Origin of the sequence: Granulicella sibirica (assembly GCF_004115155.1) — a bacterium.
GTDB lineage: Bacteria > Acidobacteriota > Terriglobia > Terriglobales > Acidobacteriaceae > Edaphobacter > Edaphobacter sibiricus.
Genome location: NZ_RDSM01000007.1, coordinates 1 through 57671, shown reverse-complemented (window position 1 = coordinate 57671; position 57671 = coordinate 1). Strand labels below are relative to the sequence as shown.

48 protein-coding genes (1 of these 48 running past the window's edge) are annotated in these 57671 nt (G+C 56.4%); 3 read left to right on the top strand and 45 right to left on the bottom strand.

The features are described 5' to 3' along the window. Both GRAN_RS24460 and GRAN_RS24455 read right to left on the bottom strand, forming a co-directional pair. Positions 1–1211 carry the 5' portion of a type II toxin-antitoxin system HipA family toxin gene (locus GRAN_RS24460; RefSeq protein WP_128915700.1) on the bottom strand. Its footprint begins 49 nt before the window's first position, so the window shows 1211 of its 1260 coding nt (coding positions 1–1211); its start codon is at positions 1209–1211; its stop codon lies off the left edge, out of view. Further along, on the bottom strand, positions 1201–1539 hold the full coding sequence (locus tag GRAN_RS24455; protein ID WP_128915699.1) for a helix-turn-helix domain-containing protein: 339 nt from the start codon (positions 1537–1539) through the stop codon (positions 1201–1203). The genes GRAN_RS24460 and GRAN_RS24455 overlap by 11 nt, the downstream gene beginning before the upstream one ends. A gap of 819 nt (positions 1540–2358) precedes the next feature. Between GRAN_RS24455 and GRAN_RS24450 the strand changes: the two genes are divergently transcribed. Then, entirely contained in the window at positions 2359–2706 is a 348-nt protein-coding gene (locus GRAN_RS24450) for a hypothetical protein (protein ID WP_128915698.1), read from the top strand. A 198-nt stretch (positions 2707–2904) separates the two neighbouring features. On the opposite strand, the gene GRAN_RS24445 is transcribed toward GRAN_RS24450, so the two are convergent. The 41 genes from GRAN_RS24445 to GRAN_RS24250 all read right to left on the bottom strand — a co-directional run bounded on the left by GRAN_RS24445 (position 2905) and on the right by GRAN_RS24250 (position 52659). Beyond that, entirely contained in the window at positions 2905–3057 is a 153-nt protein-coding gene (locus GRAN_RS24445) for an AbrB/MazE/SpoVT family DNA-binding domain-containing protein (RefSeq protein ID WP_128915697.1), read from the bottom strand. A 94-nt stretch (positions 3058–3151) separates the two neighbouring features. Then, positions 3152–5446 (bottom strand): helicase-related protein, encoded by a 2295-nt coding sequence (locus tag GRAN_RS24440; protein ID WP_128915696.1) that lies wholly within the window; start codon positions 5444–5446, stop codon positions 3152–3154. A gap of 124 nt (positions 5447–5570) precedes the next feature. Continuing rightward, the gene (locus GRAN_RS24435) at positions 5571–6221 is read right to left on the bottom strand and encodes a hypothetical protein (protein WP_128915695.1); all 651 of its coding nucleotides are present in this window, start codon (positions 6219–6221) and stop codon (positions 5571–5573) included. Then, entirely contained in the window at positions 6187–7248 is a 1062-nt protein-coding gene (locus tag GRAN_RS24430; protein WP_128915694.1) for a DUF6094 domain-containing protein, read from the bottom strand. The genes GRAN_RS24435 and GRAN_RS24430 overlap by 35 nt, the downstream gene beginning before the upstream one ends. Before the next feature lie 774 nt (positions 7249–8022). Beyond that, on the bottom strand, positions 8023–10038 hold the full coding sequence (locus tag GRAN_RS24425) for a Druantia anti-phage system protein DruA (protein ID WP_128915693.1): 2016 nt from the start codon (positions 10036–10038) through the stop codon (positions 8023–8025). A gap of 12 nt (positions 10039–10050) precedes the next feature. After that, complete coding sequence (locus GRAN_RS24420) at positions 10051–11550, bottom strand: ATP-binding protein (RefSeq protein WP_128915692.1); 1500 nt, start codon at positions 11548–11550, stop codon at positions 10051–10053. Then, a complete protein-coding gene (locus GRAN_RS24415) occupies positions 11537–17002 on the bottom strand; it encodes a DEAD/DEAH box helicase (RefSeq protein ID WP_128915691.1) in 5466 nt (1821 codons plus the stop codon). The genes GRAN_RS24420 and GRAN_RS24415 overlap by 14 nt, the downstream gene beginning before the upstream one ends. Beyond that, positions 16999–18015 (bottom strand): hypothetical protein, encoded by a 1017-nt coding sequence (locus tag GRAN_RS24410; protein ID WP_128915690.1) that lies wholly within the window; start codon positions 18013–18015, stop codon positions 16999–17001. The genes GRAN_RS24415 and GRAN_RS24410 overlap by 4 nt, the downstream gene beginning before the upstream one ends. Further along, positions 18012–20096: a hypothetical protein gene (locus GRAN_RS24405; protein WP_128915689.1), complete on the bottom strand. Its 2085-nt coding sequence runs from the start codon at positions 20094–20096 to the stop codon at positions 18012–18014. Before GRAN_RS24405 ends, GRAN_RS24410 begins: the two co-directional genes overlap by 4 nt. A gap of 23 nt (positions 20097–20119) precedes the next feature. Then, positions 20120–20767, bottom strand: a complete 648-nt coding sequence (locus GRAN_RS24400; protein WP_128915688.1) for a hypothetical protein — start codon at positions 20765–20767, stop codon at positions 20120–20122. Between the two features lie 1307 nt (positions 20768–22074). Next, positions 22075–24282, bottom strand: a complete 2208-nt coding sequence (locus GRAN_RS24395; protein WP_161571158.1) for an AAA family ATPase — start codon at positions 24280–24282, stop codon at positions 22075–22077. 338 nt (positions 24283–24620) lie between these two features. Further along, positions 24621–25499 (bottom strand): Rad52/Rad22 family DNA repair protein, encoded by an 879-nt coding sequence (locus GRAN_RS24390; RefSeq protein ID WP_161571157.1) that lies wholly within the window; start codon positions 25497–25499, stop codon positions 24621–24623. 17 nt (positions 25500–25516) lie between these two features. Next, positions 25517–25678 (bottom strand): single-stranded DNA-binding protein, encoded by a 162-nt coding sequence (locus GRAN_RS24385; protein WP_128915685.1) that lies wholly within the window; start codon positions 25676–25678, stop codon positions 25517–25519. A gap of 250 nt (positions 25679–25928) precedes the next feature. Next, positions 25929–26225 (bottom strand): hypothetical protein, encoded by a 297-nt coding sequence (locus tag GRAN_RS24380; protein WP_128915684.1) that lies wholly within the window; start codon positions 26223–26225, stop codon positions 25929–25931. 23 nt (positions 26226–26248) lie between these two features. Further along, entirely contained in the window at positions 26249–26914 is a 666-nt protein-coding gene (locus GRAN_RS24375) for a hypothetical protein (RefSeq protein ID WP_128915683.1), read from the bottom strand. A 15-nt stretch (positions 26915–26929) separates the two neighbouring features. After that, on the bottom strand, positions 26930–27895 hold the full coding sequence (locus tag GRAN_RS24370; protein WP_128915682.1) for a TOTE conflict system archaeo-eukaryotic primase domain-containing protein: 966 nt from the start codon (positions 27893–27895) through the stop codon (positions 26930–26932). Positions 27896–28027: 132 nt separating this feature from the next. Continuing rightward, positions 28028–28195: a hypothetical protein gene (locus GRAN_RS25670; protein ID WP_161557603.1), complete on the bottom strand. Its 168-nt coding sequence runs from the start codon at positions 28193–28195 to the stop codon at positions 28028–28030. A 78-nt stretch (positions 28196–28273) separates the two neighbouring features. Next, positions 28274–28633, bottom strand: a complete 360-nt coding sequence (locus tag GRAN_RS24365; protein WP_128915681.1) for a hypothetical protein — start codon at positions 28631–28633, stop codon at positions 28274–28276. Positions 28634–28647: 14 nt separating this feature from the next. Further along, on the bottom strand, positions 28648–28938 hold the full coding sequence (locus tag GRAN_RS24360; protein ID WP_128915680.1) for a cation diffusion facilitator family transporter: 291 nt from the start codon (positions 28936–28938) through the stop codon (positions 28648–28650). 729 nt (positions 28939–29667) lie between these two features. After that, the gene (locus GRAN_RS24355; protein WP_128915679.1) at positions 29668–30753 is read right to left on the bottom strand and encodes a nuclear transport factor 2 family protein; all 1086 of its coding nucleotides are present in this window, start codon (positions 30751–30753) and stop codon (positions 29668–29670) included. A gap of 262 nt (positions 30754–31015) precedes the next feature. Continuing rightward, positions 31016–31597: a phosphoadenosine phosphosulfate reductase domain-containing protein gene (locus GRAN_RS27205; RefSeq protein ID WP_421800889.1), complete on the bottom strand. Its 582-nt coding sequence runs from the start codon at positions 31595–31597 to the stop codon at positions 31016–31018. Between the two features lie 424 nt (positions 31598–32021). Next, positions 32022–32840 carry a replication-relaxation family protein gene (locus tag GRAN_RS24345; protein ID WP_128915678.1) on the bottom strand — a complete coding sequence of 273 codons (819 nt, stop codon included), beginning with the start codon at positions 32838–32840 and terminating at the stop codon, positions 32022–32024. Beyond that, the gene (locus GRAN_RS24340; RefSeq protein ID WP_128915677.1) at positions 32837–33376 is read right to left on the bottom strand and encodes a hypothetical protein; all 540 of its coding nucleotides are present in this window, start codon (positions 33374–33376) and stop codon (positions 32837–32839) included. Before GRAN_RS24340 ends, GRAN_RS24345 begins: the two co-directional genes overlap by 4 nt. Then, positions 33361–34029, bottom strand: a complete 669-nt coding sequence (locus tag GRAN_RS24335; RefSeq protein WP_128915676.1) for a hypothetical protein — start codon at positions 34027–34029, stop codon at positions 33361–33363. The genes GRAN_RS24340 and GRAN_RS24335 overlap by 16 nt, the downstream gene beginning before the upstream one ends. Before the next feature lie 9 nt (positions 34030–34038). After that, complete coding sequence (locus GRAN_RS24330; RefSeq protein ID WP_128915675.1) at positions 34039–34782, bottom strand: hypothetical protein; 744 nt, start codon at positions 34780–34782, stop codon at positions 34039–34041. Beyond that, on the bottom strand, positions 34779–36575 hold the full coding sequence (locus tag GRAN_RS24325; RefSeq protein ID WP_128915674.1) for a type IV secretory system conjugative DNA transfer family protein: 1797 nt from the start codon (positions 36573–36575) through the stop codon (positions 34779–34781). Before GRAN_RS24325 ends, GRAN_RS24330 begins: the two co-directional genes overlap by 4 nt. Further along, the gene (locus GRAN_RS24320) at positions 36572–36808 is read right to left on the bottom strand and encodes a hypothetical protein (RefSeq protein WP_128915673.1); all 237 of its coding nucleotides are present in this window, start codon (positions 36806–36808) and stop codon (positions 36572–36574) included. The genes GRAN_RS24325 and GRAN_RS24320 overlap by 4 nt, the downstream gene beginning before the upstream one ends. 1 nt (position 36809) lies before the next feature. Then, the gene (locus GRAN_RS24315) at positions 36810–37646 is read right to left on the bottom strand and encodes a hypothetical protein (RefSeq protein ID WP_128915672.1); all 837 of its coding nucleotides are present in this window, start codon (positions 37644–37646) and stop codon (positions 36810–36812) included. 83 nt (positions 37647–37729) lie between these two features. Beyond that, the gene (locus tag GRAN_RS24310) at positions 37730–40294 is read right to left on the bottom strand and encodes a hypothetical protein (RefSeq protein ID WP_128915671.1); all 2565 of its coding nucleotides are present in this window, start codon (positions 40292–40294) and stop codon (positions 37730–37732) included. Positions 40295–40552: 258 nt separating this feature from the next. After that, positions 40553–40855 (bottom strand): hypothetical protein, encoded by a 303-nt coding sequence (locus GRAN_RS24305; RefSeq protein ID WP_128915670.1) that lies wholly within the window; start codon positions 40853–40855, stop codon positions 40553–40555. Next, positions 40855–41568, bottom strand: a complete 714-nt coding sequence (locus GRAN_RS24300) for a VirB8 family type IV secretion system protein (RefSeq protein WP_114210068.1) — start codon at positions 41566–41568, stop codon at positions 40855–40857. Before GRAN_RS24300 ends, GRAN_RS24305 begins: the two co-directional genes overlap by 1 nt. Before the next feature lie 43 nt (positions 41569–41611). Continuing rightward, positions 41612–43369, bottom strand: a complete 1758-nt coding sequence (locus GRAN_RS24295) for a type IV secretion system protein (protein ID WP_128915669.1) — start codon at positions 43367–43369, stop codon at positions 41612–41614. 7 nt (positions 43370–43376) lie between these two features. Then, positions 43377–44279 carry a hypothetical protein gene (locus tag GRAN_RS24290; protein WP_128915668.1) on the bottom strand — a complete coding sequence of 301 codons (903 nt, stop codon included), beginning with the start codon at positions 44277–44279 and terminating at the stop codon, positions 43377–43379. A 10-nt stretch (positions 44280–44289) separates the two neighbouring features. After that, positions 44290–45027, bottom strand: a complete 738-nt coding sequence (locus GRAN_RS24285) for a hypothetical protein (protein WP_128915667.1) — start codon at positions 45025–45027, stop codon at positions 44290–44292. A 110-nt stretch (positions 45028–45137) separates the two neighbouring features. Next, positions 45138–47786 carry a VirB4 family type IV secretion system protein gene (locus GRAN_RS24280; protein ID WP_128915666.1) on the bottom strand — a complete coding sequence of 883 codons (2649 nt, stop codon included), beginning with the start codon at positions 47784–47786 and terminating at the stop codon, positions 45138–45140. A 194-nt stretch (positions 47787–47980) separates the two neighbouring features. After that, complete coding sequence (locus GRAN_RS24275; protein WP_128915665.1) at positions 47981–48325, bottom strand: hypothetical protein; 345 nt, start codon at positions 48323–48325, stop codon at positions 47981–47983. 4 nt (positions 48326–48329) lie between these two features. Then, positions 48330–48785, bottom strand: coding sequence for a hypothetical protein (locus GRAN_RS24270; RefSeq protein WP_114210054.1), 456 nt, complete (start codon positions 48783–48785; stop codon positions 48330–48332). A gap of 9 nt (positions 48786–48794) precedes the next feature. After that, positions 48795–49457: a hypothetical protein gene (locus tag GRAN_RS24265; protein ID WP_114210051.1), complete on the bottom strand. Its 663-nt coding sequence runs from the start codon at positions 49455–49457 to the stop codon at positions 48795–48797. Between the two features lie 10 nt (positions 49458–49467). Then, positions 49468–49887, bottom strand: coding sequence for a hypothetical protein (locus tag GRAN_RS24260; protein WP_114210048.1), 420 nt, complete (start codon positions 49885–49887; stop codon positions 49468–49470). A gap of 464 nt (positions 49888–50351) precedes the next feature. Next, positions 50352–51632 carry an MFS transporter gene (locus GRAN_RS24255; RefSeq protein ID WP_128915664.1) on the bottom strand — a complete coding sequence of 427 codons (1281 nt, stop codon included), beginning with the start codon at positions 51630–51632 and terminating at the stop codon, positions 50352–50354. Positions 51633–51642: 10 nt separating this feature from the next. Continuing rightward, positions 51643–52659, bottom strand: coding sequence for an NAD(P)-dependent oxidoreductase (locus GRAN_RS24250; RefSeq protein ID WP_161571156.1), 1017 nt, complete (start codon positions 52657–52659; stop codon positions 51643–51645). Positions 52660–53208: 549 nt separating this feature from the next. On the opposite strand from GRAN_RS24250, the gene GRAN_RS24245 reads away from it, so the two are divergent. Continuing rightward, positions 53209–53700, top strand: a complete 492-nt coding sequence (locus tag GRAN_RS24245; RefSeq protein ID WP_128915662.1) for a hypothetical protein — start codon at positions 53209–53211, stop codon at positions 53698–53700. A gap of 812 nt (positions 53701–54512) precedes the next feature. Next, a complete protein-coding gene (locus GRAN_RS26530) occupies positions 54513–54977 on the top strand; it encodes a TolB family protein (RefSeq protein WP_241655136.1) in 465 nt (154 codons plus the stop codon). A 450-nt stretch (positions 54978–55427) separates the two neighbouring features. Here the strand turns inward: GRAN_RS26530 and GRAN_RS24235 are convergent, their stop codons facing one another. Further along, a complete protein-coding gene (locus tag GRAN_RS24235; RefSeq protein WP_161571155.1) occupies positions 55428–56594 on the bottom strand; it encodes a TrbI/VirB10 family protein in 1167 nt (388 codons plus the stop codon). A 126-nt stretch (positions 56595–56720) separates the two neighbouring features. Beyond that, on the bottom strand, positions 56721–57500 hold the full coding sequence (locus GRAN_RS24230; RefSeq protein WP_128915659.1) for a hypothetical protein: 780 nt from the start codon (positions 57498–57500) through the stop codon (positions 56721–56723). Between the last annotated feature and the right edge of the window lie 171 nt (positions 57501–57671).

The following is a 57671-nucleotide window of genomic DNA, read 5'->3' as shown; positions in this document are numbered from 1 at the left end:
TCGCGCTGAGAAGCGCCGCTGGCGAGCACAGTGTCTTCCCAGGTCTTGGTGACCTGTACTTTCATGTCTGCGATGATCTTCTCCGCCTCCTCGCAATCGAGAAGAAAGCGTGCGTGCTGGGAGAGGATGTTGTTCGCATTTGCGAATCGCCCATCATCACCGCATTTCATCGCCAGATCTCGACGGTCCTGGCTGACCTGGGGTGCCGGGGTGAGATCGTAAGCCGGAGACAGCATCCAACTGCGCTTTGGAGCGATCAGCGCATGATTCCGTGGATGATCGTCGATGTTGGAGATGAGTGCATTGAAGACGATGCGGCGAAACAGCTCGCGCGCATCTCCCTTCGGGTCCGAGACGACCCGCCGCATCTCTTCGACCAGGAGAATGTAGGACCAGCGGTCGCGCGCCGTCACTGCATCGTCGGCGCGAAGGACGGTGAGGCTGCTGATCATCCGGCTGCGTGTATATGCGGTACCCGCGCGCGCGCGGTCAAACCGTTTCACGAGCAGAACATCTTTGCCGCCGACTCGCTCGATGCGACTTTCTGCGGCGCTGATGCCGCACTGCCGCGCCAGCCGCAGCATCGCATCTTCGACCCGTTCTGAATTCCAGCGGTCATCTGGCCGCGCAAACTTCGCGATCCACAGCAGGCCCTGGTCCTGGATGACAGCCTTGGGGCGCGCGCCACCCATCGAGGTGCCCAGCAGGAGAAGGTCTTGCACCTGCGGAGCGTTCGGATCATTGGGGATGTCGTCCCGCACTAGTGCCTCGGCGGTTTCCTGCAGACGAGCGAGGTCGAGCGTCTGATTGAATCTGCGGCGCGGCGCCGGGGGGGTGATCTTCTCTCCAAAGCTCAGTGCTCCGGCTCGGTCGTCAGGAGACTCGAGCAGGTAGTCGAGTTCTCCAAGCTGGGTGATCCCGGCATGCTTCTCGATGACACGGCGTCCCCAGTAGTCGGGTCCGGCGTCACGAATCGCCCCGAAGACTCCATTCAAACGGACGGTCTCGTAGGTCTCATTGGACAGTTTGAGCTCGACGGGATCAATCTCGACTGCGTCCGGGTTGGCCAAATAAGAGCGGCCATAGACAAAACGTCCGATGGGGTCGCCGGTGGGAGTCTGCTCAAGGACGAACCTGCCAGCCGTGATCGCCGCCCGCGCGCCGGGCAGGGTGACATAGACAAAGCATTCTGTCGAGTGTCTAGAAGTCATTGTTCAGTCCTCGCGCACGATGTGCGCGCGTGGGTTCGCGGCGACTGGCTAGAATCAGCCCCTGCTCGTCTTTCTGTGGGTTGGCAAGATCCTCAAATGGTGTGAGGAGGTCATAAAGCCAAAGGAGAGCGGCGTATACCGCTACGTCGATATTGGGCTTTCCGCGCTCCGCATCCGTCACCAGCCGGGGACCGGTGCCGATCTTTGCAGCCGCTTCCTCAATGGTTATGCCGCGCCGCAGCCGAGCAGTACGAAGGTTGACGCCGACTTTGCGGAGAGCCTGCTCAACCGGGTAAGGCTGAGTCTCACGTAATAAATTTGTCCGCATTTTCCTCCATCATTAGCGGATAAACTCAAATAAACCGCTATGTTCAGCATATATGATTGTCTAGGCTGTGCGGTTATCAATCCTCTCTCTTTAGAGGATTAACGACATATATGCGCTAAAGACAGATATCAACAGGCCGGCATTAAAGGCCCCATTGGGATTCGAAGTTCGTTATAAGATCAACAAAAAAAGGTAGATAATCCCCAGCAGGCTTGCCCAGGCGACACCGGGATGACTTCCTGATTCAACGAATCTAAGTTGCAGATCGCCCTAGTTGAAGATCGCCCTATATACGTGCATCGTTCCCGCAGGCACGTTCTTGCCAAGCCTTACCAGCGCGCGACGATTGGGGTAGGTCGGCAGTCGTGCATCTTGCCGCGGTGTTTCCGAACTCGGAATGAAGATGAGGTCTGACAGGCAAGTTAGAATGCACGAGAACCCCGATCGCTGGTGCGAAAGGTCTACGCTTCACAGGCTTGCAACATTATGGCAAGCACCTGACTAGCCTAATCTGGAGGCATGCTATTCCGGTCTCGAAGAGGACGCGACCCATTCGTAACTCGCGTATCTGGCAAGCAAGATCGCTGCGGATACCGAACTCCGCACTAGCGGACTGAACTGGAGTATCCTGCGTCTCGGCTTCGTCTATGGCGATGGATACGGATACCAGGCCTCGGTGGCGAACTTGGCGAAAAGCTTCAAGTGGGATTCTGCGAAAACGTTCAGCCTCGAGCACCCGCGAGATGTTGCCGGCGCAATCAAACTGACGCGAGGTCCGAGAGATTACCGATATTATCTTGTATCAGGAGGTGATTCATGTTGCATGATCTCTTCTTTTGGCTGACAGTTACCGCTTGCTTATTGCTCGGCCTCGTGGCTGCGCGGAGGTACCGCGAATCACACGATCGCGGCTTCACTTGGCTTCTGCTAGCCTATTTCCTGCCCACGATCTTGATCATGATCGCACAGGGATTTTGCGAGTTCGTTTTCTGGGCGCATTCTCCAGCCCTTCCGCAGATCGTCGCATCCTTCGAAAGCATTCGCACCATTGTTCAGGCGCTCGGCCTGGCTCTAGGGATGTACATGATCGGAGGCCGACCACGCCAACGCAACCTTTGGCGATGGCTCTTCGACGAGCCCACCAGCTCGTCGGAAATCGCGACATAGCAGTTAACTCGAGAGCATCTCGATGTTTGCGATCGAAGCCGCCTTTTCAGCGGGCTCGGGATTGTCGTGGAGCATGTAGCGCAGGACAACGCTGGTATCGGGACGGGTCATCTACGGATTGTCTCCGCTGCGCCAGCCTGGATATCTTCATCGATAGCTTCAACCGAAATCGGATGCTTACCCTTCGGCAGACTACCCTTAAGCTTCGCAGTCGAAATCCTCGGAAGAATACCGACGGCGCCATCCGGCCGAAGGAAGAATTTGAACCTTGCCGCCGGGCTTGAGGTGCAAATATTCCCGCACCTGCTTGGGAATCGTTGCTTGATTCTTGCTGCTGAGGGTGCCTTCCATGCGAAATGCCTCTCCTTTACATTTACCAGATGTAAAGCGCAGTGTTTCTGTCTTGGTACCGGAGTGCGCCCCCTATAAGAGGGAGCGCCCAGGATCATCCGAAGAGTCCCAACTGCTCGCCGATCACATATCCGGTTGGCCACAACGTCTGCTTCTTCTTCGGCTGGGAGTGCATCAGTACTGGCCCCCCCCACGGCGCAGGAGTGGAGTTCCCGATTCCGGCGAACATATCGGGAATCTCGGACTCCGGCTCCATTGTCAGAACCGGCTCGATGACCGTTGCGGTTGGAAGATGGCCTGTTCTCTCCTTGCGGAGTTCTTCCCAGACAGCATCGGCAGATTCGCCCACCCCACCCTTCTCGACGAGTTCGCGGGCCATAGCGGCGAGCATATCGTCGTCAGCATCCATCGAATGGAGTCCCTCGCCGGAGAATTTTCCCTCCATCATCAGGGCTACCAACATCTTCCTGCCCATCAGACGCAGGCAGGTTCGCTGCGTAGTTCCGTCATAGATCATAAACTTGACGCGAACCGCGAGCCTCTGGCCAATGCGCCACGAACGTCGTGAAGCCTGTCGAAGCGTATGCAACGAATAGCCTGTCTGATAGAAGATGATCGTTGGAAACCAAAGCAGGTCGAGTCCTGTCTCGACAAGCTTTGGGTGTCCGATGATGACCTCGACTCCTTCTTTGACGCGTTGCGCATACCACTGCTCACGCTTCAGAGCTGGGACGCTTGAACGCAGCACCGCAACTCGAAAGCCCGCCTGGCGAAGAATTCCTTCGAGCCGTTCCGGCACGTCGTACTCGCCGGTGAACGTTGCGAAGACCTGGCACCTCCGGCCTTGGCGCAGCTCCTCGCGGACGTCCTCGACGAGTCTCTGCTCCTTGGGATAGAGCTGATCCTTGGGCAGATCAGGTGCGGTCGTCACCAGGAACGGAACAAGTCTCTTCTCTTGCGGATCGAACTTCCTGCCCATGATCTCGCCTATACCGAATGGGTGATCGGGATAGAGCATGAGCCGATGCAGCATGAGACTCATGAGGCTTCGATTGCCACGATTCTCGCGTAGTGCCTGCTGAATGTCCTCCTGTATCTTTTCGTAGGCCTGGCGAAGTTCTCCGTCGAGCTCCACCTCGCAGACGATTTCTTCATACGGGGGAAGGAACTCTGCGATGTCTTCGAGGGAGACGAAGACGGTCGAGCTCATCAGGAACTTGCCGAAGAGCAGTGGGGATGCGCCGGGCTTCTTTGCTAGACGAAACGTGCTCTTCGCTGCTCTGGTGCAGGCTTTATCCTCGTCCGGAACTCTTTCAATGGATTCAAGAACCCCATATGTGGCCTGAAAGTCAGCTTGCCCCTGCGTGCCGGCCTCATAGCCGTCCTCGACCATCTTCCAGGGCTCCATACGAAAGAAGATGTGAAAGAGATCCGACGCATACCCGCCCATCAAAGTCCCGGTGTTACCGATTAGCTTTCGCGAGCAGCGCCGCAGAACCGCGAGATTGTTGCCTTGAGCGGTGTCGTTCGCGAGTTGGTGCATCTCGTCCGCAAAGGCATACGTGAAGAACCGCTTCATGTACCGGCCCATGTATTCGAGGGGCGCCATACGCTGAATCTTGTTGCGGTCGGCCTCCCAGAGGGGAGAGTAGCTTTCGGTGCCGCCGCCTTGGCGCTGGATGACCTCGAAATGCTTCACATCGTCGAAGTCGCCGCGAAGAAGGTGGCCGCCTTCGTCTTTGGGAACGGTCTTTCCGGTTTCAGGATTGGTGATGCAATCCCGGGAATTGCCGGACTTGGGTGTTACGTAGGCATGCTTCCAGAAGTAGCTGAGCTTCCCTGATTCTTTGGAGGTGATGAAGTAAGCCGGAACAGAGCAGCGTTGTTCCCAACCCTTGCGGCCCATCTTCCTCAACTCGACGACAGACGTCTTGAGCCCCTTAGAGACGACGTGACCGTTGCGCATGCTGACTTCTACGACGCCGTGGGGCTTTGAAGGGTCACCACCGTTGCGCAGATCATACACAACAAAGGCTCGTGCGCGTGGGACGGTGATCAGCACCTCGCGCGCCCACTTCAGAACCAGATGGGGCGGGCACATCACCAGAGCGGTGTAGGGCTTGCTGGCAGCATGCGCGTGGGCAATGCCGATCGACATCAGAGTCTTGCCTGTTCCGCATTCGCCGACGAGCCGAACGGAATCTTCGACCTGCAGGTACTTCGCAGCTCCGGTGATAGTCATGGCCTGCACCGGGAGGGGCTTGCGGAGAAGCGTCTTCAGCTCAGGAGCAACCGGGTCTTTCGGGCCCTGCAGCGGGGGGTACATCTCCACGATGCGCGACCCTAACTCCTGGCTGTAGGCGCGGAGATAGTCATGATAAGTTTCCATACGCGACTCCAATAAAAAGAGGCCAGCGCTTGGCTGGCCTCTGCGGATCGAATGAAGGATTTGCTGAATGCCGGAAGCTGAGAAAGCGAGTCACGTCTTGCGGCGGATCATCGTGTGAGGAGGTTCAAAATGCCCCAGCCAAGGCCGCCTTCATGTCGAATGAAGGCCAAGAGATGGGGCCGTTCTTGTCGGGGAACGATGTGAGATTCGCCCTTCGACCTTGGCCGATTCGATTCATCAGCTCTTCTCGAGTCGCATCAACTAGCACAGGCGAGCACCCAACTCCAACGAGGGGCTTGACCTTGCCGTCTTCCCGCAACCTCTCCATGACGTGGCCTCCCCACGATAAAACTGCAGGGAGCCCCTGGAGACTTACGAGCGTAGCCCATGAGAGATCGACCGCCTGCTCCTCATCGTTCAAGAGGATGGTTCTGCCGGCGCTCCCATTTGCATGGAGTCCCGAAGAGATAGCTACGACGTGACGTAGGGATCTCTTCTGCCGGGCCAGGCTAAGGTTCGCTTTGTACAGTGAAGGTTCTGACCCGAAACCTATCCGTTGCCTCTTGCCATCTGGAGTGACGAGATCAAGGCGATGATTCTCTTGAATTGCCGCTGTAACGGCGCCCACCTCAGCATCGTTTCCGAAGTAGCTGAGGAGGTGGGCCTGCTCTCCTTCTCCGATGAAATGGGTAACATGGACAGCGGTGTGCGTCTGGGTCTTGAGGGAGTTCCTGACGTACTCAAGCCGCGCGAGCCGGAGATGTGCGTTCTGCATTGTCTCTTTTCTCCTTCTTCTTTTCGTCGATAAGAATCAGCGTGCGGCCGTCTTCGTAAACCAAAGCCAGTTCGTTGGAGAAGCGTTCCCGTTTGTGGATCTCGGTGTAGCCTTCAGTCTTCTCTTCGAACGTTGTGACGTACTTCACCGTCCTCCAGCGAGCGATGTGGCGATCCTCTCCCGAACCGAACACTCCGTTCAGGAGGCCAGCCGTGCACAGCAATCCCACATGCCCACCGTGCAGCGGCGTGATCGGCCGGCCGACAGATGCTTCTTCCCGCGGGAGGACATACGGACGTACCTTGGCCCATGCAGAAGATGAGAGAACCAGGTCCTCGATTTCATCGAGCGGAAGACCTCGGTGTTCGATCTCAACCTTGGTGGTGGGTGGGATGATAAATGGAGCTTCGGTTCCCGTCAGGACGGGCATCGCATCAGTCCATATCGCCGAGATCAGCTGTTCGCGGTTTCGCTCGTAGTCTGCCGCTTTGATTCGCGCTTGGACAGCGATGAGTACAACTTGGTCGAAGCGCATGGATCCCGGATCGCTTAGCCGCAAGACCTGGAAGCTGGTGAACGCGTCTGCGAGGAGATCGGTGCATCCCTCCAACTGCCCATGGGGGACGACCATCACCAGAACTCCGCCAACGATCAGCCAACGAAAAGTTTTCTGCAGAAACCGCAGTTCCATGCGCTTGTTGCCAAAGGATGCTACTTCGGAGTCATAAGGCGGATTGAGGTACAGAAGGGAGAAACTTCCGCTCTTTGCCTGCACGTCGAAGAGGTTGCCATGGACAGTATTAATACCGGCCTCCTGGCACTCCTGCGCGCGGCGCGCATCCAGTTCCACCGCGTACCGCGCGACGTTCTCTCCTTCAGAGATCTGGAGGAGCGCCGCGCCCGTGCCAGCACACGGGTCAAGGACCGAAGCTCCTTCGATTGGAAATTGAAGGATCCGCCGCAGACGGGAACCTTCTTCAAAAGGGAGTGGATAGTAGCCAAGCTTGAGCCGAGCAACAGCGCGCATACGGGCCTCCATCGTAAGTTTGCAAGCCGAGTGAGTGAAATAAAGCATAATTTGACCGGGAGTAAACCATATCGACGCCCCGCCACAATGACGCGTCGGCCGGAATCGGCCGACGAGCCACGAAAATTTCAGGTCGTCAGAGATGGAATAAGTTTCGATGAGCGCCTTGGTGATTTCGCATCAGTCTGGAATAATTCCTGACGAGATGAGCATTTATCACGCATCGAGAAGAGAGCATCAAGCTTGCTCATCTTCAAGGAAGATATTGCGCTGTGCTCATACAGAGAAGCGGAACTGGCGCCGCAGGCCTCCAGCAGCGGCAGGTTGAGTGATCGCGCAGGCAGAATCTGCCCGGTTGCGATGTCCGCCGAGCAGTTTGCCCACTTTGCGAGGCATGGGATCTGTTGTTTGAAGCGAAATATCTGCTCTGGATGGTCGATTACGATCGGGAACTTCCCTCTGACATCCGGCCGATCTGAGGATGGAGAACAAAGGCCCTGTACGGAAGGCTGAAGATATGGGAAAAAGAGAACTGAAGCGGTTCTAGCTGTGCGTCGTGGACTCAGACAACAAGGAGTTCTCGGTTGAGGGGCCGATTTCAAACGACGAAAGCTGGAAGGAAGCCGTGTGCAAAGCACAATCTGCGGGGCGGTCCGTTCACTGCTTCAGCGTGCACGGGCAACCCGATCGAACAGCGATTGAGGAGTCCTATGCAGCGCAGAGTTCGTTCACGGCAAAACAACCAGGGAGTGTGGTCGTCCCTCATCATCTAGATTAGCTTGAATTAGCTGTTCCATCTTCTGGCAGTGCCACTTGAGCTCCGTGCCTGATGGGATAAACAGTCGTGTGTTTTGCGACTTTCTCTAGGAGGCCAGGCTTCTCCAGGCGATTGAGAAGCCAGCGTTGGCGCCAAAAGTCTGCGAGCATCTCCGTTCTCAGCTTGTCCCGCGTTCGGGGTACGTTGTATTGCGCGGAGTCAGCAAAGCCCAATAGGACATCACGAAAGTTTTTGGCAAGCGCGACACCGTACACGACACGCTTGTTGCCGTGGTTCATCAACACGTCGGACGGCAATCCCAGCAACTCCATGCCTTCGCGGATCTTCCGCATCAGCGGGTTAACTCCCTCACCGAAGATCGAGTTGACCTTCCGCGCCTCCTTTGAGCGGCCGATGAGCGTGCTCATGAGGCCCAGCGTCTCCTGGCTTATGTGAAACGACCCGAAACCCTCGCTCAGACCAATGGAGCGATATTCAATCTTCTCGTGGGGTTTGCCGCCGATGGCTTCGGCGGGCACTTTGACCCGGCTATATTGGCTCAAAGCCGATCCATACAAACTCGTCGTGCAGAGCAATACGAGTTGTGCTCGTCTGTGGACCGGGGCACCCCGCATACTGGATGCAATGAGACTGGTTTGTTTCTCATAGCGGCGTTGGTATCCGTTGACGACCTCCGGACTGCACAGGAGAATGCAAACGAGTTTCCCGCCAAGTATGAGATTGTAAGGGGCGACTGCGCCGCAGACGGTGATGTCCATCATATTGACGCCTACCCGTTCGCCCTTCAGCATCCGAACAATCTGGCCGACTGCTTGCCGAAACCGAGCATTCTCGAACGCTTGAGCCCAAGCCTCTTTGGTCGCGTCGCCGCCGATCTTCTGATCCTGGAATGCGGTACGGACAGAGAGCAGACTCGCGAGCTGTTTGGAACGTTTGCTGCGGAAAAGACTCGTCTCTGCGCGTGCGCGCCACTCTGCGACAGTCCCTGTGGCCACGTGCTTGTGCTGCGCGGCGTTCGGATATCGCCGGTGATGTCTGATGGCACGCTCCGAATCCTTGAGGAGTTTTTCAATGATCTCGGGCGTCGGCTTCCGCAAGTCGGACCGAGCAATGAGGCCGCTATCGAGAAGGTCCTTCAGGTAGATGCTCTTGATGAAACGGTCTACCTCGCTGAGGAGCCATGCCGCATCTCGCTTGGGCTTCGTCGAGCTTCGGAAATGCTCGATGGCACTTTCCGAGTTCCAGCCAATCCACTTGTCCCGCGAAGACTGTTGGACTACGGAACTGGCAAGGCAGGCAATCCCGACCACCGGGTGGTTCTCAACCTTCGCATCGCGGATGAGGATCATCATGGAGCGGCCTGGAACACTCTTGTAAGAGTTCACCCAGGTGTGCCGGAAGTAACGCCAGATGTCCATCAGGCGTAGTCCGGTGTGCTCGCAATAAGCGTCTCGTTCGACGAACTGAATGTAGGGCTTGATTGCGCCTCGAAGTTGTTCGAGTTTAGATCCTGAGTCAGGCGTGGCCCGAATCGCGGACAGGTCCCGGGCAAGGCTCTCGCCATCCCGCATGACCGAATAGATGGAGTGCCACCCTTTCTTGGTCAGACGCTTCTTTTCCATCCCTTTGATGAAGGTCCGCGTTGCCGGCTGACGCAGTTGATCGTCTCGGTCGATCAGATGAACGTGCCGGATGCGCTCCTTTTCCGCCTCCGGCGAGAAGCCGTTCTCGAATTCGATCACGACGGCCGGAGAGATGGTGACAACACGCCATCCCTGAGCGATGAGGTCGATTGTGACGCTCAACGATGCAAGCAGTTCTAGCTCTTCTTGGACCTGAGCCTTGGTTGGTTTGGTCAGAGGTGCGAGGACACTGGATCGAATTCGTTGGATCAACTCCGCAGAGACGGTCTCACGGCAGTTGCGAACCATCTTGCGAATAGATGCACACCTCTCGCGAAAGATCGGCATGAGCACAGTGAGGTTGGGGGTGAGGGTGGCTGTTTGGCCCATGGTGATTGCGTCCTAATCCAGGAAGGCCGTAAGAGCATTACTCCACGTCTCCCTCAACCGTCGGACAGCAATCTTCTCCTCTGCCGATCTCAGCGCGCATTCGGCGCGCCCCACAGCGAGGAGCATGAGTTGTAGCTGATTCAGAACTCGTGCAGATTCGACCTGCCGAGTTGCCGCCAAGGGCTGATAGATCTTCTGATAAAAGTTGTGATCGCGGTTCAGGGTTAGCGTGAGTCGCTCCTGTGCCAGCGACGGACGATAAAAACTCACCTCTTCTAATACCTGTTCATCGATTCTGTAGCCCAGTGGAGTAATCCTTCCCTGTACGCGCGCGGTATTCTGCGGGCTCCGGCGGCGTAAAACGACCGGAGCCATTAGGGAATCCTTATGCTCTGCGACAGCAGTACTTTTCAATTCTACTGACTCTTCGCGAACCGCGAGGTAGCGGCGTCGAACGAGGTTGTTCAACTCTCTCGCAATGCGCTCCAGGTCCGGCGTTAAGATGCTTTCCAGCATCTCGGTTGAATTGATCTTCTGCTTAGTGTGTGTGACACCGAACAACTCGTCGAGTTCTGGGGAAAAGGAGATTTCGCAGCGCCACCAATCGTCGTAGTTCTCCTTCCTCTTGGAGCCCATGAAGTACCATCCACAGTCGATCTCGCGCCCGCCGCGCACCACAGAAACGCCGGCTCCCTTCGAGATTCCGTGTGCGTTCTTGTACTCGTTGGAAAGAGGGCACCACCGTTCGATGGGCAGAACGGCGAACCTGACCGAGATTTGTGAGGCTTTACCTGCCGGTGAGGCTACGTCGTAACGGAGGGCGGGCCCATAAGGCTCTGCGCCGGTTAAGTTGTTGCCGTTTCGGAGAAAGAGCGGATCGATCGGCTTGACCCGTTCACCGTTGATCAACAGTTTCTTGCCGCTGTATAGCTGGTGACGAAAGGTGCGGCCGAATTCGAGGTGGAGGTACTTCGCCTGGGTCTTCTGCGTACGAAAGTCGAGCCGGTCGCATTTGGTCAGCGTGATCACGGTTCCTGTCGGCGACGACGGAGGGTCGTCTGCGGCATCAGGTTTGAACCGGCAGGGTGCCGGAACGGAAGAGAGGCCGCCTGAGGCAATCTCGTCGACATCGAGGTAGCTTGCCCAGATTTCTCCCGGGTTAGTCCAACTGTAGACATCCACGCGGCGGGCCTGACTCAAGGAACCATTCGGCAGGCCCATGCCATAGCGCCCTGTGCCTAACCGAGAGTTGAACCGCGTGCTGCCGCCGAACTGCAACGCCAGTTGCATTGTCTGGGGAGACATCCCGGTTCCATCGTCTGTCACCATGATGCACTTGCCATCCGCATCCTCGGACAGGCACACGGACACTGTCCTTGCCTCGGCTTCGAAGGAGTTATCGACAAGTTCGGAAAGAGCTGCGGCCGTGCTCTTGTAGCCAGAATCCCGTGTGGCCTCAATGAAGGTTTGGATCGCGACTAGGGGATATACGCCTGTCCTATACTTTGACATACTTTACTACCTCCTGATAGGCGGACGGCAGGTCCCGCTCCACGAGGTAGTCGGGCAGCAGAATGCGAGTTTCTCCCGAACCGTGCACTAGGGGGTGACGTTTTTCTGCCTCTGCCTTGGAAAGAAGTGCGGGATAGGTGCCGATCGCAACAGATCTGTTTCCTCCAACAGGGGTGGCGAGCAAGGCCGTATCAGCCAACGCGAGAGTCCACCCCTCTAACTGGAGAAATCTCGCCAACGGTTCCAGAGTGTTCCTCTGCTCGGCGGGAGACGGAATCGCCGGGAGTTCGCTGAGTCGCGCGTATCGAAGGAGTTGCAGGCCCAGCCGGCGATCCAGCCGCGGATGAAGGAAGCGATTCCCGTAGTGCCGCAGGCACTTTGTACAGGAGCGCTCACACGGCGCGGGGCAGACTGTCAGCAGTTCCTCGATGCGAGGCAACATTTCTTGTAGATTCTTGCCTACTTCGTATGCGTAACCAGCGCCGCCCGAGGCAGTATCAAACAGGTATATCTCGGCGGTAGCGATGCCTCCATGTGCCGCGGGGACGAAGCGATAGCCAGAGCTGAGTTCACCAGGATCGATAGAAAGTCCAAGGCTCGAACCCAGCGCCACAGCCTCCGAACAGGTTGCGAGCGCGTCGTTGACCCACGGGTGCTCAGGATTGAAGTCCATCGCGGCGTCGAATTCGAGCCGTAGAAGGAGAATGTCAGTGCGGAACTGGTGTCCGAGGTAAAGGCCCTTCCGGACGTGACCGTTGCAATGCTTGGGCGGCTGCTCCCTCTTGCGGACGTAGTCGGGCAGCAGAAAAGGTCGCGGGTGATCTTTCTCCGACTCAGGATCGTCGGAGAGCCAGGCGGCGCCGCAGGTTTCGCAGACGCCGAAGCCCGTACTGTTCTTGCCTTTGTTGGTGACGATCAGCTTGACCCTTTCCCGATAGGCAAAGGAGATCTGTGACCCGGTGAGACTATCCCATTGAAAATCCCGGTCAACTAATTCGGGAAGCTGGGCGCTGGAAGCGTATGTAATGTCCTGGTCTCGGTCCTCGTCCCTCAGGCGCCTGCCTGCCTCTGGAGAGAACGCAGGCGGATCAAGCAACTCATTCGCCTGTAACTCTCCTTGGCATACGGGACATTCCTTCTCAGCAGGTGGGCTTGCAACGTCAGCTGTCTCTTCTAGTCGGACGAAGGAGCAACGTGGACATCCAATGTACCGGTCGCGTGCTCCGTCAAAAAAGCCTTCGGCCGGACTCGTGGTTGCCAAGCCATCGAAGAAGATTCCTCCCACGCGGTAGGTTTGTTTGTTGACGACGAGGATTCTGCCCGGTGCGTATTCACTGAGTGCCTGGGTCTTTCCGAGTTGCGGGCGCTCCCGTTCGATGACCTTGCCAAAGTCCGCGCGCTCCTGGATCACGAAACTGCAAAGATCGGTTGGAAAAGCATAGGAAGGCAGCAGCCCCTTGTCGAATAGGAGATCGAGCAAAGTGAGCGGCTCAGCCGTTTCCTCCTGCTCAGTTACTTCTTCTTCGCCGGCGGTTTCATTCGCCTCGACTTCCTTTCCTATCGCCGTGAGTTCTTCGATCATCTCGGCACTGACGGCTTTAACATAGGTAGCCTTCTCTACTTCGCGTTTGCTCGCATCTGTGAACAACTCATCGGGGAGCCATGACACGATACGATCGTGAACTTTCTTTGAGTTCGGACTTTTCATCCACAACTGGAAAGCCGCAAAAGTGAATTGGTCGTTGCCGTGGAAGAATGCCGTAGCTAGTCCGAAAGCGCTCATGAGATCGGGCCTTGATGCGGCCAAAGAGTTCTGCTGGGCTTCTGGTAGTAAGTCCATCTGTTCATGAAAGAAGGTTTGGAGAAGGTACGAATAGATGTGCCGCCGGGCGAGACGTCGGTTGTCCGACTTGATGCGTGGCTCACGGGCCTGGCCGCTGATCATCACTGCCGGATGTTCGAAATGAAAGGCATCGTGCGGACCTCCTTGAGCGAAGGTGATCACACTCGAGACAGATGTTCCTCTGCGCCCTGCCCGGCCGGCGCGCTGCTGATAGTTCTCCCTCAGCGGCGGAACAGTCCGGAGACCAACCGCGGTCAGCGATCCGATGTCGATGCCCACTTCCATCGTGGTGGTGCAACTCAAAATATCAACGGCAGGCTTGTTCTTTCCCAAAGGAACATCCTGAAAGCGCAGTTCAAACTCCTCCGTCGTCGCGTAAACAACCCCAGTGTCTCGCTGCGATAGCTGTGCCGTGTGTTCTTCCGCGGTGATATGGACGGGCCGCTGGCCCTTAAGAACCGCCCGCAGCGGCTCACGGAAGAAGTCCTTCCTGGCCCGCATGTACGGATGTTCGGGAGGGCGCGGTTCTAGTTGCTTTTGTCCACACTCGGCGCATGAGCCGAGAAATGGCTTGAACTGCACATGGCCACAGAAGAGGCACTGAGACCAGACGTCGTCAATCGCCGTCTTGATCGTGAGCGCGTCTCCGATGAGCAATCGCCCTGAATCGTCCGCGCTGACTGCCGTCCGCGTGAATAGATCGAAAAGCTCACGGCGTAGTTGATCGACTATGTCCTTCTCCAGTTGCGCTCGCTTCGCGACTTCGCCGAAAAACTTCTTGAGACCGTCCTCTGCACCAATCACCTCGAAATACGGGAACTCTTGGTAGCGCGCGGTCAGCGAAAGACTCGGGTCAAAGGCGTCGTGGTAAAGCATCTCGTGAATCCACGCCTCCGCAATCTCGGCTAACGTCTCGGCAGGGACCGCCGTCACGCGGCGTTCGAGCAGTTTAAGTTTCGATTTGCGTGGCTGCACCACGACCGCGCAAGCGGCGATCAGCGAATAGTAGGGATCGCTGATCTGACGCAACAACGCCTGACGAAAGCGTATTAGCGGCGTAGCTTTCCACCCATCTTGAAGGGCCAGGTCAAGGTCCAGGTCATAGTCCTTTTCCAGTCGATGACAGTCCTCGAGCAGAGCCTTCTGGTCCTGCCCATCAAAGAAGTGCAGGTGATGGCGTGCGCAGACCAGCACGAACCCGGCATAGAGTGTTTCGTCTGGAACGGGATCTTTGCCAATATCGGCAAGTTCCTTGAGCGCAGCGATGAGCGCCTCACGGAGAGAATCGCGCTCCACCTCCCGCGGGAGATCGCGCGCCAGCCGGGCTGCCTTCTGCCGGCCATCGCTGAAGAGAAGTGCCTTTCGTCCCTCGTTGGGATGACGCTCGTCGCGCGGCTTGGTCGCAACTTGATTAACAAATTGTTCGCGGATGAGATTCGCAAATGGCTGTTCACCCTTCGTCGCCAGATCCATGATCTTGAGCGACCCGCCAGTGTTCGTTCGGCGCGTGCAGACGGGACAATTCGTGAATGTGGATAGGCCTTCGTCCTCGTCCGCTTCCGTCGGCCGATACACAAGTCTGAATCCGGCCGATTCGGACGGTTGCCGCTCCTGCAAGCGTCCAGTGGCAATATCGAGCCACACCGGTTCCACGCTGCGAACCTGATCCGGGTGCGGCTCCTCAAGGAGCAAGTGGATTTCGTGCAGTGGAGCGCCGAATTGCGAGAGCGTTCCACCATGCTCATTCCATAGAAAATCTGCCCTGCGACCGACGCCGAATGCACGCGTGAAGGACGTGCCGCAGTCCCGATGAGTGAATATCTCGAAGACGCGGGCACCACATTGGCAGTTGGTCCGAGGCTCCGTGTAGAAACGCCCCAGAACCGACTTTCCATCTGCTGAATACCTACGCAGCGTACACTCCTCGTTCAGACAGGCGTGGACCGAAGGAAGGCCCCGGAAGAACATGTGAACTCTTGTTGGGAGCAATGGCTGCTCTTGTCGGCCACTTTCGTGGCGTCGGGCGAAAGAGCCCAATGCGAGGAGAGCGTCTGTTGCCGCCTCGGCCTCTTCTTGAGGGACCGTCGGAAAAAGCTGATGTGCCAGCGATTCGAATGCTGTGCCGTTGCCGGCGCAGATTTCGATCAACAACTCCAACGGGCCGGTGCCCGTGAGTTGCTTGCCGACGTACTGCGGTCGGTCTCCATCTGGCGCTTCCCAGCCAAGTGACGCTGCAACCGAGACAAGTGCCTGCTCGATGGCCGCTTTGTCGATGCCAGCGAATAGAGCGGGATCGACGGCTGCAAACGCAGTTGCCTCCGCCGTTGTTCCAGGGGCAGACTTCGGTCTCGCCTCTTTTGTGCCGCGAATAACGGTAAAGCCTCCGCTCTTGCGCTTGCCGGTCAGCGCCTCTCCAAACAGCTTTCCCGCCGCCTCTGCCGTTGGGCCATCGCCCAGACTCGCACTGGTCAGGATGCACCGCATTTGGTCGCGGGAGATTCCAAGCCGCGATTGCAGGCGCCGAATCAGAAGACCGACTTCCGCTCCCGAGACTCCTCGGTACATGTGGGCTTCATCGAGAACCAACAAAAACTGGTTGCCAGGATCGCTCGCCAACCAGTCGCTGGTCTTGCGAAAGATGGTGCGTTCAATCGGACGCAACAACATGTATTCCAGCATCGAGTAGTTGGTTACGAGCAGATCGGGGGGATTCTTTTGGATCTCATGACGGGTGAGCAACTCACGATCGCCGGGCTGCGTGTTTAGACGGTTATCCCAGTGTCTCGATCGATACGTCTTTCCCGCGTTCTTGCCTGACTTATAGGTCTTAACCTCTTCTTCGTCGGGGGCAAAAAATCCGATAAGGTCCTTCGCCGGCCAACGGCCACGATTCTTCAGTTCCTTAACAAGGTTCTGCTTCTCAGAATCCCCAGACTCCTCGAGTTCGACGAAGTATTCCAGCAACGGTGCGATATTGCGGCCGTCCTTATCGTTGGTCCGTATTCCGGGATACGGCGTGCGGCTTGTGTACATGCCAAAGCGTGGGCGTCGCCCCCAGCGTGTTTCGAACAAACCAGCCATGCGCTCGTCGCCGAAGAGCCTCCGAAGCCGAGACGTTTGATCGCTGACGAGCGCATTCATCGGATAGAGCAGGAGGACCCGAACACCCGGCATGGCGAACGATGCAGCACGCTCCGTCGCTTCCATCACGAGCGAGCCAATCGCAGAGTAGAGGAAAGTCTCCGTTTTTCCTGAACCGGTTCCGGTGGCAACGATCAGGTCATCAGAGTTCTTGCCGAAGAAAGCTTCGAGCGCATCTGCTTGGTGCCTGTAGGGAGGGTAGACTCCGACGGAGGGCCGAAGCGTACCCAACTCTGTCAGGAGGTTGCTGACAGTCTGTGGAATCTTTAACCGCGTGAATCCGTCTTCGACTGCGTAAGAGGGCGTCACCTCAACAAAAGGTCGCTGGGCAATCGAGCCGGGTTCGAGGAGCAGACGATGGCGTTCTTCAATGAGCGCAGGATCCTTGATGTGGTACTGGGCTTCAAGGTAACGCTGAAGCCGGTTATGAATCCTCTCTGCCACCTGCTTGATTCCGATATCGGTCATCTGTGCGTCCTCGCAAAGGTGCTGACGCCCAACGTAGCCAGCCGCTTCTTGATCTCTACAGCGTGCTCTTGATGAAACGTCCAGGTCTGCGGATAGTACTTGCCTTCGGGCACATCCAACTGCCCCAGTGCAGCGAAAAGCCTTTGCTCCGCTTGCGGCAATACGCTCTTGAGAACAACCGACGTCTCGGCGAGGCCGGAAATCTCCTCTACCGTCACGGACTTCTCCGCCAACAGATCGAGTCCATACATGAGCCGTCGAAGGTCGATTGGCGGCATGGTCCGAATCCCGCTGATCTGGCCCTTCCCGATCTTCACGGCGTAGTGCCTTTTGCCTCCGAAGGGTAGTTCCTCGCGCGAGAGATAGATACCCGAGAGTTTGTCGATGCGATCCACCCAGCGAAACATCTGTGGCGTCGAGCCCGGAGACAGTTCAGGAGCATAGATTTCAATAGACCGACCTGTAGGGCAATGGCGTTCGTAGTTGCCCGGAAGAGTCGATTGCGTCCACTCGCGCAGATCGTCGGGAGCGTGGCTCATCCATGACTTCAGACTCTGTTGTGGCAGTTCGAGTTCCTTCGAGAGAGCGTCACCCCTCACTCTTCTATACGGGCCTATATGCTCAATCTGGGTCGCGCGTTCGGCAGTCAACAAAGATGTAGGGAATCCGCCTACGAGCAACCGCATGTCGTCGGTAGTGCCAAGGAGCACTTCCCGCGTCGGCGCGGGAAGCCATTGGCCGTTCGATAATTCTGCAAGATCGCCGCATTCAGACAGCGCCTGTAAGGCTTCTTTCAGTTGTCCTCGGGAAGCGTCGCGAGCTAAGTGCAGGGTGGATGCAAGATTCAGCAGGCGTAGAATGTGGACCGGATGAACACCGTCCGTGAGTGCCCAAGCACAACTCCGCAGCAAGGCGCAGTCTTCTGCGATCTGGTCGCAGGCTTCGCTGCCGGTCAACTCCCGCGCAAGGATCGTGTGCGCCTCGATCTCGGTGACGGCTTGCAGTTGCGTCATGCGATCGACCGCCTTGCAAGACTCACCCATTCGCCGAGTTCGTCATTGAGGGTCTTTTCCAGTCGCGTAATCTCTGCCGCACGCTCGTCGTCGTTCGTTAGCGAGGATAGATACGGCACCACAATCGACTTAGTGATTGCCGTCTGTTGTGCGGATTGATCCGAGATCACAGCTGCCAGGGCGCCGGCCAATCGCTTTGCGTTGCCGTGGAGTTGAGGAAGTCCTTCCGACATCCATTCCAACTGATCGCGTGCCGGGGCAACATCCAGGAGGCCACTCGATCCGTCCACCTCTGATGAATCACCGAGTTCTGTACGCTCGGTGAACTCACCGTCCGCATCAGCGATTGCCAGGATGCCGTCCTTCCAGACGTCCGGCGCGACCGGGAGAGTCGTTGGCCCTTCAATGACAGTTGCTGCGAGGAGCAGATTAGTGGGCCATTGTAAGCGGGCCTCGGATTGATAAGGGTCGGTCGAATCGATTGCCCCTGGGTGGAAAAGCGGAATCGAAGCCTTGTGATTCCGGACCAGCCTGAGCAGAGGCAGGAGATAGGATTCCGTGGGTCCGCGATTGATCCCGTCGAGAACGACGAGAAATGGCCCTTCATGCTCCCGCGCTGCTCTGATGATGTCGAGCAGGCCTGCGGGGTGTGGAACGAAGGTCCCATGCTCTAACTTGCCGAACAAATCCTGCACATCGGCTATCGCCGAGGTCACTTCCACCAAAACCTGCCGTCCGCCACACATCACGTGTGCATAGGCTTCGAGCGCCTCCAGCGCCCGCGCTCCGCTCACGACGGGCACAAATCCAGACGCAAATGCAGCGTGAATGGGCTGATAGCTTGTCGTCGCAACCCCAAGCGCCCGCAGCGCTGGAATCATCCGCGACCTCAGTTCCTTGATTTCAGCGATCTTGACCTTAGTGACGGGCCACTCTGGAGCCCAGGTGACTCGAGGCTGAGGCGAAGAGCGTCCTTTAAGAAATGGTCGGAGCAAGGCGACATCTGCAAGGAGTGTCGGCACATTCCCGAGCACCTGATCGATACGACTCAGGAGGGCGGCTTCTATTCCGGATACCTGTTTCTGGTGGCTCGCTTCCGTCTCTTCGAGTTGCCGTTTTGCAGAGGCTAGAGCTTCTTCTGCCTCATGCCGCTCCTCCCGGAGTTTTGTCACTGCCGCCTGCTCAGACTCGTGCTCGCTCTCGATTCTCGCGCGGATCTCGCCTCGTTGCCCCTCATAGAAGTTCTGGGCTTCCTGAAGCACTGAAGGATGATTACGAAGCCCCCTGAATATCTCTTCAGCGAGCGAAATTACCTGTTGCGTGTCGGCGGCAAGTTGCTTCGCCCTGTTGAGACGATAAAATTCAAGTCGCGCGCTGGCACCGGCCCCGTACTGTGTCAGTTGCACGGTGGCATCCTCGAGCACTTGCCTGGGCAGGTTCGTGCCGTTCGCCTTTAAGCGTGCGGCTGCTTCGATCGCTCGACGCATGACCGGTTTGTCGTCGTCCCAATCGACGTAGCTGTGGGGAGTCGGAGGAAGGCTTCGCGCCAGTATGGTGCGGGTTTCGTCATCGAACGCGATTCCGAGGAAGGCATCATCTCCGAGTTGATAACAGGAGATGCGGGCACGATTGTTCTTCTCAAGGACGACCTTGCCAGTATTTTCTGAAACCAGACCGACTGGGCCTACGACCAGATCGCCGCCGCAACGGATCATGTATTTCGGTGAGACGAGATGGGGGAGTTCGATTCCGTGAGTGAGCGCAAGACGCACTTGCTCGCAATCGCCGACCCAACGCAGATCGAGAGCCTCAAAGGCAAGTTGCGAATCAACGGCCATATATTCGTCAGGGCCGCCATTCTTGACGTCGTTCTCCTTTGCGTGGAACCGAACAAGCGCGTTCTCCTTGGCACCCGATGCGCGCGGCCAGAAGATCGAACCGCGGCTTGGGAATTCTGATTGTGGAGCTAGAACGGCTTCCCAGGAATCGTTGGTCGCCTCGGCTAAGGGGCGGATCCACGCGATCTGGTCCTCGTATTTGTCCCGTCTTGTCCCCGTAATAACGCCAATCAGTGTTCTCAAGCCGAGCACCCGATCTACTAAATTCACTTCTGCAACCGCTTCAACCCATTCACCATCAACGGAAACCATCGCCTGGAGCCATTCGGAGTTCGGTCCCGCAACGGGACACCCTTCGCCGCAAGGCCACGACGCAGCCAAGTGCTGGTGCTGGCTTCTATCCGTCCTCCGGCGAGAATTGCCCAACGCGTTGCACGGCTTACTGAGACTGCGTTGCGAGAGCGCTTCGCTCGCAGAAAGCGCAGACGGATGCAACCGAATGCTCCGGCCGAGATTTCAAAATCGGAGTCCTGACCCCACGCTGCGGCCAATCGTTCTTGAACCTTCACTGCGGTGAGACCGTAAGCATACTGGAGACCTTCTTGCGCGGTCCATTCCACATCGAACAGGAGTGCGTCGTAGTTAGGGAAGATCGTAATCGGCGGAGGAACGGCTTGTTCCACGGTTGAGCGCAAGGTGACGGAATCCTGGGATGCCGATACCGTCGTGTCGCCGATGACGATCTCGAAGCGCGGTGTAGCGCGCAGTTTGTCGCGAATCTCGCCAAGCGTCAGCGCAGCAGCCGTCTCGATGGTCTCTGTGGTCCGGCGATCGTAATTTGCAGTGAGTGTTGTTAAGCCAGAATCTTGGGTCCCGAACACCATGTATGCCGGGGAAGTTTGCGTCGGCCACATCGAAGTCGATTCACTTCCGAGAGGCGTTCCCAGCGACAAGGCCGCTGACGGTTCGCCCACAGCCCATTTGATTCTCGCGATGAAGGAGCGACCCGTCGTGAAAACAGGACCATTTGAATCGAAACTTTGCGGAACCCCGAGTAGTGCAACCCCGTCCGCAGGAGATGCGAGAGTTACGTTGATCCCCTCCGCCCATCGATCAAGCGAGGTCGAGATCGAGTTCGGCAAGAACACGCGCCACATTCGCCACTCAAGTTTGCTGTGAGGCTTTACCGCCAGCGCCTCAGCTGAACAGACCGAAGGAGGCGCATTTCTTACGTCAGCAACGATTCTGATTTCGCTGCCCAACTCAAGTTCGCCACTGTCTCCGAGCCGTTCCCATTCGCCCTTTCGCAGGACGAACGCGGTGCCGCGAGGATTCAACCCTTCGCAAGTGCCCGTCCATCTGGTGGAGGAAAGGTCGGGCGGCCACTGTCCGGCCGGCGATGTTCCGTACGTGCTCGTGCTCGGAGGCACCACAAGGCGCGCGCTTCCGACACCCGGCCGCAGGTCCATCAGCGAGATACTCGCGGAAGAACTACCCGTCGCAACACTGACAGAGCCGCCCACCAAGGCCCGGAGCCGAGCGTTGCCAAGATCTGAGATTTCGGGAAATCGCAGGAATAAAGCCCAAGCACCCTTATCGTCGAGCGGGTCACTAAGGCAGAGATCGATCTCGTTGATTGGTTCAGCCGCAAGAGACTCACCCCATGACCCCGGACCCTCAACACCGAACGAGGAATGATAGAGGGAGCAGTCCTGTCTTGCCACATTCGCATTGTGGGCAAACCCAGGCTCCGGGCTCAGACCCATCGCACGTCGATAGTGAACTTCGGCCTTGCAAACCGGGCATTCAAAGGCACGGTTTCGATCCGTCCGCCGAACCTCGTCGGCTGGGACGACGCGCTTTGTTCGCCGGTCGATCGCATATTGCATTAGGTAGCAACAGGATACATCGCAACCGGCCAGGACCCTGCATTTTCTTTCACTTAACTGGTGCCACCCTAAAACTGGACAGTTCTCAAAATCGGCTTCAGCCGGAGGCACTCACCGAAAATCGTTCCGTCAAAGGCCACGCGGCATTCCCGGCGCTGGCCGGCCGATTCCAACCAACTCATCCTTCTGGCGCGGCTAAGATGCGCTTTATTCACGGCCAATTTATGCTTTATTTCACCGAGTGAGTGGGAGTTCAGTTCTTTGAAGAGGAGAGCGCGACGGGGGCGGGGAGCAACGGCGGCTATTGCCAATATGGCAAAGTAAACTGTGCCTCAAGAAACCGACAAAAAGTCATCCAGCGTAATGACATATTGCTCTGGATTACTACTATCCATCGCTCGAACAAGCGCACTTTGCTCTGCGGAAGCAATCCAGTTCCTCAAATCACGTCCGCTGAGGTCCTTCTCCTTAGTTAGGTCGGCGAGGAGGGCAGCACCGTTGTACAACGGGAAATCCAATTTCCTCCCAGCAAGGAAGATCGAAAGCAAGCGAATTCGACCCTCGCGGTCAGGAAGCGGAATCGTCAGTCGCTCCGAGAAGCGGCTAAGTATTCCTGAATCGATATCACTCGGTCGGTTCGTCGCCCCAATCAGAAGGACGTGCTCCGACTGGGCTTGAACGCCGTCGATCTCCTGGAGCAACTGCCCGACAATCTCTCTGGTCATCGGATCATCGCCCCCGAGACTCCTGTCCGGAGCCACGATGTGGAGTTCGTCGAAAAATAGGATGCACGGTGAGTGCGACCTCGCCATCTCAAAAAGCTTCTTGACCCGATTTCCGCTGTGTCCGAGGTAATTAGCCTTGAGGTCCGCTGTCGTTGCAGCATGAAAAGCCAAACCACTCTCGTTCGCAAGGGTACGTGCGATTTCCGTCTTCCCGGTTCCGGGAGCACCTTCTAACAGAAGAGAATGCGGGATTGAAACGCCCTGCTCAATCCACTTTTCAGGATTTCTCAGGAGCCCGCTGATGAGTTTCAGACGACCTAATATCTTCTGGTCAAGAACAAGGTTCTCCCACTTCGAGTGGACTGAGACCCTGGTGTTTTGCCCCTTCCGCAGCTTGTTGACGGCTTCTTGTATCTGCTCCACCGTCGGCGGATCGGGATGAGCCATCCTTCGGGCCGTTTTCGCGGCATCCTGAAGATCGCGGCCACTCATTCCTTGGGTGAGAGCACTAAAACCTGCCGGAAGGGTGGCTTCTACGCCAGCGCTCTTCAATTCCTGATGCAGTATGCTGATTCGATCGTCCTCGGATGGAAGCTTAATCTGCATCTCCCACCCAAATCGAGAAACGATAGCGTCGTCCAATAGATCGCGCCGGTTCGTGGCACCGATCACCCAGACTCGATCGGACTTGTCCAGACCGTCCCATTCGGCAAGGAATGCTTGAACAATCTCCGTGGAGATGGCGTCCGTTTCTGCGGCACCGCGGCGTCCAAGCACCCCTTCGCACTCGTCTAGATAGAGAATCGAGGGTTGATGCCGTCGGGCCTCTTCCCAAACCTCTCGAACCCTGCGACCACTGCCACCAAGATGATCCAACTTGAGTGAGGCGGGAGTGAGATGTTGGAAACTGCGTCCAACTGTTTCCGCGATGGTCTTTCCAAGCAGTGACTTGCCAACTCCCGAGGGGCCAGTGAGAAGTAAGCCGCGTGGTGCGGCAGCATCACAGCTCTCGAAAAGTTCCAAGGCACGCAAAATTTCGAGCTTTTGCGATTCGGGGAGATGAACTAGGCTCCACGCTTCGGCAGAATCCCGCATCCGCCGCAGAGAACCGTCGATTTTCTCAAGGAGGTCGCGATTATTCAATAGACGAAGCATAGGTCCAAAGTGCGTTGATACAGCATCTAGCTCTGCCGAGAACTCTCTTACCGTGTCAGCGAAAAGATTTGGCAACACGTCGTCGGTTGACCAATGCCCAAGAGACGGATGGTCGATGTAATAGGTTTGCATCACCACTTGCTCCCCCGTGGGAGTGATTACAAAGAAGCCTTGGCCCTTCCACGAGACAGAAACATACGGTCTGCCAAGCTGAAAGGCTTTAACCCCGTCTGCATTGTCCGAGGTGCGAATTTGAAGTTCAGCAGAGCGTGGCGAAATCACTACAAAACGCAGGGGAATATGCGAGAGGGGAATCAAAATCTCTATGGCAGCGTCTTTTCCGAACAGACGCCGTGCTTCCTTGGAAAGAGTCTTATTCCCCTTCCAATAGACGCGGAGGGCCTTCTCAAGGCGATCAACGCCCCTCCAAAGGAGGCGGTCAAGAAAGGTCGTATTCGCTCTGCAAAACTTTATCCAGTCCAGTTCCGCAGTTGAACTGGAGGTGTCCACCTGAACACGCGTCAGTTGGCTGAAAGTTTTGGCCTGCCGTTGAGCCCAGTATTGTTGTGAAGCAGTCGTCAAAGTCTTCGACTCCTGAACAACACCTACGTTGATATTGTAGGTCGATTTACCCCCTTCCAGAAATAGCAATGACGCCATGCGATCCTCCCTGTGGCTAGGCAGCGGCGAGCCGCTCAAATGCCAGGTTTGGGGGTATGAGTGACGGAGCGGCCGGTTCAGGTCCAGGGTTATTAGGCGGTCCATCGATCAGGAGAATGAGCTCTCGGATTGTTTCGCTGCCGCAGACTCCACAGCGAACGCTGCGAGAGTTGGACACTGTTTCACAATTCTCGCAGTAAACGGCTATCTCCATGGGAATGCTGACAAAATTGGCTTCCCTCCGGAGCATGGATACGTTCCTTCCTCTGGGCATGATTCCTCCAAAAAGAGAGGGCGGCTCAGAGCCGCCCCGATTGGTTTAAATGGCTGGAAAGTGGTCAAGCAGCGTCTTGCGGCAGAACAGATTCGAGCGTGTCCACCACAAAGCGGAGTGCGTCAAGGCTCGGTAACTCCTGGACGGTTGTCAGTTTCAGGTGCTGAAGAAGGGCGTCCATGTGCTCTGCTCCTCCACCAGAGGAGAGGTGCCGTAGCCGGTCGTAGCCTCGCGCGGCAGCTTCCATCCACTTGAGGGAGTCTTTCTGGCGGTTCGCGTTTGGGATGAGGCGAGCATCATGAGAGAAGCCTGCACGGGAAAGAATTTCCGTGTATATGCCGACTCCGAGGTGCTTCCGAAAGGCCTCGATCTTTCCAGTTAACTTCGGGTCAATCGGACCTCTCGGCTCGGCCCCATGTACGACGACGACATCCGGGGGCAGCGCCCAGAGGGGCAGGGCAGGCAGACGCTTTGGTACACCGCGACGGTCAATGTCTACCCAGCGTTCGGAAATGCGATAAAGATAACGACCGAGACCAAAACAGCTGGATGCTCTTTTAAAAGCCTGCGCTTCCGCCGAAGTGACAGCCATAGAGCTGTCCGCCCACTCCTCACCATTACCGGTGTGGCTCCCAAGCCGATGAATGGTCAAGACACAGTTTATGAGAACTTTTCCCGTGACTACCTCGCGCCCATCAATTCTCCTGACGACATTAGGGACTGCGGCGAGAGCGTACGTGCGCGACCACCCAGAAGGGGTGAAGAGTTGATTCAGGCGATCCGTGTAAGCCCGAGGGTCCGCGTAAGGGAGAACCTTGCCGCGGCGGCCCCGCTGGCCTCTGCGGACAACCCGCCATTTGACTTCGGACGGTGAGAACGGGGTCTCGAGCAGAGCGAAAAGCTTCCGTTGCTCCTCTACGGAGAAGTTCCTTGTGGTGGCCATGTGACCTCCTTTCAATTTCAGGTCTGGTTTCTTCGGCCGCATTTAGTCAAAATGGAATTTCGTCCGCAGTGATTGGTAGCAAGTGACAACTCCGTTACGATGCCATTCCGAGTGTTGCGAATCTCGGGTGATTTACCGACGTTGCCGAGCAGTATGACCTTATTGACACACTTTGCCATGGCACCTCCTTGTGTGCGTTGTTGAAGACATGAGGATGAGTTCAGGAATGAGAACTTAAAGGGCTTGTGGAGATTCCCGGCCGTTCTCTTTGGCCGAGCCCTTACGTTTCCGGCCTAAGCGGCTGGCGCGGGGGATGATCCAGGATCGATAGCGCGCAGAGGGCAATCACGGCACAAAGAGTGCCGTGTGACGCACGAGGGCGCCAGTCCTCGGAAGTCATCCAGGAGAGGTTCTTCGGATGTCACGCGATCATCGCGAAACCGTGTGATCCACGAATCGGTTGCCAACGACATTCGCTTGATCAGACTCAACCTCAGCGAACATCGCTTCTGGAACCTCAATACCAAGTCGAGCGAGAATCGGCCGGTAGTAGTCAATGTCCTGCTGGTGCGTCCCAGCGTCATCGTCATCGAGATTGGTGTAAATTGCCTCGTTCTGAGCATTCATAACGGTGCAGAAGACGAAGTCGAGTGGCCGATCATAGCCGAGAGTGACCGTCACGGCGATGCCACTGCCGTCGACAGTCCGAATTATGTGTTGAGACATTATTGCTCCTTGTGTGCTCAAAGTTAAGCTGACGCCAGAAGGTTACTTGGCGTACTTCTTGCAACGGCTACATGGACGTGCTTGCAAGCCAGACAGTTCAAAGCCGCTGTCACGTTCTTCACTGCTGCCTCAAAGGAGTGGGGTATGTCACGAAGTTCACCGGCCTCCGAATAGAAGGAGGGTGTAATCGTCCCGCGGATCGAACGACTCTCTGGCGCCCAGAGGTCAAAGGAGATTGTTCCGTCGCGACCACGGAAGAGCAGAGTGGACGTCATCCTAGGTTTCGCATGCCCCTGCTCTGACTCGAGCAGATGTCGGGTTATGGCGAGTTCGTATGTTCGCCCGATGCGGAACATATCAATTCGCACAAGCTCCGGGGCCACAACAACTGCGTGGCGACCGTTGCCCGTGATCGAGTCGATCGGCTGCAACCACTGTATGGGAGCACCATCCCCATCGAGGTAGGCGCAATAGCGGCCCATATCTGATACGGCGCCTCCAGATTCGACACCACGGAGCACGTACCTCTTTGCGAGATGCTGGTGCTCTTTGGAGATCGAAGTCTGGCAGTAGATCCCGCGCTTGTCCAGGGCCCGAAGAGCAGATCTTCCAAGTGGGATGCCGTACTGGAGGAAGGGCGAGGACGATGCCTTTTGGTTGTACGAATGATTCTGCGCGTTCGTCTTCATCAGTCATCGACCTCTCTATGCCATCTGCTTCTTGCGAATCGGCTGACCGAGCGCGGCGCGGATATCGTCCGCGCTACAGCCGGCCCAGCACTTGTAGAAACGTGGATTGGCGACCTGGATTGCTAGGTTGTCACCCGATTTGTCTCTGCCCGCCTGCCTGCATGACGGGCATGGAGCCCACCAGTTGCGACTGTGCTTCGATTTGGGTCTCACATAGTCAAGGATTCGGAATTCCGTCTGGCCATCGCGAACTGGACCCGGAACGTAGGGCTCCCTTACAGCAGGTCTATAGTTCTCTGGCAGTGACATTCCCTGAATGAAGGTATGGAGTTCAGCCTCCGTTAGCTTCTTCATGCCGTTGAGATACGCCAGTTGAGTCTCTGGTTCGGTCGGCGCCTCATAGAACCAATACCGCCTATTGGTCTTACGGTGCACTCCGAGTGGAGCGCGGATCGCATTCCCGAACTCCCCATCTTGCAGCCGATCCTGCTTGGGGAAGACTTCGATCCCTTGCTTGAGACCGCCGCCAACAATCGGTACCCCAAGGCGTAGAGCGAGATTGTAGATATAGATACGGCACTCGGAGGCTAGTAGAGGCGTCTCCGCGAAGATCCAGAGATGCCCTCCCCGACGCGACTGCTCGATGGCCGCTTCAACACCGTCCTGCTTCAACTCCCATTGAAGTTTGAACAGAGCCTCGACTGCTCCGTCGAAGTCACCATCAATCGCGACCCACTTGCACCGCTGGGTCTCGGGGTTGATCGCGAACAGGTTGATGGTCACGTCGCCGTTTAGGTGCATGCGGACGACGTCACTATCAAGTGGTTTCGGTTCTTTGGTGGTCCAGTCCTTTGCCAGAAAGTAAGGAACCTTGCCATTCGGAAGAGGTTTGTGTGCCTGCATACCGAAGGCACGGCGGTTGACGAAGAGCCGGATGAAGTTGTTTGCTGTGTCCCGGCTGACGGAGAATTTCGCGTACACGGCAGAGCTCCTTTCCTTCAATTGGGCACTTTGTATCCCGGCTCCAAAACTCGGTCAAATCTCTCAAGGAAACGGCGAGCCCAGTGCGCATGCGGACGCACTTGCTCGCCGATTCCGGTTGATAGTGGATGGTTACGCGGCCTTCTGCTTCGGGACGGCGACAATCTTGAGGGTTGGAGACGCTGGTTTCGGAAGCTCGATCGGACGGCGGACGGGGAAATCGGAACCACTGCAGATGATGCTCCCGTGGTAAGCGAGACAGCGATTGATGCTGCGGATACGACCGGCGGACAGACGCATGGCGGCTTCTCCTTAGAAAGAAGGTGAGTTAGCACTGGTGAGCTGTTGTGCGTGGATGGAACCGGGAGGGGGCTGAAGCTACGCCTGGCCGACCAGAGCCGGGTTCAGCAGAAGACCGGGCTGGTCGACATAATGGAAGAGCTTGTATTCGCAGTAAGCGCGATCAAACTTCTCTTTGGTGAACTCGCACTCGCAGGCTTCGAACGAAAGCATGTACCAAACCTGACGGATACGATCGAGCACATAGATGGCGCCCGAGGTGATGTCACCCGGAACCATCTGCAGGAGCATGACGCCCTTTTGCGTTTGGATCCATCGGGTGGCGATGGCTTCTCCCAATTGGAGGAAGGCTTGTACGTCCTGGTCGACGGACTCTTTGGCTTGGTCGCGCCAATCCATGAGCGGGTGTGCGGACATCTTTCCGAGGCTGCGGGTCATGAGTTCTCTCCTTTCTAGAGGAACGGGCTGCGGGAGTTGGGTTTGTTGGGCTGGCGATAGCGCAGCGTCTTGTACCAGACGTTGGCCAACGTGAGGGCAATGCCGACCACTGCTGCGACGATCAGCCAATGCAGGAGCGGCATGCCGATGCTGTTGCGGAGACCTTCGACGGCGGACTTCAGGAAGACGAAGATATCGACTCCCGTCAGCGTGACGGCGATGACCATTCGAGTGAGAAAGTACGTGAAGACAGTGGAGGCACGGCGCGGCGTTGCCTCCGCCATGGACGACGGAAGAGAGGACATTGGAACTCCTTGTTTGGGTGGAAGTGCGACGCTACAGTGCAACCTAGGTGGGGACTGACTCGAGGTTCATGCCGCCGCCGGAAGTCTGGCTGCGGATGAACCTCTCCGGGAAAAGCAGGTGCTGTGGATGTACTGGTCCGCCATGAGCAGATAGCGGAGCCTAGAATCCCAACCCTTTCGAGCGGGTCTTGCGCGGCGTTTAGGGTCGGGCGGCAAGGTCCACGCGTATTCTATCGGCCAGCAGCTGCTCGACCATGGCGTGGTCCCGCGCCGTGCCGCCTCGGCGATCGCTAGTCGGGGCAGACCCAACAACGACACTGGTGGCGAATTCACGCCGCTTGGAATTGGAGCGCGGCGAAGTGTGAGCAGCGGGTCCGTGCGACGGGCGTTCCATTCGTCCAGGATGCGATCCGCATGTTTGCCATGATGATGTTCGGAACAGATGAGGTTCCCGCGCGGTTCATCAGGCTATCGCCACCATCACGCTCGCCAACCAAGACGACGTCGTAGACGACATCGGCGTCGCACCTAAGCGACTGAAATTAGTGATCCCATCGGCATTTCGATCCATTTGTTATCACATTCACTCATCTGCTGAGGTCCATTGGATAGAGCCGCCCTAATCGGCGTGCTTGAACCAGTTGGTCGTCAGCTACACTTGGCCACCCGGTTCAAAGGCCGGGGTCTTAGGTCTGAAGGCGACAGCGTCAGAGGTGATGCTATCGCTTTTCAGCTCACCCTCACCCAGAGCACATCGCTGGTGATATACCGGCGCAGGAAGCCGGTAACCTTACCGGAGGCGTCGCGCTGAAAGACCTTGCGTATGCGCGGGTTGCCTGGGGTGAAGAGCACGTCGCGCGTCTCCGCCCTCTGCTCCACCTCGTCGGCGCCGGTACGCTTTGAGAGCAGGCGGTTGCCGTCACGCTGGAGGACCAGCGTGTCTGGACCAGAGCAATACGTCCCTACCAGCTCGTCCATTTGGGCGGCCGTCAGGGTGAGCGCGGGCGGGTCCACCAGCACATTGGTGATGTGCAGGAGGCGCAGCTTCCAGTCTCCGTTCAGGCGCTGCCAGCTCTCGGTGAAGAGGTACTTGACCTGCTGCTCGTCGGTGTCTGTGTGGATCACGATAGCCGTGTCGCCAGCGCGGGTCAGTTGATAACTCTGGATCTGGAGAGGTTTTTCCGTATCCGGGTCCAGCGCGGCCAAAAAAGTAGGGAGAGGCGTGACGCCGCCTTCTTCGTCAACGTACGCGAAGTCCGAGCTTGCAAGTCTCTGCCAAGCGGCACGGTCGCCGCTGTGAACGGCCTTGAGCAGGGCCTCGTCTGCCCTGTGGAGTTGAAGACTTAGCGCAGGGTCAGGAGCGACGGTTTGCGCAACATTCGGCGTTGCGGCAAGAAGAGCCACACTGAGGAGAATCATTAACGTTTTCACACCAGTTCTGGTCATGTTGCAAGGATAAACGTCATGACGTTCCGGGGAACGTTCCATCAGTTCGTACATCTCAACTTCGTTTTGCAGGCGCGGCAGGTGGCGCACCTGCCGCGCGCGGAAGTCTGTTCGTACGCGCGTTATCTGCCAAACGTCGTTGTCTGTTTCGATCGCCGACTCAAGCAAATGGACTTCCGTGCACGTCAAGGCGCGCGCTCCCAGCAGCACGGAGCGCTTCATAACGCTTCGGCTGTGCTCGCCGAACTGGGACCGGAGAAGTTCGCTCCGATCTTCGTGCGTGTCAGCGATGAGCACACTGTCCGTTGAATAGGTGTAGTTGAGGCCGAGATCAAATACCTCAACCTTGAAAAGATACAGCATCAGCATCGGACTGTCCTCCTGAGACGTGTTGGGGCCAACCAGCCATAAGGGCCGGTCCGCAGTTGAGTGGAAGTGGGGAGAGCAGGTAGCTCGAAAATGTGGGGATTGAATGAGGAGGCTCAATTCTCGGAAGCCGGGTGGCGGGCTGCGCGAGGCAGTGTTTAGGCGGGACACCAAGAGGGGATTCTTGGTGGGTGGAAGAAGATTTTTGCTTAGAACGGCAGGCAGACTTGCGCGCTTCGGGACGCGATCACGGAATGTGCCGCGTCTATGATCTGCACGAGGCTGCCGGTCGAACGCATCGTGAAGCCGATCTTCTGCTCCAATTCAGAGACAGCATGTAAGCTTCTGGATCATGCTGTCGTATAGAGAGCAGGTCAGCGTCCGTCGAGAAAATGCACAACCTGCACGAGAGGCGGCGCAGGTAGCCGCCGTCCGTACCGTCCTTGTGATACTCGGGAACGTAGACCGGGTGGAGAGGAATGCGATGCTCCCAGTGCCAGGTCAGCACATCGGCAACGGACAGCTCGAAGATCGGAAACCAGTTATAGACCGCTCGCGGCTTCGTGGTCAGTGAAGAGTTGAGTGAAAGTGGCTGGAGCTTTGCGCGGGGTGGAGACTCTTCCAAACGCATCCCCATGCAGTTGAAGATCAGTCGGCATGGCAGAGTTCTGATGTATTTCTCAGTCGGTCCACGCTTCAGATCGGACGTACAATGCCGATATTGAGCGGAGGGGAACATCCCAAGCTGCTCGATCATCTGGAGGTAGTTGCGGCGAGGATTGCGCACGACGGTAAACGGAACACCGAACTCTGCGCACCGATCCCGTGCGAAGTCCGCAGCTGAAATGGGACGCTGGTGTTCAAAACCAGTGTCGCCATCACGGCTAATATGGTTGCACCTGGAAAATATTCGCGCACAAAGCCGAGCATGCGATTCGAGTCCTTCCCGCCAGAATGGTTGATTACAAACGCTACTGATCCATCGAAGCGCTGGATTAGGCGCTTCACTTCAACGAATGAATGGCACATCTTCATCCTCCGTTCACTGTGATTGGTCGTGGGTAGAGTTGCTGGAAGGGCTTCCATCAGCCAATTCGTTCGCTTTTCACAACCTAGCCGAAAATCAACCCAACACAAGGGGATAGTCAGATCGCAAACTTTTGAAAGCATGAGGGGTTACAAGGCGTATATCTGCTCAATCGCACTGCAAAAGCGGGCAATCGGGAGCTAATTGGGTTTCAATCGGCACCCTATGGGCAGGCAACTGGCAATCAAAGGGCAGACAAAAACTCTCTGTCTGTTGCTTTTGTGGCACGAGGAGCGGCGTGAAGGAACTCACGAAATGAGGTGACCGCATGTCCTGCGCCGATGTTAAGCACGGGTGTTCTTAGAAGGTCTCGACGAAAATCCTCGCTCAGTGCCACACCAATTGTCTTCTTCACACCGCGCATTTCAATGGCGAGAACGTGCGAGACATCATGACTGGAAGTGAGATAAAGCACCGCATCTGCCGTCTTGTCGCCATTCAAGACCGCTCGAATGTCGCTGTATCGTGCAGAGCCTTTGACCGTTCGCTCGTATTCCAGAGCGAGTTGCCACGCCCCTTCTTCCGTTTGGAGAGTGATGAAAGCATCGTAATCTTTTGCAGCTCCGCCATAGAATACGAGATTCCGTGAGGCCAACTCGAGCTCTGTCTGCCATGTTTGAAGCAATCCGCTCTCGCGCAATGCAAGTCGGATCTCCACCAGTTCCAGAGCGTGAAAGACCTGGGTTTCGTTCAGAATCTGTCGCCCGGTCGACGGGAGTGAGATAAGAGTGTGCCCACGCATTTCTAGGTAGGAAAGGCCCAAAGGAGTGATTCGGAAGATCGGTTGCCTGAAGAACTGGCTTGACGTCATGCGCAGGACAAGCCCCGCCTGTTCCAGTCGAGTGAGTCTCCAGTGCACACTACGGCGAGCGATACCGCTCTTCTCGGTAGCGAGCAGGCGATACAGTTGGTTGAGTGTGATGGCACGCGTATTCCGAATGTGGAGCAATACCGGCAGATCGTGTTCATCGGAAATAGCAATACAGCCTTTGCGATACCTCATAATTCACCTCCCCAGGATGCGCTTGAAAGTTCCAGGCGAGTCAAGTCACCAGACAACACCCACCGGCCCAGATTGCTTTCAATCCAATCGTTCCCTCTCATGAGAGCCATTAATTCGTAGCGGTCGCGGCGCAGGCTAACGGAGATCAGCTGCACTCCATCGCTCTTCCAGCCCGGGCGGCTGAATCGGATCGAGCCGCCCATTCGTTCCGTAAGTGTCACGAGGTAACCTTCTGGCGTCGCGTTCTGATCCAGAAGACGGGTGATCAGCAGGTGCATCCGGCCGTGCATTCGGTTCGGCTCATTGCATTCAACGGCACGTCCGAGAACGTGATCGGGAAACTCCGGATTGAATCCGCTGCTCCGATTGAAGCGGACCTGCCCCGGATACACCCAGCACAAACGCAAGCGATTGCCGTATCTCAGGCCTGCGGAATTGAACCATGCGGCATGGCGACGCAAACAGAAAGGGTCGGCCACGTCCAATGGACGTGCCGACCACCAGTTGGTTCCGAGGCCGATTATGCGGACGCGCACGGCTCCAATCCCTCCACGAGTTCCTGCACCAAAGCCCGAGTCATCGCGTTTCTTTCCGGTCCATTGGTCCGATACAGAAACCAGATCTGAAAGTAGAAGTGCTTCGGAAGCGGCATCTCGCGCTGGTGATACAGGTCGAGACAACGTCCCAGCTCTGACATCAAGTGGGCGAATTCGATCTCGCGGTCTTCGCCGACGCCCATCGTTCTGATTACATACTCCCGCCACTCCGGCGCACTCTCTCGTCCGGATACGTTGTCCTTGTAGTGGGTCCACAAAGCGAAGTAGGGGTTCTTTGTACGCAAATGTTCCAGAAGCTGCTCGATGATTTCGCGGGGGGTGACAGGATACGGGCAGTCCCCCCCGGTGGACCTTCCGCTCGAGGCCGTGAACAGGAACTGGATTATGTCGCCCATAATGGTGTTGTTCAGAGCCTCCAGTTCCTGCGTTCTCCCCGGTTCCGCCATTGCAGAGATGCGCTCGATCTCCGAGGATAATCGTTCGGGGAAGGGCTGGGATCGCACTTCATAGAACTGCTGGTACATCCTGGTAAGCCCAATCGCAAGAGTGAACGGGATATCCTCGGCGGCCACGGTCTCGTGCACAAAAGCGAGCCACTCTTCTTGAGTTCGAAAATCATTGCGTGTTTTCAAGCGCTCCTCCTATGCACCCTTGAGTGTTTGGTTGCGACGCCGCTCCTGCTCTAAGTCCTGAGACACCTGATTCAGGCGTTCTCTTAGGTTGCGTTCTGAATTGCGTAGCGCCTGGTTCTGGCCTTGGAGAAGTGTCGTTTTTTGTTGCAACTCACCGGAAGGTGCGATTCCGGTCTCTACCTGTTCTGTGTGGGACGCCGGCGACTTAGGCGCTGCCGCCTCCGATGGAACACGCGTCTTCTTCCCAGTTTGTTTCTGTGAGGGTTGTTCTGCTGCCTGAGACTCTGAAAGTTGTTCCCTATTGGGAGATGGCGTCTGATTCAGAGCGGCGTTCTTCGTTTCGACAAGCGTGTTGTACATTCCGGTGCGACGAACGATCTCCCGTCGATCGATGACCCGGCCATTCCACAGTTGGGAGATCAGGTTCGCCGCGATGATCTCGCGCTTGTCCTGGGCGCGGAGAACAAGAACAAGCGCTGTGGAGGTCGCAGCAAGGAGCGAGAGGCTGAGGACATTCGACCAGAAATAGATGTTCTGGATGGTGTAGCCCACAAGCTCACTCCGTGCATCCGCGGCGGAGTTCCCGTAGTCTTTGTTGTCCGGATTGATCTTGCCCAGGGCATAGTCAAGTACGCCCTGAGATCGTTTCGGTGCCGGCTTTGACGGTGCAGCAGGCGGCGTTGATTGTGCTGGATAAAGGGACGACGCGCTCAAGGCAAAACCAAGGATTGCGACTCGGCTGATGTTGTTCATGACTCCTCCCCTGTCCAGAAGCTCGTCAAGGTACCGGCGGTCCTGCGCCGTCCACGACGTGGTTCGTCACTGCTAAATCGCAGGTTAGCGCCCACCTCCGGATTGATCACGTCATGCATCCGCGGATAGAGCAACGACTTCATCTCTTCCGGCCGGTAGGTCATTGCTCTCCGCGCGTGGAGATGAGAGTGGAGTGTGCCCTCGCGTGGATCGACCATCAGGATTTCGAGTTGACCGACCGGCATGTTCTTGATGTGCTCTTCGCGTGCGCGAGTCTCACGGATATCGCTCTCATTGCCAGTTCCGGTCTCGGTGTATTTTTGGCTGAACACCCCGGTTCGACGCACGGCGAGGCTGCGGCGTTTGCGCAGGACCCTTGAGGAAGCTTTCAGGAACCACTGCGCCGTAGACTCGTCGGTGCCGTTCATTAGCATCTTGGTGCCGGGGGCCGAGCATACTTCCTCAGCAAAAGCCCGGCTCACATTCTCGAGCTGTGGCACAGCTTGGAAGGAGAAGAGGAAGGAGACACGAGCGCCACGAGCGGTCTGCAGGACCTGCGAAAAATCCGGATCGGCGTACCGCGCGATCTCATCGCAGATGACGCTGAGAATCGGTTCCTGTTCAAGGTTCAGCGACAACATCTGCTGGTAGCGCTTGCCAACCATTAGCCGAATGTTCTGTAGCAGGATCTTTCCGAGTGCTTCGCTGGCTCTCTTGTTCTTATTCGAGTTCAGGGAGATGACGAGGATGAGCCCTTTCTCGACGACCTCCTCGATGGTGAGCATGTTCTGGTAGGAACCAGTAACGATGGAGAGATCATCCTCCAGGAAAGCCAACAATTCATTCAGTAGACCCTGGATCTTGGTGATTCGCTCCCTGTCCGCCAGCGACTTGCGAATCATTTTGATCGACATCTCAAGGTTCAGCCGCATCGTTAGTGAGATAGACGGAAGGTTGTCGATACGGCGCTGTGCAATCCCGATCTGCTCATTCAGTATCTTTTCGTCCAGGGCCATGACGAGCACATCACGCATGTTGAACACCTTGCCGGTGTAGTACAGGATGCGGACGAGATCGGAGAGGTACGCCTCCTGGTGTCCCGCGAAGAAATCCTCCCGCATCCCGAAAGACGAGAAGATAAAGTTCACGTGCTCTTGATAGAGCGAGTCCGGGCTGTAAAGAGGGTTGTACGACCACGATTCCTGTGGATTGGACGGATCAATCAACCGTAGATCTTCCATCCTGCCAGCGGCTTCGATGTGGGGGAGGAGCTCCTGCACGAACGCCTGGTCGCCCTTGCCATCGAAGATGATAATGGGCATACGCCTTCCGTGGAAGGTCCGGTTGACGTCCTGCGCAATGATGCTCTGAAGCAAGGTTGTCTTACCCGCGCCGCTTCCACCTGCGATGACTCCGTGCTTGAGTCGGACAGAATCCGGCCAGAACCATGGTTCACCGTGAACGTTGTAGCCGAGCAGGGTGCTTCCTTCGTAGCGAACTCGGCTGAGATTCTTCTCATCGGTATCGCCGGGAACATGTAATGCAGGATGGGGCCAAGCGTCCTCTCGTCTCTGGCGCCTGCCGAAGCAATCGGAGAGAATAAGGCCGCTACCGAAGAGCAGGATGGCTAGGTCGAGGAATAGCTCGAGGCACTGAGTGTTGCGAAGATGCAGGCGAGAGACGCCGACATACCAGAGGATGGCGACGAGAGCGCAGCCTCCAAGGACGATAATGGCGGCAGCATCCTCGCCGGCACGGGGTGCTGGCCGGCGGTCGTCATATATCGCGCTCACCGCCGTGCTCCAACGCTGAAGTAGACGAAGGCCGCGATAAGCAAGAGGACCATGACACTTGCGACGACGAGGGGCGTGCTCGGACGCATTCTTCCCGTCTCCGCAATTGGCTTGATCGTATCAGATACTCCTCTGCGAAGGACCTCTGCGAGGTTGATTTCGCCATCGGAGCGATAGACCCGGCGTAGCATCTCCCGGGCCTCCACCGAGGTGATGAGACGGTCCGTTGCCATCTCAGATCACCACGGTCTCGACAAGAGCTCCGGACGCAGAGGAGCCGAAGTTCAACTGGTAAATTTCTGGTGTTGTGGCGGCGGACCTGTGGACCAGGACATACCCGCTCGTCGAGGCGCCTGGCGAAACGTCCGTCTGTGCTGACTCTCCTGTAACCGTTGTTGCTGTTCCGTCAGGTTTAGCCTTGAAGCCGCTGAGAGTCTGTGGGGAAATCTGGTGATTTCGAAGGGCAAGAAGCGAGATCGGAGTCTGCGAGGGTAAGAGGCGGGCGATCGACGGCGTGGTCACCCGAAAGGGTGTGGTCGAATGGTTGACGATCTCGTACTGGAGAAATGTTCCTTCGCCCGTATGCAGTACGTGAAGAAGAGAGACCGATACTTCTGTGGGGGATAGCTTCAGCGGCTGCTCCGCGACGATATTCTGGGCCCCAAGCATCGCCTGCGACGTGGCCGCTGCTGCGCCCTCTTGCCGCTCTTTCGCAGAAGACGCATCCGCGGCGGCGCGAGGGGATGCAGGAAGATTCCGCACCAGCACATTCATCTTCGCCACATCTCCCGGTGCGTCGAGTTCATAGGCGACTTGGCGGGACGCGGTCCATAGGATTAGGTTGGTCGTGGCGCTTTCTTTGAGCGGTTGCAGAAGAACTTTGTCTCCCGCACGTTCGATCTGGAATGACTCCAGATCCGCCGCGGCGATGAACTGGATCGGTTCGCCGAGATCGATCGCCGTGAGGTGATGCAGTGCCGTGTGGATGTGGGGAAGGTCCTGAAAGTTGATGTTCTGCGCCTTCGCGGTGAGCGCGAATAGCACGATGGCAGGAAGCCAGAAACGGTTCATAATATCCTCCGTGCGCCCGTTCGAGGCGACAGAATCTCCGGCGAGAGGAGGCGCAGACGAAAGCCGCACCTCCTCCAGCAGGGTTAAGAGCGATCTCCCCGAAACGGAGAGATTCTCGTGTCTTCGAAGACAAGGTCGCGTTTCCCCGCGTACTGAAAGAGGAAGATCGCTTTCTTGGTGTCTTCGGCCCCCGGGTTGGGGATCACTTCGATGAGATACGCTCGCTGTTCGTCATCAAACTCGACGTAGCCATCGATCGTCTTTGGCTTCCGGACCGGAACGCTTTCGCCTCCGGTCTGCTCTGCGAAAGCATCGACTATTTCCTGCGGGAAGGTATGGAAGAGAGCTGCACCGGTGCCTTTGCCGCTGGTGACGACATGTGCCATCGCCTGTGCCCAAGCTGCCCGGTTATCGTGCTTGCCCTCAGCCCAGAAGTGCATGAACAAGTTGAGCGAACGGAACTGCTTCTTCGCCTCCTGCTCAGACTCCCAGACCGCCGCTTGTGCCTTGTTACGGGCAAGCACGGCTGACTTTCGTACTTCCTTGTCCTGTCCCTGCCGTACTGCCTCCCAAAACGCCTGCGCATTGTTCAACTCCAAACGGAGTTTCCCTTCGCGTTCGGCTATGCGAGAAGCAATATCGCCAAAGATGTTGTTGACCAGTTCGCACTCCTTGAACATCTCCTTGCTGACCGAGTGGCCAGTAAAGAGCCCACGGAAGTCTTCCATGGCCATTTTTTCCTGTTCGAGGTCACCCAGTTCTTTCCGCACCACGTTGTACATCCGGCCCACCTTATCGGTGTCGACGACTTCGAGGTGCATGGGCATATCCGTAACCCGGCGCTCGCGTTTGTAGCGAAGCCAGGGTGCCGAATTGACCTCCTTACGGATTTCGCGCACGACTTCTTCATCCACGGATACCTTGTGCTTGAGAGAATCGAGCGCGTTTTGCAGTTGAATGACCAGTTGGTAAGCGAGGTCAATCCTGCCGGCTGCCACGCACGAGGTCTTCAGATCCGTGATCGAACCGATCTTGTTTCCACGTGCCTTCATGGCGACCAGATGTACGTTCCACCATTGGGAGCGGGCCTTCGTCTTCGTCTTCTCCGGATTGGTGAAGTGTTCCCCATACGCAATCCGTCCCTGAACGAACTTCGGGAACTGATCGGATGGAATGGCGCAGATCGTGTCATAGTCGAAATCCCCACCGTTCTTCGCCGCCGTCTCCGAATGCAAAATGTATGTTCCATTCATCCGGAGCTGTGTGCGCAGAATGTGGTGAATTACGCCTTCGGGTAATTCCGATGTGCCAAGCGCTTCTGTGAGACGAGGTACAAGTTCGCCATCCAAAAGATGACGAACAGGCAGTAGATCTTCCTGCATCCGTATGGGATATCGGACGCACAGACTCTGCTCCGAGGTGAGGGAGGTGATGGCGGCGTCCTTTGGAATCCAGTCGGACGCGAAGAGAATCTTCCCTCCATGCTCAACCAGAACTCCGTCATCGACCAATGCGAACGCAGGAAGACGGAGTGTCCCTCCTGTCATTGCGCGAAAGGCCCAGCGTGCCAGCTTTCGATTCAACTGGTTGGCAACGAACGGAATGCGGATCGCACTGCCGCTCTTGTCTGCCAGAAGAACTGCTTCTGACGGGTCACATCCTTCCTGAGGAGTTGCTACTGCCGTTTCGTCGAAGCTTTCTGTATCGAAGCTGTCGTCGAAACCAATCTCCTCTTCCTCGTTCCGTCCCAACAATTTGAGAAGAGCGGCATAATCCCCGTCCTCCCATGCTTTACGTACCTGCCGAACTTCCTCGATAGTCGGAGGAATGATCTCGGTACGAAGAGCCTCTTCCGAAGCATTTTCGACCAGCGTGTAACTTGAGCCGTAGAAGGTCTTCCGGGAATATTGCTTAATTCCAAGAATGACCGGACCCTGGACGAGTCTTCCGGTGGTCTTCGCTTGCGGGATAAATTTGCCTGATCCCTTAAGCTCGGGCTTGCAGGAGCTTTCGGGCAGAATGATATCGACACCTAGCTTTTCAGCTACGCGATCGCTCATTGCCTTGAGAGCACCCTTCGCCTGCTTCGGTTCGCGTGCATCGAATGCCAGTCGAAACTGGGCGAATCGATCCTGGGGAAGTTGTAGCTTCCGGTACAGGGACTCGCGAAGCCATCCGCGGCAATCGTTAGTGCCAAGGATATGATCCTTGACGACAAGGACTGTCAGGTCTGGCTCCTCGATTACGGTCTTGCAGTCAGAGATGAGGATGGAAAAGTACACCATCGCAGCCTCTGGCCAGTGCTGAAAGCGCTCAGCAATGTCCTTAGCGTGATTGGTATCGACGAAGTAGAAACGTCCGTCCTTCGCCGCACCACTTGCGCCTGCAAGTTTGTAGTGCACTCCCTGATAAACCAGGTTTGCCATCCGGCTTTCCACCACTGATTGCTCATAGGCGTCGAGTTCGGTTGGAACACTCACGCGTGCGACCTTGATCCCTGGATAGATCTGCAGGAGGAGCGTGCCCTCGAGCGTGTCTTTCCGGTTGAGTTCCGATTCCTTGCGTGTGACAAGGCCAAACGCATCAATCGAAAGCTCCAGGATGAGCTTCGGGTGATCCGTCACGGATTGGGTCATGTTCGCTGTCATCGTTTCTCCTCACTGTCTGGCGCTCCAGATGAGTGATTGAGAGCTCGCTGTCCCGAGTTCGTCTCACTTATGCCTGGTGCCCGTGTTAGGGGTGGTTTGATAACCGAACCAGGCCTCAGTGATCGAGTCCGGGTCAGCATGGAATTCCTCATCGCCTCGCGATAAGGGTTCAAGAGAGGCTGACAGTGGCCTGTAACAGGGTTGTCTTCTCTTTGAATGCCGTGTGCTGACCGCTAAATGTTGTGTGCTGACCGTTGGCTACTTCGTGAGCGGCCGCTTCACCAATACGGGGTTTCCTCCTTGAATTTCTGCTTCTGCGCGGAAGGCGGTCACCACGTAGATGACGCCGGCCTTTTGCTGAAACGCTTTGATCAGTGCATCGCTCTCCGTCGGCGCTTCCTCGCCCAGCTCAGGCTTCTGAGGCGACGAGCCTTCCTTCGCCAAAAAGAACCGGGCGATCCCCTCTGAGCCGCGCGGCTTCCGGCCTTTTCGGGCGTTCGTCGTCACGGGAATTTGTTGTGGTGACTGTAGCGCGACCGTCTTTTGCTGGACTGCTTCCATCAGCGTCCCTCCTCACTCGTTTCCGTCTGGTCCGAAGCCGACAGGACCGCATTTCTCCGTTCACCATCGATCGGGTGCTCGCTGTATTCCGCGATCCAAAGACCATCCGGATTGAGGTCACTGCGTCTGTCCGCGACCAGCCGAACCCTATATTCATTTACAAAGTGATCTGTGACTTCGCTCCCCTTGGTAAGGTGGTGGACATCCTTCACCCCGTAGATCAGATAGGTCAAAGGTTCGCTAGCAACAGGGGCGATCTCGCGGAGATGAAATACCGACTGAATCTGGTCGTCGTCGATCTTGCCGCGCACATTGTTGTCCGACATGGCCTTGATCGTGGCGCCGCGCAGATTACGCGTCATCCGATTCAAGGCTGCCGCCCAATGATCGTCTACGTTGGTCGGACTGTAGTTGAGGTAGTCCGTAAGGAATCGTTTGACGAAGACCTCCGTCAGGTAAGGATCGCCGGCGGAGCTGGTCGTAACGGGAGACGATTGCCCCAGAACGGAGGGCTCGCCGTTGACTCCGATACGGATAACCGTAGGAGGCTTCAGACGAACCGCTATGGCAAAAACCAGTGCAATAATGGCGAGACCAGCCATGAGAAAAGCGAGCAGCCACGCTCGGTTGGCATTGGCAAGGCGCGCACCGTCCATCTCGTAATACTTCGGGCGAGCACCCAGCTCGTTCGTTATCTCTTTTGTACCGGACATAACCGTTCTCCTTCTCCCATACGAAGTCCACGCGGATCCGTTGTTATTTGGGACTTTCTTCAGAGTGTGTCTTCTCGTACGCCTCTGAGAAGTTTGCACTTACAGCCTTGACGCTTTGACGAATCGTGGAAGCAGCGTCTGCGACAGCGGTAGTCGCCGCGCTACTCGCGGCCTGCACACCCCCTCCTGCCGTCTCCCGGGGATGCGTCACAGCGCTTGCGACCTTTGCTGCAACAGTCGCTGCCTTTCCAGCAACGCTCGTCGCGGCCCCTGCGGTTTGCCCCGCTTTGGCGCCGAATTTACCGGCCGTTTCAACCGGGTTGGCAATTGCACCGACTACTCTCTGAGCGACTCCTCCAGCGCTTCGAGCTCCACCCATCGCGGCCTGTGTTGCGAGACGGGCACCATGGTATGCACCCCATGTCGCTAAACCGTGCGAACGCGTCAGTGCCGGGGTGGGGCCGCTTGGCCTTCTCGAAGAAGGGTTCGGCGATGCACCATCTCGTTGGGTCGAAATAGTACCACTCTGCGAGGACCTCTCTTTAGTAATTTCGCCAGCAAGACTGGTGGACGACTGTGCGCCAGTTGAAGAAGGGTCGTCTTCGCCCTTCCACAGCCTAGGCGTCGGATCAACCGCAGATTCGAGACCACCCCGGATGCTATCCGCTACTGCCTCGCCTCGAGTCGGCGAAGCGCTCTCCGATGCTGTCAAAGCTGCATGGCCGTTTATATTTGCAGGTTGGTTTGGCTGTGCCCGCTGGGCGGCAGCAGGCTGATTTGATCCGGTCCCAACGCGGGAGTTTCCCGCAGCGGAGCTACTTCCACTCGCAGCCTTTCCTCCGCCTGTGGCGGCCTCTCCAACCGAGTTTGTTATACCCGCAGCTACACCCTCCGCTGCCGCGATACCTGCGGTCAAGGCAGTGGTGGCGGCTCCGAGCAATGTTCCGGCAGTTGCACCTACTTCACCGCTCACAATCCTCTTCGCAATGAATGGGATCACCGCAATAGCAAGTGAGTAGATGATGCTTGCCGCGCCGATCAGGAACGACCCCTCGAGATTCCCCAGCCCCCCGAGAAAGTTGTTCTGGCTGAGCATCTGTCCGACCTGGCCCATTTGGACTGCGCTCAGCAGCGTGCCGAAACCCCCATACAAGATCGGCCACGCATTCCAGATGAAGACATTTTCGACATACGCCTTGGCAAGCCTGCTGGTTGCTCCAAGCGGCATGAAGGCGATCACGATCGGACCGAAGATATAAAGGACCGACCCATAAAATATGTAGAAGAATCCGAAGATCGCGATGACGAATGGATAGAGGATATAGGCCACAAGAATCAATAGGCCGTCGATTAGACCAGCCATTGAGCCCGTGACCAGACCCCACATCTGCTGGGCTCCATCCTGGCTGTATTGGGTGCTGATGTCGTTCTTCCAATTGTCCAGGAGATTGCCGACCCCTGTAGCGTTCCCGATCCAATTGCCGGCGTTGACGAAGCCCTGGTTGACCGTGGTGAACACGGCACTGTAATTCATGACGACGATTGCGGTGACGACATACTTGATAAGGCTGACGCCGAGCCCGCGGACATCGCCGCCATGCAGAGCAGCCTGGTACACCTGCCAAAGGAACCCGATCAGTAGGACCACATAGGCAATGTTTTGCATCCCCGATGTGATACTGGTCGAATTAATCCCTGAAATGGCCTGAGTCAGGAAGCTCTCAAACAAATTCAACTGCGTTCCTTGAAAGAATGCGAGAGTCGCGATGCCGGGATGAACTTGAATGATCGAAGACATCATGATGACTTCACCTGTTGGTCAGTGTTCCGGTGACGACGCTGTTATGGTTTGTGCTGTCTGATGTCGCGAGCTTCGCGATCCCGCTCTGGTTGGCAAGGTCGACGCCGCGCGTTCTCATCAACTCGGCAAGGGCCTCTTGGGTGTAGGCATTGGCGCGCACAACCCACACATCCGCCTCCGCCTCGATGATCGGAGCGCTCCCAGGAGCGGCCTGTTGGATCTGCTGGCCCATCTGGGTCGCCTCCGTCAATTCGCTCTCAGCGAGATTGTCAATTTGGAGGGCTCGCTTCATCGCATCCTGGGCCTGGGTGTCCGTCATATCAGTCATCGTTCGCACCTGGGGGGACGCGGTGTTTTGAGCCATCACCACGCCGTATACGGATTGATATTGGGAAGAGATGGCCGGTACGTTGTTGGCATTACGGGAGAGCAAGGTTGTCTCGAAGCTCTGCGACTGAGGCAATGTGGCACTCGACACGTTCACGTGGAACATGTTGTTGAGGTTGGTGAATTGACTCTCGAACTGCATCACCGCACTTTTGGCCTGATTGATCGCGGTAAGTGGATACATCACCTTCTGTTCGTAACTTGCAATACTCTGCTCGGATTGATTGATGGTCTTGAGCGGTGCCGCCATGTAGGTGCTCATGAGCGACTGCATCTTTTGCAGAGCTGCGATGATCGCGGCGGTGTCGATGCCAAATTGTCCACTTGCACGCTGCGGCAGGATGATCAAAAGGCCGAAAGCTACCACCAACGCCTTTAGTAGAGTCGGGCGGTACCAACTGTGCTGAAGGATGGTCTCCTCGAAACTGGAAGCCCTCTTCGCGGCTTCCGGAGTTAGGTGCTCCCGACGACCCGAAAAGAATGGCTTTGGCCGCTTCGTTAGGTTCTTTTTCAAATCCGTCATATTTAGCTCCTCAGTGATTGGTGAGTGCTCCGGTGACCATACTGTTGACGCTCCCCGATGCGTTCGTCCTGCTCTTCACAAGAGCGTTATCGTGAGCGATCCGTCCAGCTTCCTGACGTAGTTGAGCTGCCAGCATCTTTTGCATGTAGGCCTGGCACCGTAGATTGGCTATTTGGGCTTCAGCAGTCAGATATGGGTTTGAGCCGGGCGTGCTGGTGGCGACCTCGTTCTCCATAACATTCGCGGCCTGCAGGGTGACGTCCTGGGCCTGATCTGCAATGAGCGTGGTCTTTAGATTTTGCTGGCTCAGCGCGTCATCCATGTCCATCATCACGCGGTCCTGGGGCCTCGCAGCATTCGCCTGGGGAACCGTTCCATAGTTCGTTGTAAAGCTTGTCTGCAGGGACGGAATTTGCGTTGACAGACGACTGCGCAGAAGGGTTTCAAACTGCTGCGGTCCCGGAAGAACCGCACTGCTGAACTTTGTTGTGAAGATCTGGTTCATCTGATTGCGGTACGTATTGATAGAGTTCGATACGAATCCGCGCGCCTGATTCAGAGCGGCCAGCGGCCACATTGTGGTTTGGTAGAGCTGCTGGACCTGCTGCTTGATCTGGTTGATCGCCTTGAGCGCGCCACCCATGTCCGTCTGGATCGAACTGAAGATGGAGTCAAAGACACTGAGGAATTGTCCATGCGCCAGCCGTGGCGCCAAGCAACCCGATTCCACAAGAAGAATGGCAACCATGAGTCTGTGTTTCCAACGAGGACGACGAGCATGCGAGTTAGCAATTGTCGGTGGATTGCTTGGTTTGTCATTGTCGAGGAGCGGAACCGTATTGGAGTTGGTGTCGTAGCTCATTGTGCCGAAACCTCCTGCATCTCTCCGGACAGTTCCACCGCCAAAGGTCCAACCGAGGCCAATCCACGCGGATACTGCACCGCAAGCGCCTCATATGCCTCGATGAGCGGGAGCTGCCGATGCTTGCCAAGCCACCACTTTCGGAAGTGCCGTTCCCGCGCGTAGGTCGTGGTAAGCCAGTAGTCGACTGCGCTCGGAACAATCCGGATGGCGTGCGTGGACTCCGCCTTCTCGCCCACCGCAATAAGGAACTCTGCACTATGTCCCTTCTTGGGATGAGCAAATGTTTTGATCTGATTGAGGGCCGTCTCATTCAGGTGGACATGTTCACGGAGGGCTGTCATGTCACCCGGCTGCTTGCCGATGATCTTGGTCGTGGCGTTCTTGACGATGCCGGCGCCGTGCTCGTTCGGCCGATCCGGCGTACCTACGAAATCTTCCGGCGTCTGGCTGATGCCCCAAACACTGGCATTGCGCTTACGAGCAGTGCGAAAGAGTTGAACGACGACGCTGGCGAGGATCGGCGACTCCAGCAGCGCCCAGCATTCATCGAGCAGCACAATGCTCGGTTGCCCCGTAGATCCCGAAGCGCGATACGTGGCCGTATGAGCAATGAGCAGACTCATGGCCCGTTCGAGGCGAGGGTCGTCCTTCAACTTCTCCACGTTGAAATAGAGCCATGGATTGTTCAAGTGAACTGTTGTCGTTCTATCGAAGAGCCGCGCATAGGGTCCTTCGTCCACCCAGGCGCGCAGTTTCGTTGAAGCCATCTGGGCCATCGCGTTGATCTTCTGGTTGCGATCGCGGTCCTGCCAATGCGCCAGCTCCGCCGCAAGATCTCCAAAAAGCGGCACCGGGTTCGAAGTCTTCGCACTGCAGCGCTTGTAGGTGGAGGCAATCGCTTCGAGCAGGACGCTGTCGAGCAGGTCAATGTCCATGTCGGGAGGCGTGTTCTCACCAAGCATGTGGCGAGTCAGGTTCTTCAAAAACGAAATCTGATCGTTAGACGGCTTGATCTCTCCTCTCGGCAGGTCCCATGGATTGATTGTCTGATCGCTGTCGAGGGACATCTCGATCATCTCTCCGCCCATCAGTTCAACCAGCGGTTGATACGAATCGCCACGTTCCAGGATGGAGATAAGGGGATTGCCCCGAGCCGCCATCAACAGCATCTGTTGTGCGGCGAGTGTCTTCCCTCCGCCACTCTTCGCCATCAGGAGGCCATTCGCGTCTGAGAGGTCCGGATCGAACATAGAGAACGGAATTAGCTGCCGATAGGGTGTCTCAAACAGGATGAGAGGGCTCCGGCGGGTGCCCGTCCACGGCATCTCTACGGGGACGAGATCGGCAACATTAGACGTGAGCATGTCCTGATCCCGCTTGTCAGGCTCGGCCATACCGGGCAGTGTCCCGAGAAAGATGCGTCGCTTCGCAATGGACTCCATCACCGCCTTCGCACCGTTCATATGCGTAAAAGCGTTCAGGACCTCCTGCGTACGATTGGCGAGCTCACGCTCCGAACGTTCCAGATCGCCGAGGGTGACTGCCTGCTGCGAGGTCCGCACCACCACCGACAGGCTCAGCTTCGCAGTCTTGAGAGAAGAAGAGATGATGGCGCGCTGGATTTGAATGAGCTGGGCCTGCGCGACCTCTGCTTCAGGATTCGATTTGAAGTTGCCGTTCGCGTCCTTCTGCGCGGCGGTCATCTTCTGCAGGCGCTTCTTATAACCCTTGAGAACCTTGACCTGATCAGGGATGACAACCTGTCCGCTGATGACTACGGGAAACCCGAGCGTGGAGAAGTTCTGCAGCATCCCCGGGAATGTGGCATCGGGAAGCTCTTTCAGGCTGACGACCGAATATAGGTAGCCATCGATATTGAGGTAGCTCTCTGTCTCATTGAGGATGCTCGACTGAGTTGCCTGCTCACGTGCGCTGCGATAGTCAAGCAACTCTTCGCCTGGCACATAGGGGCGGCGGTCGCGGCGGGACGGATGCTGGGAGTGCTTGAGTTCCTCGAACAACTCCTGAGTGGATAGTCTCCGGGGACCCAGATTCGTCGCCTCCATCGACCCCTCGATCCCGCGGAGAATTGACTCGAACTCGGCAAGATAGGTCTCATGCTCACGACGCGTTCGTTGGATCGCCTTCTTTTGGCTCACCGTGAAGCCACCAAGCTTCCGGTTTTGCTGCGCCGAGTGGTAGAGCTTAGCGTGGATACGCGGGTCCCACACAAGATAGATATGGAGGTGATTCTCGAAGTAGAAGCCGTTATGCTCCTTCTCCATCCACATCCTCATTCGATGTGCGTCGAGCGCCATAACCTCGGGCTGTTGGCTCCGCTGCTGCTGGACGTAGCTGTCGAGGAGATCTCCCAAATGTTCGGAGATCTCATACCGAAACTGGAGCCGCATGCTGACGTCGGGAATGCTGCGAAAGAGAGCCTCGAGCATGGACTTGGTCTGGTTTCGATCCTCGTCGGTGGCAAAGTAGGTCAGGATGCCGCGTAGTTCGTAGCCGGCGACAAAAGCCCCGTTTGTCCGCACCATGACGTTGTCTCCGGCAGGAAGGTCGCGCAGGGGCAGCAGTTCGCAAACAGCCGGAGACTTGAGACTCTTCTCGTGTTGCTCGTGGGTCATTGGCATGTTTTTGATCCTCCTTGCGGCGTGGGTGGTGCCACGTCTCGCAACCCTTCTTCTGCAATCCGAGCAAGTGGTGCGATGCCCTCATGGAATCGGGCCGCGAACAGGACACTCGCAAACACTGCTCGCGCGGCTTCCGGGTCGAGATGTACATCGACAGACCCACTTCGTGACATTTCAATCGAAGCCTGCATAGGTCACTCCTCCTCTCCAGCAACATAACTCTGCGTCAACTCCGAATCTCGTTCAAGTGCGCACCATGCCTTTGGGGAGAAGAACGAGCGGACCAGGTCGGTCAGATAGCCCCGCGGCCGTCCATACTTGAATAGGATCAGGAATGGGACGGCCAACGCTGGCACGACAAATTCCATGAAGACGTTGAGCGGCATGCCAAGGACATGCGCGGTGTCTCCGACGAAGTGGGCCAGCAGGTTCATCAGCGCTGCCAGGGCCAGTACGAGGATCAAATCCTCGAACTCGAGACCCAAGAACGACACCTTCGTATTGAGATTGCGATGGACCGGCGTCAAGTCGAGACTCATGTGCCTACCCTCCTACCCCGTGTGCTTGCGTTACCATCGACTCGGCCAGCCGCATCACTCCCGAAACCATGAGAGCTGCGACTGCGGCGACAAACTTCCTGATCCAGGTCGATCCTGGATAGATCTCTGAAAGCACACCGGCCATGTGGAGTGCCATCGCAGCGAGTTGAGTCAGAGCGAACATGGGCAGAATTACGTTTGCCGTCCAGTTCACCAAGCTCATGCTCGCCAACCAGAAGGCGTCGGCATTGGTAGCGCCGGCATGCTGGACGAAGCCTTCTAGTGCGCGAAGCATTCCCGAACACATCAACGAGGCGAACCCGCCGTACAGTAAGTGTTCAAATGGGCTGCTTTTGCTGTACCGATAGACGGCGCTCGCAAAAAACATCCCGGCCATCGTCGGCATTATGGTGTTTCCTGCCCAGGAGGCGAGATTTGTGATTGCTCCGTTGAAACTCATCCTCAGCTCCTATGCCGCCATGGCTTGGAAGAGTGCGAGGAGACCACTCACACTCAGAAAAGAGATCGCGGCGAAGACCAACCGAGTCCAGGGTCTGTGCCTGACAAAATTGATGACAGCTCCCACGCAGGCGAGGCCAGCTGCCGCAGGCATAATCTGCCCGACCAGGTAGTTCCATAGGGAAGCAAGCATGTCGGTGGTCGCATACTGACTGCCGTCATTCCACCCCTGCATGAGCTGCATCGTGGCCGATAACGACATCAGGAAGAGTGCGGCTACGATCGATGCAAGGGGGTTCTCGCCTGCAGCTCCGTCTAAGCAAGCCTTGAGGACGAAGTACGCAGCGAGGACTGGCACGAACTTCGCAACGACAATCTGGTTCACGAAGTTGGAAAAGATCGTCTGCATGCTGGCGAGCCAACTTGTTCCAATCGATCCGCTTCCCGATGGGACCGTAATGCCTTGTGCCGCAATCCATGACAGAAGTTGTGGGAGCGTCAGGAATACGACGGTCCACAATACCCACTTTCCAGTTCGTCCATTGACGTGAAAGTTGGTTCCCCCTTCGTGCCGCAGGCTCACTCCGGCGGCGGCCAGCGTGCAGAACGCAGCTGGCACGGCAAGACCGAGCAACAACTGAAGAAGGTCGGAAAGGAATTGCGGCACAGGCATTGCGGGCTCCTTACTGAATGCCTTGCGCTTGAGTGATGAAGCCCTCAGCCATTCGTCCGAGACCGGAGATGACCATGAGAGCAACGCCGGTCACTCCCCAGCCCATGTAGCCGCGGCCGCTCTTGAAGTGCCACCCTGCGACACCGAGACATGCAACCGCGATCACCGGAGCAATCACGTTGCAGCCCCAGTTCACGATGTTTAGCACCGTGCCTTCGACCGTGGTTGCCTGTTGACCTTGCACGGCTTGTCCAAACTGGGGCGCGGTGCCGAGGTTCTGAGCGTTGGCGGCAAGCGGAACGAGGTTGCCGAGGAATATAGCTGCGAGTGCGAACTTGAGGGCAATATGAACCCAGTTCAGCTTCTTAGGGCGATGAGTTGATGTGGCGGATGCTCGAGCAGGCCGCCAGAAAGCCAATGGGGTGGTCATAACGTTTTTCTCCTGTACGCGGCTGCTCGGGGCATCCGTGTGTAGAAGAAAGTGCCGTTACTTCCACACTCCGTCAAATGACGGAACGCTTAAAAGGGGCCAACGCGGCGAATTCCACCGTCCGCAGAAGACAATACGTAAGAAAAATTGAACTGAGTGCGACCTATTGCCACGTCGCGATGCGACTGCATCATCCTCTAAGCTCTGGAAAGACGGCTTGTCACTCTGGCGAACTCGGTCACGAGGAGGACTGACACATCTGGAGTGTCATACGGGCAAATGTAATCTTGATGCAATCGGCTCAGCAATGGGTCAAAGCAGATGCTCGGCCGTAGCATCCGGTGAGAGTGGAAAACACTTTCACTTGAAGAGCAGACCTTTCCCGCGAAAGTCTGGGATCGCTTGCGGCCCAGTAGGGACTTTCCGCCGAACGATGCTTGAGCATTCCGCCTTGATAAGCAACCCTAAAGGTTCAGGTCTTGGTATTTTGTCTCGCGAATGCCGAGCAAGCCGATGATAGTAATCACCGCCGCGGCGCTAAGATAGTAGCCAACGTACTGTAGACCATAGGCCGTGGCCAGCTTAGTTGCGATGTAGGGCGTGAGCGACGCACCGAGGATGCCTGCAACGCTGAAGGCGAGCGAACTGCCGGAGTAGCGGACGGCTGTTGGAAACAACTCCGACAGCACTGTGCCGAGCGGGCCGTAGGTAAGGCCCATCAAAGATAGGCCGAGGATGAGCATCACGAGTGCACCTGTGTGACCGGACTGGAACATCGGTGCGAAGAACAACCCGAAGACCGCGATGCCAAGACTAATGGCGATCATGACCCGCTTGCGTCCGCGCTCGGCAAGCAGCGCGGCGGCAGGAATCGCGAGTGCGAAGAATACGACGCCGATGAGCTGCATCCGAAGAAATTCGTTCTTGCTATAGTGCAAAGCGGACGTGGCCCACGTAAGGGTAAAAACGATCATCACGTAGAAGAGAACGAAGGTCGCCAGGCTAGTAAGCGTGGCCGCTACGAGGACGCCAAAATGATTTCTGACCACCGCGAAAATAGGAACTCTATGGGGCTCGCGACGTTCCATCGCCGCGGCGAAGACCGGAGTTTCGGTGATCGTCAGGCGCACATAGAGACCTAACAGGACGAGTACCCCACTCGCGAGGAACGGCAGCCGCCATCCGAAACTCAGGAACTGCGCAGGGCTGAGCCATTTAGAGATCAGCAGGAAAGTCGCACTCGAAAAGAAGAAGCCGATGGGTGCACCGAGTTGCGGGAACATGCCGTACCAAGCACGCTTGCCGGGTGGAGCGTTTTCCGTCGCGAGCAGGATAGCGCCTCCCCATTCACCGCCAAGACCGATACCTTGACCCGCGCGGCAGAGCGCTAGCAATAGCGAGGCGAGAACGCCCGCTGTCTTGTAAGTTGGCAGCGCGCCGACTGCGAATGTCGATAAACCCATTGTCGATAGCGCAAGAACCAGTGTAGCTTTGCGGCCGACACGGTCACCAAAGTGGCCGAAGAGCGTAGAGCCGATAGGCCTCGCAATGAAGGCAATGGCAAAGGTGGCGAGAGAGGCGAGCGTTGCAGCCGTTGCGTCGCCAGCAGGAAAAAATAGCTTAGGGAAGACTATGACGGCCGCGGTGGCATAAATGTAAAAGTCGAAGAATTCGATAGTCGTACCGACAAGACTGGCGAAGAGCACCTTGGCTGGCGTGTTCAATTGTTTTGTTAGATTGGGCATAGGATGATGTTTACAGCGTCCCGATGAATCCTGTTTCTAGATGTGGTTGCGCCAGCTGTCGTCGTGGCATCTGGGGCTCGTTAAGCAACGACGCTGGGCGCTCGCCGTTCTGAAATGTTGATAAGACAGCGTCGACATACGCGATCGTTCCGCGAAGCATGGTGTCGGTAAATCCCGCGCAATGTGGGGTAATGAGCGTCCTTTCAAGACTGACCAAAGGGTTTGCAGAATTAACGGGCTCGTTTTCAAGAACGTCGAGAGCTGCGGCGCGGAGATGTCCTGTTTCGATAGCGGTCTGCAGTGCCATCTCATCAACCAGGGAGCCGCGGGCGACATTGATGAAGAGTGCACCGGCTTTCATAGTATGAAATAGCGCCCCGTCAAACAGGTGACGATTCTGATTATCGGCACGAAGACAGAGAACGACTATGTCTGCAGTGCGAAGGACTTCCGGGAGATCTTCGAGCGGATGCGGTGCAAAGTCCAAGCCCGCTTTTTTGGGATTTCTGGTTACGACAACCGTATCGCAACCGAAAGGCCTCAATCTTTCTAGAAGTGCACGACCGACGCCGCCGAAACCTACGACACAAACTTTCTTCCCCCCGAGGCCTCGGGCGACTGGAAGTGGGTCAAAAGGTGCGTTGGTCACCGCTGAGAGCGCACCAAGGAGATTACGAGAGAGTGTGAGGATGTTCATGATCACGAACTCCGCGACTGCATCGGCGTTACCAGTCTGTTCGGAAGGAGCATAAGAAACCCAGATGCCTGCCGCGGAAGCGGCTTCACAGTCTATTTGCTCGTATCCCGCCGAAAGAGTTTGGATGAAAGTCAGGTAGCGATATGCAGATAAGTCTTGGCCCGTAAGACGCCCAAGAGTGAGCAACACTTCGCAATTCCTAATGGCAGGAGTGTCGCAATGGACGTCAGTAAGGTAGAACCGATCATTTGGTCTGATCTCCGAGATTTCAAAACAAAATGACTCTGCGAATGCGCGGTATTGCGGGATGGAGTACAGGACGACTTCCAAAACTAATCTCCTAATGGGATGGAAACCAATGTCAGCTCCTTCCGGTTTCTTCGAGAACTCGCCTAAAAGGCGATCTGAACGCGGGTTTGGGGCACCATTAGTAGATGGTTACCAAACGAGAAATGAAGGCATGTTTTCTGCCAAGTTCCTGACGAGTGCGGACAGAAATGCTGGTGGGCAAGTGTGCGTCGTTCCCCCTGACGCTAATCAACGTTCAACGCGAGGGCTGCACAGAGTATCCCAGAGTGCGCAGGTGCGCTCCGAGGCTAAGCTGCAACCAGTCCGAGCTGCGCCGTGAAAAGGCGTCAGTTGCCTATAGCTCCTTGATTTGGTAGAGCTGGCGATAGGAAGAAAATTGCAAGCATAAAGAAGGAAGCGCCTTTGAGTTCCGACCGCACAAACTGCATCAATCGATCAGTCCGATCAACGGAGTGATGGCAGACTTGTTGTAAGCATTGGCTCTTTATAGATCATCAAGGCAGGCGATGTCGAACGTCTAACATTTAAACGCGCATTCCTCTCGGTAATCTCCTAGGCGGCCTCGCGGTCATGCTCAGCTCCATGAATTCCTATGAACAAGAACATGCAGTTGGCGCTCCAGTGTTCGTTCTCCAAAGATCAGAAAATCACTGGATCGACCGGTACTTCAGTCCGGTCAGCATTTCACCGACCGCGAGGCAAGCGCTCTTCGGAAACGACCCAAATGATCTCCATCTTTACGATATAACTAGAGACCGTGAGGAACCTGCTCTCTTGAAAGGGAATCTGACCGAATTAAAGGGTGCAGCCTTCTGTGGCTCCGATTCGCTGGCGCGCCTTGGACGAGCGGGAAGTGGGTCAGGATGGTTCCTTCCGACACCCGGTGGAGAGATGCTCGCTACGATTCCTGACCGTTTTATGCCAACATGCTCCCCCGATGCAAAGGAGATCGCGTATTTTGACGCTGCCGCCCCCGAGAATTCCCTGCTGGTCGGTCTCCCCGGAAAGCTACGCGGCTACAAGCCTGATGGCAAGGGTAACGGCGATGCTGTTCTCGCCTGATAGCGCCTCCTTCTTTTACCTGGCACTGAACAGTGTCGGCGAAGGCTCTTTATCTCCGATCGATTTGACTACCGGCGAATCCCACCTGATTGCTGGCCATCTCGATGTAAGTCTATGCGGTGGTCAGATCGCTTTGTCGCCAGACCAAAAGAGTGTCTACCCCTCTCTTGCTTCGCACGGAGCTCCGAGCAACGAGATGCGCTCACATCGGTATGCGGACCGGTGGTTGAAAATTTCTCAGATGGATCTCGCAACAGGAGACCGGCATCCAGTGGTGGCAACGGCTGGTCGAGACAACTTTGGCCCTGCCGTTGCCGGGAACGCTCTGTACTGGGTGCGTTCCGAGGTGGAAGATTCCATCGTGGCGCTTCCGTCAACGGGCGGGGTTTCGAAGCAGGTCATTGCGGGCGGACAAGTTCCCATGTGGAATCTTGACGGATCAAAAATCGCTTATTTTTTCGGGGATACACGCTTGGCGGACGAGCCGCTTGACATCGATGATGCGGTCGTTGGCGTCAATTCGAAGGGAACACGGAAGACGCAACCATTCATCATTGTCTCCGGATACCACGAGGATTTTCCACCGGCCTGGTCTCCAAACGGAAAGTGGATCGCATTCCATTCCCATCGATCTCCCGCACCCATCGCCTCGTACCACAGCAAGGCAAGTACAGACGATCTACCTTCGCGAAGCCGACGATGTTCATGCTCCGGAGATACGACTGACCGACTTCGGTCTGGAGACGGGACCGGCGTACTGGTCGCCCGATGGCAAGAAGCTGCTGTTCGCGTCATGGGATCGCGGCGGGGCCATGGGTATATCCAAGCTATGGGTGTTCACTGTGGATCCAGAGACGGGCGCCGTCCTCCAAAAAGAGATGCTTCCGCTTACGAGCGATATTCATAGCGTTCGGTGGGCTTCATGGTCTCCCGACGGTAAAGAGATTGGTATTGAGGATGATCGGGGTTATGACAAACGGGTACTGTGGGTTGTCAGTGCAGATGGATCTCATCCTGATAAGATCTTTGATTATGCTTGCACCACATACTGTGGACTCGACTGGTCGCACGATGCTAAAAACATTATCTTTAGCGGACTAGCCGGTAATCTTCTCCAGCTTTTCTCCATACCGCGCGCTGGTGGAGCTCCTCAGCAGTTCACTCATGACTCCGGGAACCTGCTGCATCCGCGGGTTTTACCAGATGGGCACCTGATCGCCCGCACACGTGAGACACAGTGGAAGCAGATTTGGAAACAGTCACTGACCAGCAGATAGATTGACTGCACCGACCTCAAATTTCATAGGCAACTGTGCCGGGGCCGGGATAAAGCTTGGAAGAAAGCTTCATTCGTGCACTCTACACCGACCAACTAGATTCACCCATCACGACCACTCGAGATCGCATTAGAAATGACACGCGCAGTTGCTTTCTGGATAAGCCTTGCTCTTGCATCTCTCAGGGACCAACTCAACCAGCAGTGCTATTCGGAGATCATGGTTCCAATCTACAACTGCTTCGCATCGAGTGAATGGGTGCTGCTTCAGTGATTGGGCGTTCTGTGTAGTGCCACAAAGGAATCGACAATAGGGCGATTTCGCAATTGATCGGCTTCTCTAGCCGTGCGAAATCTGTTCACAAGCTTGACTGCAATCCGCGGCTCATCGACAAATAGAAGCCCCGGCGTTCGTTGCCGGGGCTGAGGGTGTATGCAGCGGACTTGAAGTTCAAGGGGCTTTGGGGTCGATTGGATGAAGAGTGTGCGTATTCTGCTCGCGTTTCGTGAAGACCACATAAATTTTTTTATCCGCTGGCACAGAGACGACCACTTTGTTCGTCACGGCGAGATTCATCAGTTTTGAATCCCCGGCATTCCCCGCGTTTTCAGCGATCCTCTCTCGGATAAGGTCGTCCTCGGAGAAGCTAGAGCTTGTGTTATTGCCTACGATCATCGCAGCTACCGAACCAATGCCGGATGCGGTTCGAACCAGGAAATTTCGTCCGGTATTTTTCCCTGATACGAGTCCTTTGATCGGCGCGAGATCGAGGCCTATGCCCAATGCCTCAATCTTCTCTTTGTCGTCGTCTTTCAAGTCCACTTCGTCGAACCTAACGCTCACCAGACCACTACGATCAGCCTGCTCCAGGTGGCCAATGAACTTAGCCCCTGCTGGTATAACGACCCGATCGCCTACCGCGTACGTATACTGCGCCTCCGCGATAACAGGTGTCTGTACCGCGCTCGATATCTCAGTCGTAAGCTTTGCAAGAATGCGTGTCCCTGGGGCGAAATCCAACACGGGTGTCGTCCCTTCTGGTGTTCCGCTTCTAGAAGAAGAGTCCGTACTCTGCGGAAGATTTCTCACAAATACAAGAGACGGTTCCTTCAGAGCATTCTGTTGTTCTTGCGTTTGGGGTGTTGAAGCTGCCGGGGCGTCGCCGTAGGGTCTAGGCTCTTCCCAGTGCTGTTGCGTATCTGCGAACGAGGGCACGTTGCCGAGATTGCCGTTGAGGGTAGGAACTGGCGGGAGAGAATTCTGGCTAGAGGTCGAGGGCTTGTTGACCGTCGATTTCCCAGAGCTCGCCTTCGTGCGGTTGATGTCATCCGGACCGAGCTGTCCGCTCGAGTTATTCTGTGCCGGACTATGCACCGTGTCCATGACCGGAGTCACGCTGCCCTTTGGGGTCGCGCTCTGTTGTGCAGTATGAGCGAGACTGGAGGCACTCCTTTTCTTTGCCGGTGAATTACCCAGGAACATGGTCAGGGCAAAAAACAAAACTGCAGCAAGAAGACCGCCTCCAATGATCAGAATCTTGTTTCTGTCGGGACTTAGTTTCTCGGCGGTCGCTCGGGTTGCGAATTGCTGCCCAGGTGCGGAAGTTTTAGCCGTCATAGGGGTCGATCGCTCATGGCCCGGGTTCTCTGCCCATGCGGGTTCGGCAGTCTCTTCGAGATCGAGCGGCCCAGGCCGGCGAAGGTTTGAGTTAGTGGTATCGGATTGCATAGCAAATAGTCCTTTCTATCGTCCGTTGGTGGCGATTGGAGGAGTGAACGGAAGCTGAACCAGAACCGGCTTGTCGACCTGATCCGCCTGAGCGATCTGCAGGAACAGTTTTTCTGTTGACTGCTTGAAGTTCGGCCGATCAAAGACAACTACTCCGTCTGCTCGACCTCCAGGTTCTAGGCGTGTCGTGCTCAAACGGTGGTCACTAACCTCAAGCTGGTCAGCAAGGATACCTGCTTTATCTTTCTTTCCCCTCTTCTTTTTGTTGGAGGTCAGACCTGTAATCTGTATTTGCGGTGGCACGATCTCGACCGGCTTATCACTCGCATTGAAAACGGAGTAGGAAATGGCTGTCTGATTGTTCCACTGGCGTATATCGCCAATCGACGTTTTGATTTGCTGACCTTGCCAGAATTTCCAATCAGGGGCGTTGATCGACTTCTGTTGTTCGAACTCTTCGTCAATCGCTGACAGAGCTTTCGACGGATGGGTTCCACTGGGCGCAGAAGGAGGTTCTACCGTGCTGGCGAGAACCGTATCCCCGACTGGGCTTCCGGCGACCACTAAGCTCCGCGGAGAATTGTACTCAAGCAGGAAATCGACAGGCTGAGTCGTGTCCGCACTCTCTCCGTCGCTGATCAACTCGAGAACGACGTGTTGCCCGGACTTTGTTGCGATAAGCAGATCACTCTGCGAACGGGTGCGAACGAGGGGTTTCACGTAGACGTACTCGGGTTCGCCCTCGCTGTGTTCCACTTTGAAGGAGCCTGGGCTGCCGACAACCACTGAAATCACCTCTTCGGGCAGATGGATGATCGACTCGAACTCTGGGCGGAGATAGAGGTGGCTCGGTTTGTTTGAACAGATTCCGGTGATTCTTAGGTGGAGGGTCTGTCTTGGTTAGGCTGCCATGGTTTCTGGCAGGCGGTTGAGGTGGACCTGATTGGGTGTCTTTCCTTTCAGGCT

What these genes read in the sequence shown, in the direction of transcription:
- GRAN_RS24455 (WP_128915699.1), bottom strand. Translation starts at nt 1,539, where the DNA reads ATGCGGACAAATTTATTACGTGAGACTCAGCCTTACCCGGTTGAGCAG.
- GRAN_RS24445 (WP_128915697.1), bottom strand. Translation starts at nt 3,057, where the DNA reads ATGGAAGGCACCCTCAGCAGCAAGAATCAAGCAACGATTCCCAAGCAG.
- GRAN_RS24440 (WP_128915696.1), bottom strand. Translation starts at nt 5,446, where the DNA reads ATGGAAACTTATCATGACTATCTCCGCGCCTACAGCCAGGAGTTAGGG.
- GRAN_RS24435 (WP_128915695.1), bottom strand. Translation starts at nt 6,221, where the DNA reads ATGCAGAACGCACATCTCCGGCTCGCGCGGCTTGAGTACGTCAGGAAC.
- GRAN_RS24430 (WP_128915694.1), bottom strand. Translation starts at nt 7,248, where the DNA reads ATGCGCGCTGTTGCTCGGCTCAAGCTTGGCTACTATCCACTCCCTTTT.
- GRAN_RS24425 (WP_128915693.1), bottom strand. Translation starts at nt 10,038, where the DNA reads ATGGGCCAAACAGCCACCCTCACCCCCAACCTCACTGTGCTCATGCCG.
- GRAN_RS24420 (WP_128915692.1), bottom strand. Translation starts at nt 11,550, where the DNA reads ATGTCAAAGTATAGGACAGGCGTATATCCCCTAGTCGCGATCCAAACC.
- GRAN_RS24415 (WP_128915691.1), bottom strand. Translation starts at nt 17,002, where the DNA reads ATGACCGATATCGGAATCAAGCAGGTGGCAGAGAGGATTCATAACCGG.
- GRAN_RS24410 (WP_128915690.1), bottom strand. Translation starts at nt 18,015, where the DNA reads ATGACGCAACTGCAAGCCGTCACCGAGATCGAGGCGCACACGATCCTT.
- GRAN_RS24400 (WP_128915688.1), bottom strand. Translation starts at nt 20,767, where the DNA reads ATGTGGCCGACGCAAACTTCCCCGGCATACATGGTGTTCGGGACCCAA.
- GRAN_RS24395 (WP_161571158.1), bottom strand. Translation starts at nt 24,282, where the DNA reads ATGGCGTCATTGCTATTTCTGGAAGGGGGTAAATCGACCTACAATATC.
- GRAN_RS24390 (WP_161571157.1), bottom strand. Translation starts at nt 25,499, where the DNA reads ATGGCCACCACAAGGAACTTCTCCGTAGAGGAGCAACGGAAGCTTTTC.
- GRAN_RS24385 (WP_128915685.1), bottom strand. Translation starts at nt 25,678, where the DNA reads ATGGCAAAGTGTGTCAATAAGGTCATACTGCTCGGCAACGTCGGTAAA.
- GRAN_RS24380 (WP_128915684.1), bottom strand. Translation starts at nt 26,225, where the DNA reads ATGTCTCAACACATAATTCGGACTGTCGACGGCAGTGGCATCGCCGTG.
- GRAN_RS24375 (WP_128915683.1), bottom strand. Translation starts at nt 26,914, where the DNA reads ATGAAGACGAACGCGCAGAATCATTCGTACAACCAAAAGGCATCGTCC.
- GRAN_RS25670 (WP_161557603.1), bottom strand. Translation starts at nt 28,195, where the DNA reads ATGCGTCTGTCCGCCGGTCGTATCCGCAGCATCAATCGCTGTCTCGCT.
- GRAN_RS24365 (WP_128915681.1), bottom strand. Translation starts at nt 28,633, where the DNA reads ATGACCCGCAGCCTCGGAAAGATGTCCGCACACCCGCTCATGGATTGG.
- GRAN_RS24360 (WP_128915680.1), bottom strand. Translation starts at nt 28,938, where the DNA reads ATGTCCTCTCTTCCGTCGTCCATGGCGGAGGCAACGCCGCGCCGTGCC.
- GRAN_RS24355 (WP_128915679.1), bottom strand. Translation starts at nt 30,753, where the DNA reads ATGCTGATGCTGTATCTTTTCAAGGTTGAGGTATTTGATCTCGGCCTC.
- GRAN_RS24345 (WP_128915678.1), bottom strand. Translation starts at nt 32,840, where the DNA reads ATGAGGTATCGCAAAGGCTGTATTGCTATTTCCGATGAACACGATCTG.
- GRAN_RS24330 (WP_128915675.1), bottom strand. Translation starts at nt 34,782, where the DNA reads ATGAACAACATCAGCCGAGTCGCAATCCTTGGTTTTGCCTTGAGCGCG.
- GRAN_RS24320 (WP_128915673.1), bottom strand. Translation starts at nt 36,808, where the DNA reads ATGGCAACGGACCGTCTCATCACCTCGGTGGAGGCCCGGGAGATGCTA.
- GRAN_RS24315 (WP_128915672.1), bottom strand. Translation starts at nt 37,646, where the DNA reads ATGAACCGTTTCTGGCTTCCTGCCATCGTGCTATTCGCGCTCACCGCG.
- GRAN_RS24310 (WP_128915671.1), bottom strand. Translation starts at nt 40,294, where the DNA reads ATGACAGCGAACATGACCCAATCCGTGACGGATCACCCGAAGCTCATC.
- GRAN_RS24305 (WP_128915670.1), bottom strand. Translation starts at nt 40,855, where the DNA reads ATGGAAGCAGTCCAGCAAAAGACGGTCGCGCTACAGTCACCACAACAA.
- GRAN_RS24300 (WP_114210068.1), bottom strand. Translation starts at nt 41,568, where the DNA reads ATGTCCGGTACAAAAGAGATAACGAACGAGCTGGGTGCTCGCCCGAAG.
- GRAN_RS24295 (WP_128915669.1), bottom strand. Translation starts at nt 43,369, where the DNA reads ATGATGTCTTCGATCATTCAAGTTCATCCCGGCATCGCGACTCTCGCA.
- GRAN_RS24290 (WP_128915668.1), bottom strand. Translation starts at nt 44,279, where the DNA reads ATGACGGATTTGAAAAAGAACCTAACGAAGCGGCCAAAGCCATTCTTT.
- GRAN_RS24285 (WP_128915667.1), bottom strand. Translation starts at nt 45,027, where the DNA reads ATGGTTGCCATTCTTCTTGTGGAATCGGGTTGCTTGGCGCCACGGCTG.
- GRAN_RS24280 (WP_128915666.1), bottom strand. Translation starts at nt 47,786, where the DNA reads ATGCCAATGACCCACGAGCAACACGAGAAGAGTCTCAAGTCTCCGGCT.
- GRAN_RS24275 (WP_128915665.1), bottom strand. Translation starts at nt 48,325, where the DNA reads ATGAGTCTCGACTTGACGCCGGTCCATCGCAATCTCAATACGAAGGTG.
- GRAN_RS24270 (WP_114210054.1), bottom strand. Translation starts at nt 48,785, where the DNA reads ATGAGTTTCAACGGAGCAATCACAAATCTCGCCTCCTGGGCAGGAAAC.
- GRAN_RS24265 (WP_114210051.1), bottom strand. Translation starts at nt 49,457, where the DNA reads ATGCCTGTGCCGCAATTCCTTTCCGACCTTCTTCAGTTGTTGCTCGGT.
- GRAN_RS24260 (WP_114210048.1), bottom strand. Translation starts at nt 49,887, where the DNA reads ATGACCACCCCATTGGCTTTCTGGCGGCCTGCTCGAGCATCCGCCACA.
- GRAN_RS24255 (WP_128915664.1), bottom strand. Translation starts at nt 51,632, where the DNA reads ATGCCCAATCTAACAAAACAATTGAACACGCCAGCCAAGGTGCTCTTC.
- GRAN_RS24245 (WP_128915662.1), top strand. Translation starts at nt 53,209, where the DNA reads ATGCTCAGCTCCATGAATTCCTATGAACAAGAACATGCAGTTGGCGCT.
- GRAN_RS26530 (WP_241655136.1), top strand. Translation starts at nt 54,513, where the DNA reads ATGGGTATATCCAAGCTATGGGTGTTCACTGTGGATCCAGAGACGGGC.
- GRAN_RS24235 (WP_161571155.1), bottom strand. Translation starts at nt 56,594, where the DNA reads ATGACGGCTAAAACTTCCGCACCTGGGCAGCAATTCGCAACCCGAGCG.